Origin of the sequence: Rheinheimera soli, from assembly GCF_021290985.1 — a bacterium.
GTDB classification, from domain to species: Bacteria; Pseudomonadota; Gammaproteobacteria; order Enterobacterales; family Alteromonadaceae; genus Pararheinheimera; species Pararheinheimera soli.
Genome location: NZ_JAJOYU010000007.1, coordinates 115,344 through 157,702, shown reverse-complemented (window position 1 = coordinate 157,702; position 42,359 = coordinate 115,344). Strand labels below are relative to the sequence as shown.

Annotated in this window: 45 protein-coding genes (1 of these 45 only partly in view); 17 read left to right on the top strand and 28 right to left on the bottom strand. The window is 44.9% G+C overall.

The window, feature by feature from the left end:
* Positions 1-227: 227 nt before the first annotated feature.
* From lpxA to rpsB, 13 genes are all read right to left on the bottom strand, one after another.
* Positions 228-998, bottom strand: a complete 771-nt coding sequence (lpxA, locus tag LSG37_RS07355) for an acyl-ACP--UDP-N-acetylglucosamine O-acyltransferase (RefSeq protein WP_233079271.1) — start codon at positions 996-998, stop codon at positions 228-230.
* Between the two features lies 1 nt (position 999).
* Positions 1,000-1,452, bottom strand: coding sequence for a 3-hydroxyacyl-ACP dehydratase FabZ (gene fabZ, locus LSG37_RS07350; RefSeq protein ID WP_233079270.1), 453 nt, complete (start codon positions 1,450-1,452; stop codon positions 1,000-1,002).
* A 17-nt stretch (positions 1,453-1,469) separates the two neighbouring features.
* On the bottom strand, positions 1,470-2,516 hold the full coding sequence (gene lpxD / locus LSG37_RS07345) for a UDP-3-O-(3-hydroxymyristoyl)glucosamine N-acyltransferase (protein WP_233079269.1): 1,047 nt from the start codon (positions 2,514-2,516) through the stop codon (positions 1,470-1,472).
* Positions 2,516-3,034, bottom strand: a complete 519-nt coding sequence (locus LSG37_RS07340; protein ID WP_233079268.1) for an OmpH/Skp family outer membrane protein — start codon at positions 3,032-3,034, stop codon at positions 2,516-2,518. The genes lpxD and LSG37_RS07340 overlap by 1 nt, the downstream gene beginning before the upstream one ends.
* A 21-nt stretch (positions 3,035-3,055) precedes the next feature.
* Positions 3,056-5,548: an outer membrane protein assembly factor BamA gene (gene bamA / locus LSG37_RS07335; protein ID WP_233079267.1), complete on the bottom strand. Its 2,493-nt coding sequence runs from the start codon at positions 5,546-5,548 to the stop codon at positions 3,056-3,058.
* A gap of 27 nt (positions 5,549-5,575) precedes the next feature.
* The gene (rseP, locus tag LSG37_RS07330) at positions 5,576-6,928 is read right to left on the bottom strand and encodes a sigma E protease regulator RseP (protein ID WP_233079266.1); all 1,353 of its coding nucleotides are present in this window, start codon (positions 6,926-6,928) and stop codon (positions 5,576-5,578) included.
* Positions 6,928-8,121, bottom strand: coding sequence for a 1-deoxy-D-xylulose-5-phosphate reductoisomerase (gene ispC / locus LSG37_RS07325; RefSeq protein ID WP_233079265.1), 1,194 nt, complete (start codon positions 8,119-8,121; stop codon positions 6,928-6,930). Before ispC ends, rseP begins: the two co-directional genes overlap by 1 nt.
* Positions 8,121-8,984, bottom strand: a complete 864-nt coding sequence (locus LSG37_RS07320; RefSeq protein ID WP_233079264.1) for a phosphatidate cytidylyltransferase — start codon at positions 8,982-8,984, stop codon at positions 8,121-8,123. Before LSG37_RS07320 ends, ispC begins: the two co-directional genes overlap by 1 nt.
* Before the next feature lie 5 nt (positions 8,985-8,989).
* Positions 8,990-9,757: a polyprenyl diphosphate synthase gene (gene uppS, locus LSG37_RS07315; protein ID WP_233079263.1), complete on the bottom strand. Its 768-nt coding sequence runs from the start codon at positions 9,755-9,757 to the stop codon at positions 8,990-8,992.
* Positions 9,758-9,841: 84 nt separating this feature from the next.
* Positions 9,842-10,399: a ribosome recycling factor gene (frr, locus tag LSG37_RS07310; protein WP_233079262.1), complete on the bottom strand. Its 558-nt coding sequence runs from the start codon at positions 10,397-10,399 to the stop codon at positions 9,842-9,844.
* Between the two features lie 44 nt (positions 10,400-10,443).
* The gene (pyrH, locus tag LSG37_RS07305) at positions 10,444-11,181 is read right to left on the bottom strand and encodes a UMP kinase (RefSeq protein ID WP_008900629.1); all 738 of its coding nucleotides are present in this window, start codon (positions 11,179-11,181) and stop codon (positions 10,444-10,446) included.
* A gap of 185 nt (positions 11,182-11,366) precedes the next feature.
* A complete protein-coding gene (tsf, locus tag LSG37_RS07300) occupies positions 11,367-12,239 on the bottom strand; it encodes a translation elongation factor Ts (RefSeq protein WP_233079261.1) in 873 nt (290 codons plus the stop codon).
* A gap of 233 nt (positions 12,240-12,472) precedes the next feature.
* On the bottom strand, positions 12,473-13,201 hold the full coding sequence (gene rpsB / locus LSG37_RS07295; protein WP_008900631.1) for a 30S ribosomal protein S2: 729 nt from the start codon (positions 13,199-13,201) through the stop codon (positions 12,473-12,475).
* A gap of 241 nt (positions 13,202-13,442) precedes the next feature.
* On the opposite strand from rpsB, the gene map reads away from it, so the two are divergent.
* From map to dapD, 3 genes are read left to right on the top strand one after another with little or no spacing between them, the layout of a single operon-like run.
* On the top strand, positions 13,443-14,234 hold the full coding sequence (gene map / locus LSG37_RS07290; protein WP_008900632.1) for a type I methionyl aminopeptidase: 792 nt from the start codon (positions 13,443-13,445) through the stop codon (positions 14,232-14,234).
* Between the two features lie 47 nt (positions 14,235-14,281).
* Positions 14,282-16,906, top strand: coding sequence for a [protein-PII] uridylyltransferase (glnD, locus tag LSG37_RS07285; RefSeq protein WP_233079260.1), 2,625 nt, complete (start codon positions 14,282-14,284; stop codon positions 16,904-16,906).
* Between the two features lie 4 nt (positions 16,907-16,910).
* Entirely contained in the window at positions 16,911-17,735 is an 825-nt protein-coding gene (dapD, locus tag LSG37_RS07280; RefSeq protein WP_233079259.1) for a 2,3,4,5-tetrahydropyridine-2,6-dicarboxylate N-succinyltransferase, read from the top strand.
* Positions 17,736-17,808: 73 nt separating this feature from the next.
* Here dapD and LSG37_RS07275 read toward each other — a convergent pair whose 3' ends face one another.
* The 3 genes from LSG37_RS07275 to LSG37_RS07265 are packed head-to-tail and all read right to left on the bottom strand — an operon-like array spanning position 17,809 to position 19,421.
* A complete protein-coding gene (locus LSG37_RS07275) occupies positions 17,809-18,249 on the bottom strand; it encodes a flavodoxin (RefSeq protein ID WP_233079258.1) in 441 nt (146 codons plus the stop codon).
* Between the two features lie 40 nt (positions 18,250-18,289).
* On the bottom strand, positions 18,290-19,105 hold the full coding sequence (truC, locus tag LSG37_RS07270) for a tRNA pseudouridine(65) synthase TruC (protein ID WP_366515549.1): 816 nt from the start codon (positions 19,103-19,105) through the stop codon (positions 18,290-18,292).
* Positions 19,080-19,421: a YqcC family protein gene (locus LSG37_RS07265; RefSeq protein ID WP_233079256.1), complete on the bottom strand. Its 342-nt coding sequence runs from the start codon at positions 19,419-19,421 to the stop codon at positions 19,080-19,082. The genes truC and LSG37_RS07265 overlap by 26 nt, the downstream gene beginning before the upstream one ends.
* Positions 19,422-19,535: 114 nt before the next feature.
* Between LSG37_RS07265 and LSG37_RS07260 the strand changes: the two genes are divergently transcribed.
* Positions 19,536-19,832, top strand: coding sequence for a DUF3301 domain-containing protein (locus LSG37_RS07260; RefSeq protein WP_233079255.1), 297 nt, complete (start codon positions 19,536-19,538; stop codon positions 19,830-19,832).
* Here the strand turns inward: LSG37_RS07260 and LSG37_RS07255 are convergent.
* Both LSG37_RS07255 and LSG37_RS07250 read right to left on the bottom strand, forming a co-directional pair.
* Entirely contained in the window at positions 19,829-20,149 is a 321-nt protein-coding gene (locus LSG37_RS07255) for an Mpo1-like protein (protein WP_233079254.1), read from the bottom strand. The genes LSG37_RS07260 and LSG37_RS07255 overlap by 4 nt on opposite strands.
* A gap of 3 nt (positions 20,150-20,152) precedes the next feature.
* Positions 20,153-20,815, bottom strand: a complete 663-nt coding sequence (locus tag LSG37_RS07250; protein WP_233079253.1) for a GNAT family N-acetyltransferase — start codon at positions 20,813-20,815, stop codon at positions 20,153-20,155.
* A 117-nt stretch (positions 20,816-20,932) separates the two neighbouring features.
* On the opposite strand from LSG37_RS07250, the gene LSG37_RS07245 reads away from it, so the two are divergent.
* Positions 20,933-21,166, top strand: coding sequence for a DUF2789 domain-containing protein (locus LSG37_RS07245; protein ID WP_233079252.1), 234 nt, complete (start codon positions 20,933-20,935; stop codon positions 21,164-21,166).
* 63 nt (positions 21,167-21,229) lie between these two features.
* Here LSG37_RS07245 and LSG37_RS07240 read toward each other — a convergent pair whose 3' ends face one another.
* A complete protein-coding gene (locus LSG37_RS07240; RefSeq protein ID WP_233079251.1) occupies positions 21,230-21,595 on the bottom strand; it encodes a DUF3192 domain-containing protein in 366 nt (121 codons plus the stop codon).
* Positions 21,596-21,751: 156 nt separating this feature from the next.
* Here LSG37_RS07240 and LSG37_RS07235 point away from each other — a divergent pair, with 156 nt between their 5' ends.
* Both LSG37_RS07235 and LSG37_RS07230 read left to right on the top strand, forming a co-directional pair.
* Complete coding sequence (locus LSG37_RS07235; RefSeq protein ID WP_233079250.1) at positions 21,752-22,030, top strand: hypothetical protein; 279 nt, start codon at positions 21,752-21,754, stop codon at positions 22,028-22,030.
* The gene (locus tag LSG37_RS07230; protein ID WP_233079249.1) at positions 22,030-22,806 is read left to right on the top strand and encodes a Zn-ribbon-containing protein; all 777 of its coding nucleotides are present in this window, start codon (positions 22,030-22,032) and stop codon (positions 22,804-22,806) included. Before LSG37_RS07235 ends, LSG37_RS07230 begins: the two co-directional genes overlap by 1 nt.
* Positions 22,807-22,812: 6 nt before the next feature.
* Here LSG37_RS07230 and syd read toward each other — a convergent pair whose 3' ends face one another.
* A complete protein-coding gene (syd, locus tag LSG37_RS07225; RefSeq protein ID WP_233079248.1) occupies positions 22,813-23,340 on the bottom strand; it encodes a SecY-interacting protein in 528 nt (175 codons plus the stop codon).
* Positions 23,341-23,394: 54 nt separating this feature from the next.
* On the opposite strand from syd, the gene queF reads away from it, so the two are divergent.
* Positions 23,395-24,234 carry an NADPH-dependent 7-cyano-7-deazaguanine reductase QueF gene (gene queF / locus LSG37_RS07220; RefSeq protein ID WP_233079247.1) on the top strand — a complete coding sequence of 280 codons (840 nt, stop codon included), beginning with the start codon at positions 23,395-23,397 and terminating at the stop codon, positions 24,232-24,234.
* A gap of 152 nt (positions 24,235-24,386) precedes the next feature.
* Here queF and LSG37_RS07215 read toward each other — a convergent pair whose 3' ends face one another.
* Positions 24,387-25,130, bottom strand: coding sequence for a helix-turn-helix transcriptional regulator (locus tag LSG37_RS07215; RefSeq protein WP_233079246.1), 744 nt, complete (start codon positions 25,128-25,130; stop codon positions 24,387-24,389).
* 444 nt (positions 25,131-25,574) lie between these two features.
* Between LSG37_RS07215 and LSG37_RS07210 the strand changes: the two genes are divergently transcribed.
* Positions 25,575-26,624, top strand: coding sequence for a hypothetical protein (locus tag LSG37_RS07210; protein WP_233079245.1), 1,050 nt, complete (start codon positions 25,575-25,577; stop codon positions 26,622-26,624).
* 460 nt (positions 26,625-27,084) lie between these two features.
* On the opposite strand, the gene LSG37_RS07205 is transcribed toward LSG37_RS07210, so the two are convergent.
* Entirely contained in the window at positions 27,085-28,851 is a 1,767-nt protein-coding gene (locus LSG37_RS07205) for a M61 family metallopeptidase (RefSeq protein WP_233079244.1), read from the bottom strand.
* Between the two features lie 425 nt (positions 28,852-29,276).
* On the opposite strand from LSG37_RS07205, the gene LSG37_RS07200 reads away from it, so the two are divergent.
* The 7 genes from LSG37_RS07200 to LSG37_RS07170 all read left to right on the top strand — a co-directional run bounded on the left by LSG37_RS07200 (position 29,277) and on the right by LSG37_RS07170 (position 37,115).
* Positions 29,277-30,830 carry a diguanylate cyclase gene (locus LSG37_RS07200; protein ID WP_233079243.1) on the top strand — a complete coding sequence of 518 codons (1,554 nt, stop codon included), beginning with the start codon at positions 29,277-29,279 and terminating at the stop codon, positions 30,828-30,830.
* Between the two features lie 35 nt (positions 30,831-30,865).
* Positions 30,866-32,221 carry a nucleotide 5'-monophosphate nucleosidase PpnN gene (gene ppnN, locus LSG37_RS07195; RefSeq protein ID WP_233079242.1) on the top strand — a complete coding sequence of 452 codons (1,356 nt, stop codon included), beginning with the start codon at positions 30,866-30,868 and terminating at the stop codon, positions 32,219-32,221.
* Between the two features lies 1 nt (position 32,222).
* Positions 32,223-33,026, top strand: coding sequence for a flap endonuclease Xni (gene xni, locus LSG37_RS07190; RefSeq protein WP_233079241.1), 804 nt, complete (start codon positions 32,223-32,225; stop codon positions 33,024-33,026).
* An 8-nt stretch (positions 33,027-33,034) separates the two neighbouring features.
* Entirely contained in the window at positions 33,035-33,418 is a 384-nt protein-coding gene (locus LSG37_RS07185; RefSeq protein WP_233079240.1) for a DUF3192 domain-containing protein, read from the top strand.
* Position 33,419: 1 nt separating this feature from the next.
* The gene (locus LSG37_RS07180) at positions 33,420-35,177 is read left to right on the top strand and encodes a hypothetical protein (protein WP_233079239.1); all 1,758 of its coding nucleotides are present in this window, start codon (positions 33,420-33,422) and stop codon (positions 35,175-35,177) included.
* Between the two features lie 147 nt (positions 35,178-35,324).
* Positions 35,325-36,332, top strand: a complete 1,008-nt coding sequence (locus tag LSG37_RS07175) for an isocitrate dehydrogenase (RefSeq protein ID WP_127021037.1) — start codon at positions 35,325-35,327, stop codon at positions 36,330-36,332.
* Positions 36,333-36,470: 138 nt separating this feature from the next.
* The gene (locus tag LSG37_RS07170; RefSeq protein WP_233079238.1) at positions 36,471-37,115 is read left to right on the top strand and encodes a glutathione S-transferase family protein; all 645 of its coding nucleotides are present in this window, start codon (positions 36,471-36,473) and stop codon (positions 37,113-37,115) included.
* A gap of 56 nt (positions 37,116-37,171) precedes the next feature.
* Here LSG37_RS07170 and rlmM read toward each other — a convergent pair whose 3' ends face one another.
* From rlmM to mutY, 6 genes are all read right to left on the bottom strand, one after another.
* Positions 37,172-38,242, bottom strand: a complete 1,071-nt coding sequence (gene rlmM, locus LSG37_RS07165) for a 23S rRNA (cytidine(2498)-2'-O)-methyltransferase RlmM (RefSeq protein WP_008900657.1) — start codon at positions 38,240-38,242, stop codon at positions 37,172-37,174.
* A gap of 149 nt (positions 38,243-38,391) precedes the next feature.
* Positions 38,392-38,778 (bottom strand): DUF423 domain-containing protein, encoded by a 387-nt coding sequence (locus LSG37_RS07160; protein WP_233079237.1) that lies wholly within the window; start codon positions 38,776-38,778, stop codon positions 38,392-38,394.
* Entirely contained in the window at positions 38,756-39,400 is a 645-nt protein-coding gene (locus LSG37_RS07155; RefSeq protein WP_233079236.1) for an alpha/beta family hydrolase, read from the bottom strand. The genes LSG37_RS07160 and LSG37_RS07155 overlap by 23 nt, the downstream gene beginning before the upstream one ends.
* Before the next feature lie 3 nt (positions 39,401-39,403).
* On the bottom strand, positions 39,404-40,336 hold the full coding sequence (locus tag LSG37_RS07150; protein WP_233079235.1) for a transcriptional regulator GcvA: 933 nt from the start codon (positions 40,334-40,336) through the stop codon (positions 39,404-39,406).
* Between the two features lie 98 nt (positions 40,337-40,434).
* A complete protein-coding gene (locus LSG37_RS07145; RefSeq protein WP_008900661.1) occupies positions 40,435-40,707 on the bottom strand; it encodes an oxidative damage protection protein in 273 nt (90 codons plus the stop codon).
* 62 nt (positions 40,708-40,769) lie between these two features.
* Entirely contained in the window at positions 40,770-41,795 is a 1,026-nt protein-coding gene (gene mutY / locus LSG37_RS07140; RefSeq protein WP_233079234.1) for an A/G-specific adenine glycosylase, read from the bottom strand.
* Between the two features lie 169 nt (positions 41,796-41,964).
* Between mutY and trmB the strand changes: the two genes are divergently transcribed.
* On the top strand, positions 41,965-42,359 hold the 5' portion of the coding sequence (gene trmB / locus LSG37_RS07135) for a tRNA (guanosine(46)-N7)-methyltransferase TrmB (protein WP_233079233.1). It continues 340 nt past the right edge of the window; the window shows 395 of its 735 coding nt (coding positions 1-395); its start codon is at positions 41,965-41,967; its stop codon lies beyond the right edge, outside the window.

Below are 42,359 nucleotides of genomic sequence, written 5' to 3'. Positions count from 1 at the left end.
ACGAATGTAATCTTACCTTCAAAAGATTAATGCACGCAGATAAACCGCCGTCGCTGTCCTGCTTTCTTTTCGGTTATTTCTGCACCGATTAGTTCTAGGCAATAGCAATAAACTAAGGTGGTAATGAAGGAGAGTGTTCCGGATTGATCTTAAACTTGCAGTGTCACTCCTTAGTGCCGAAACCATCTCCGGCAACTAAGGAACAACCTTGAATTGCAACTCAGCCATCAGCGGATAATGCCACGGCTGGAGTTGGCGATAAAATCAGTGAAGGCTTTGACTTCCGGGAATTCTGCAGATTTTTCTGCCAGAGCATCCAAAGCTTCCTGCACTGTTAAGCCTTTACGGTAGACTTCTTTATAAGCACGGCGTACTTCTAAAATAGCGTCGGCACTAAAGCCACGGCGTTTTAAACCTTCGACATTTAAACCTGCTGGTACAGCATGTGAGCCGTGAGCCATCAGGTATGGAGGTACGTCTTTGACCACTATAGAACCACCGCCAATAAAGGCATGAGCGCCTATATGGCAGAACTGATGGATACCTGTCATGCCACCTAAAATAGCCCAATCTCCAACATGTACATGACCAGCAGACTGAGCGCCGCTGGCAAATATCACGTTATCGCCAATCACGCAGTCGTGAGCGACATGGGTATTGTTCATAAAGAGGTTATTCGAGCCAATGCGGGTGATACCTTTATCCTGAACAGTACCACGATGCACAGTACAGTTTTCACGGAATACATTGTTGTCACCAATGACTAGTTCTGTCGGCTCGCCGTTGTATTTTTTGTCCTGACAATCTTCACCTATGCTGGTGAACTGGTAAAAGTGATTGCCTTTGCCCATGACGGTTGGGCCTTTCAGCACCACATGAGATTCAAGCACTGTGTCATCGCCAATCACCACGTTAGCGGCAATATAACAAAATGGTCCAACTTTGACGTTTTGACCAAGTACGGCACCGGGTTCTATCACAGCGGTAGGATGGATCATATTAAAGCTCTCTTCTGGCACACATCAGTTCAGCACAACAAACGACCTGGCCATCCACTTTGGCTTCACCATAAAACTTCCACAAATTACGGCGTTCTTTTAAAAATTTCACTTCCAGCACCATTTGATCACCTGGAACTACTGGCTTTTTAAAACGAGCTTCGTCTATAGCAGCAAATAAATACAGCTCGTTTTCAGAGCGTTCTGTCACCGTCTTAAAACCTAAAATGCCTGTTGCCTGAGCCAGCGCTTCCAGAATTAACACGCCAGGAAAAATAGGCATATTAGGGAAGTGACCGGTAAAAATCGGCTCGTTGATAGTGACATTTTTAATAGCAGTTAAAGATTCGCCAGGTGTGTAATCCAATACTCTGTCGATCATTAAAAATGGATAGCGGTGTGGCAGCAAGGCCATGATTTCCTGTATTTCAAGGATATTCAATTGGTTAGCCAAAGTGAACCTCTTATATTTTATTCGTCTTTTGAAGGCGGCAGGGAAAAAGCGGCCATTTGCTGCTCAAGTTCCCGTAATTTTTGATACATCTGGTCCAGTTGACGAAACCGGACACTATTTTTCCGCCATTCCAGATTAGTGCTGGCCGGAGTACCGGATGAATAGATACCTTTTTCGGTAATAGATTTAATGATCATCGACATGCCAGTGATTTGCACACCGTCACAAATCTCCATATGACCATTAATAGCGCAGGCGCCACCGATAATACAATACTTGCCAATTTTAGTGCTGCCGGCCACTACTGTGCAACCTGCAATAGCTGTATGGTCACCTATTTGTACGTTGTGAGCAATTTGTACCTGATTGTCTAGAATCACGTTTTTGCCAATGACAGTATCGCCTAAAGCACCACGATCTATGGTGGTATTGGCGCCTACTTCTGTATCGTCACCTATGATGACAGTACCGACCTGAGGAATTTTCAACCAGCGGCCACGTTCATTGGCAAAACCAAAACCGTCAGCTCCTATCACAGCACCGCTGTGTACCAGACAGTTTTTACCAAGCCGTACACCGTGGTAAAAGGTGACGTTAGGCCAGATTTTACAGCCATCCGCTATCTGGACCTGTTGACCAATAAAGCAACCGGCGCCAATTTGTACGTTTTCACCAATGACGGCACCAGCGGAAATCACCACGTTGGGGCCTATCACAACTGAATCAGGCACAGTAGCTGAAGGGTCTATCACTATATTCTGCCCCCGCCCATAAGCGGCAGCAGGTGTGGAATCTAATAACTGAGCTATTTTGGCAAAAGCCACATAAGGGTCATTCACTATCAGTGCATTGACCGGACAATAGCTTTGATCCTCAGCTTTAATCAGCACAGCACCGGCTTGAGTCGATTGCAAAAATTTACGGTATTTGCTGTTGGATAAAAAGCTGATCTGATGGCTTGTCGCATCTTCCAAAGTACCAACGGCACTAATCAGTGCCGTGGCGTCTCCAACTAGCTGAGCATTTAACTGCTCAGCTATAAAAGCTAAAGTAAGCTTCGCCATTATTTGGCTTTGCTCACCTGAGCTACAACAGCATTAGAGATGTCATATTCAGGTTTAACAAACACACCAGCCTGAGCACTTAAGATCAGGTCGTAGTTGTCTTTTTTCGCTAGAGCATCAATGGCAGTTTTTACTAAAGCCATTAGCTTGTTACGCTCTTCAGCCTGACGATTACGGTAATCTTCATCCAAAGGACGAGCTAACTGCTCGTAGCTACGCATTTGCTTTTCCATTTCAGCTTGCAGAGTTTTTTTCTGCTGATCGTTCATGGTCGCGCCATCACGCTTTAATTTTTCCTGATTAAAAGCGATGTCTTTTTCCAGCTTTTGCACTTCAGCAATACGGCCTTCAAACTCAGCTTTTAATGTATTTTGAATAGTAGTGGTCTGAGGTAACTGAGCAACAATAGCTTGCACGTCCACTAAACCAATTTTCATTTCTTTTGCTGCAGCAGTACCGGCCATTAACAGGCCAGCCATTAATACCAATGCAGTTTTTGCTAAGCTTTGCTTAAACATGTGTTTCCCTTTCCCATAAAATTAGAATGTAGTACCAATATTGAAACTAAAGTTCTCTTGCTCATCACCCTCTTCTTTGCGGATGATTTTCGCCAAACTAAATGTCAATGGACCCATAGGTGAGATCCATTGTAAAGACACACCAGCCGAAACACGAATTAAGCCAGCGTCAGAGTAATCAAGCAGCGGAGGGCTGTTGAACCCCTGACTAGAACCTGGACTTAAGTTGTCGTAACGACTGAGGTCAAACTCTGTGTCCCAGACGTTACCCGCATCCACAAATAAGCTGGTGCGTATCTGGTTCACATAATCCTCACCAACAAAAGGTGTTGGTGTGATTAATTCAAGGGTAGCAATAGCCATCGCATTACCACCCGTTGATCGTGGTGACACTAAATAAGTGTCAAAACTCGGATCAGTAGGAAGTGAACCTGAGCCACCTATTGGACTAGGCAAGCCAGGCACTTGGGTCGCAGTACGATAAATCGCATGCGGACCTATAATACGCGCTTCAAAGCCACGTAAGTTCTGGCCACCAGCATAGAAGTTATCGGTGAACGGCAAGGTGTAGTCGTAGCCGTCTTTATCACCATAACCATTACCGTAACCTACTTCCAGTTTACTTAAGAATGACCAGCGGTGATCATTGCTCAGCGGAATATACTTACGGGCATTAAAGGTGGTTTTGTAATACTGCAAATCTGAATTTGGTGTGGTAATACGGCCACTCAGTACCATTTCATGACCAGCAGTTGGGAATAAGCCGCGGTTTAACGTGCTTTGGATCCAACTGGCAACCAACTCATAGTTAGTAAACTTATAACCACCATCCGGGTCATTTTTATCCATCAACACTGCTCTGAAATGACGCAACTGGTCGTATTCAGACAAGGAGTTGATTTCGTTCACCGCATAGTTGGTACCGAAGTTCAATCTGTTGTATTCATTGATTGGATAACCAACGGAAGCACCAAAACCATAACGTTTCTGCTTATAGGCTTCTAAGTTAGACGACAAACTTGAATAGTCAGTATCTGAGTAGAACACCTGCCCACCCAGGCTGATCGCATCCAAGGTGAAATACGGGTCGGTAACAGAAAACTGAATTTGTTTGTTGTATTTGTTGGTACTTAAATTGACACCTGCAGAGTTGCCAGTACCGAAGAAGTTTTGCTGCTCGACGCCAATCTGGAAGGACAAGCCCTGGAAGTCGCCGTAAGAAATACCGGCATTAAAGTTACCTGAAGGCTGTTCTTTAATTTTGTAGGTGACATCAACTTTGTCATCAACACCTGGTATTTCTTTGGTTTCAAAGTCAACTTTTTCAATGTAAGACAGACGCTGAATACGGTCTTTTGACAATTCCAGCGCATCATTGGATAACCAGGCGCCTTCCATTTGTCGGATTTCACGACGTATAACTTCATCTTTGGTTGAAGCATTACCTGTCACGTCAAGACGACGAACATAAACACGTTTACCCGGGTCGACACTGATGGTCAATGCTACTTCTTTGGTATCGTCTTTGATATTCGGAATGGTACGGACTTTAGAGTTGGCATAACCAAAACGAGCCAGTAACTTGGCAATACTCTCTTCGGTGTAAGTCACCAGAGCACCGTTATACAGTTGACCTGCTTTTAACGGTAATAACGCCTTGATAAAAGCGTCCTGACCAATTAAATCACCGACAAAATCAACATCAGTAATAGTGTATTGCTCACCTTCGGTCACGTTCAGAGTCACGTAAACTGAAGTTTTATCTGTGCTGACAGACACCTGATTGGCATCAATGTTAAAACGCAGGTAACCACGGTCTAAGTAGTAGCTACGAATTTTTTCAAAGTCGCCTTGTAAGGTTTGTTTCTGGTAACGATCAGAAGCCAGGAAACGCCACCAGGGCAAGTCATACAGTGATTCAATATTTTTCAGCAACTCTTCGTCACCGAATATTTCGTTACCGACAATATTGATCTGACGAACAGAAGCGGCATCACCTTCTTCAAATTCGATTTTCAGGTTCACCCTGTTGCGAGGCAGGTAGGTGACCTTCATTTCAACTTGAGCGTTGTATTTACCTACACCGTGGTAGAACTCTGTTAAACCAGTTTCAACTTCCTTGATCACTGTTTTATCTAAAGGCTCACCAATAATAATTTTTTGATCAGCTAAACTTTCGTTCAGCTGTTCTTCTTTGATGTCTTTATTACCATCAAACTCGATACTGTTGATGGTTGGACGCTCTTTTAAGCGATAGATGATGGTGTTGCCATCACGAAATACCTGAATGTCGTCGAAGTGCCCTGCCGCATACAGACTTTTGATACTGCGCGATAAGGAGGCTTCTGTGATGGTATCGCCGATATTAAACGGCAAATTATTTAATGCTGCACCAAGCGCAACACGCTGCAAGCCTTCAACCTGAATGTCTTGCACTGTAAATGATTGTTCAGCGAGCACCGAGTTACTTAAACCAGCAAGTAACATCGCAGCTACTAATCGTTTAATTGTCATTGTTTTGGACTACTTTTGATTAGTTTATTACAAACGAGAAATATCGTTGAGCAGCGCAATTCCCATTAATGTCAGCAGCAACAGAGCTCCGATCCGGAAACCCAGCTCCTGCGCCTTCTCAGAGACAGGTTTGCCGCGTATTAGTTCCAGCACAAGATACATTAAATGACCACCATCCAAAATAGGCAGAGGCAGTAAATTTATCACCCCAAGGTTGACACTAATCAGTGCTAAAAAGGAGATAAAGGCGATCAGGCCAATATCTGCGCTGCTTCCAGCGCCTTGCGCTATCGAAATTGGCCCGCTTAAATGTTTGACAGAAATATCACCAAAAATGAATTTTCCAATCATTGAGAAGCTTAATCGCACCAATTGCCAAGTCTTTTCTACCCCAACCCAAGCCGCCTGTACAGGGCCATACTGCTGAGTGAACAATAAATGCTCAGGCCAGGGCAATACTTTTGGACTGACACCAAGGTAGCCCTGATGAAAACCATCCGCAGTTTCGCGGCTTTGCGGCGTCACCAGAATATCCATCGCTTGTCCAGCACGCTCAATACCAAACAGCAGTGGCCGTTCTGCGCTGTTTTGTACTAATGCAACCACAGCATTCCAATCAGCTACAGTTTTGCCATCGACGGAAAGCAACTTATCCCCCAACTGCAAGCCCGCTGCTTCTGCCGCTGAACCAGCCTGAATTTGACTGATTTCATTTAAAACTTCTGGACGTAGCGGCTCTAAGCCTAAACTGCCAAATACGCTTTGTTTATCCGGATCAAATACCCATTCGGTTAAATCCAGCTGATAACTTTGGTCGCTGCCTTCCAGTTGCTGCACTGTAATATCTACAGCAGGACTGCCGACTTGCTCAACCAGCAATAAGCTGATGGCACGCCAGTCTTCGGCCGGTTCTCCGTTGATAGCAGTGATCTGCGCATTTGAAGGCACACCAGCTTTAGCCGCGATAGATTCTGCCGTCACCTGCCCTATCACAGGTTTAATATTGGGCACGCCTATCAGGTACATCCCCCACAGCAGCAGAATAGCGAACAGGAAGTTGGCGATTGGACCAGCCGCAATAATAGCCATACGTTGCCAGACAGTTTTGCTGTTAAAGCTCAGATCTTTATGCTGTGGCAATACAGGATCGACCCGCTCATCCAGCATGCGAACATAACCGCCTAAAGGGATCATCGCAATCACAAACTCTGTGCCTTGTTTATCACGCCAGCTGTAAAGCGCTTTACCAAAACCTATAGAAAAACGTTTGACCAGTACATTGTTTTTACGTGCCACCCAAAAATGGCCAAACTCATGCACAGTGACCAGCAGGCCAATAGCGACCACAAAACTAATTAAATTCCAGACAAAACCCGACATTAACTCACCTTTCTCAATTGGTCTTGCATGAACATTCTGGCCTCTTGGTCCAGAGCCAGAATGCTTTCTAAATCAGGCGCTTTTATTGTGGCAAAACGCTCCAATGCTTTTTCGTTTAGCAGAGCTATATTGGTAAAGCTGATTTGCCCGGCCAAAAAGGCGGCCACAGTCATTTCATTCGCTGCGTTTAACGCTGTCGTGGCACCCTGCCCATAACCACAAGCAGCTATTGCCAGATACAAATTCGGGTAACGCGCTGGTTCTGGTTGTGAGAAACTAAAGTCAGCCAGCTCGAAGAAATTCAGTGGCTTTACCTGAGTTTGAATACGTTTGGGGAAAGCCAAAGCATGAGCTATAGGGGTACGCATATCAGGCTGACCTAATTGCGCCAGCACAGAACCGTCTGTGTATTGCACCATTGAATGGATAATACTTTGGGGATGGATCACCACCTGAATATCGTCAGCAGCACAATTAAACAACCAGCGCGCTTCAATAAACTCCAGGCCTTTATTCATCATGGTGGCGCTGTCGACTGATATTTTCTGCCCCATCACCCAATTTGGATGCGCCACAGCCTGAGCTGGCGTAATAGCGGAAAACTCTGTCAGATCTTTGCGTAAAAACGGACCACCGCTGCCAGTGAGTAACAGCTTGCTGATACCAAAGTCAGACAGTTTCTGAGTCGCGGTATTTTGTTGTAATTGCGCAGGTAAACATTGAAAGATTGCGTTATGTTCACTGTCTATTGGTAATAAAGTAGCGCCATACTGCTGCACTTTATTAATAAAAAGCTCACCACTCATCACCAGCGCTTCTTTATTTGCCAGTAATACAGTTTTGCCTTGTTCTACCGCAGCCAAAGTGGGTAACAAACCTGCTGCCCCGACAATAGCCGCCATCACCATATCTGCATCTGGGTGAGCCGCTAAATCACAAAGTGCCCCAGCGCCAGCCCAAACTTCAGTGGAAAGATTAGCGTCTTTTACCAGTTGACGTAATTGGTCTGCGGCTATTGTATCTGTCATCACCGCATAACGAGGTTTAAACTGCTGAATTTGCGCAAACAGCTTATCCACCTGAGTGGCACCTGTTAAGCCCAGCACCTGATAGTCATCCGGGTGCTTAGCCACAACATCTAAAGTGCTGCAGCCAATAGACCCCGTAGCACCAAGGATCACCAGAGTCCGCATTACGCGAAACCTCCAATCAGAGCAACCAAGACTGCGTAAAGCGGTGCTGTAGCCGTCAGACTGTCGATACGGTCTAATATGCCGCCATGACCAGGAATTATAGAACCACTGTCTTTTAAGCCCGCCACACGTTTAAACATGCTTTCGCTTAAATCGCCAAACACAGATAACACTGTCAGTACTAAAGCCGCCAAATACCAGGTGACAACCTCTTCTGGAAAACCATGGTAATAAGCTACGGCAGTGACCAGCAGCATGACAAAACCAACACCACCTAACATGCCCTCCAGGGTTTTTCCAGGACTGACAGCGGGCAACAGTTTACGTTTGCCAAAAGGTTTGCCAATAAAATAACCACCGATATCAGCAGCCCAGACTATTCCAAGTAATAAGCAAATCAACCAGGCGCCGGTATAACTGGATTGATGAAAATCAACAGAACGTATTAATAATAAAGCTGTCCAGGCGGGAACCAAAGTTAACCAGCCCATCAAAGCACGGCGTAAATGCCCCTTAGCCCAGCTTTGACTGCTTCTTGGGTAACTTAATACCAAAAGTACAGCAATCAGCCACCAGACCACGCCCATCGCCAACAGGCTATTGCTCAGCACATCCATTTGCACTGGCCAGTAGGTCGTATCAGGCAATTGCCAATAAATCAGCGCCATACTCGCAGCAACTACAGTAACAAAGCCGTATTGGCTGGCTTTGGTGTTGTAGCCACAAAATAAACTCCACTCCCAGGCACCGATCAAAAAAGCTGCAGCAATAAAAATAGCGAAATAATGTAAAGGAAGAAAAAAAACTGCGGCTAACGCCAGTGGCGCCATGATCAGGGCTGTAATAACTCGTTGCTTAAACAAATTGGTTATCCTTGTATCGGACGCATTGCCAGCTCACGGATTTGTGCTCCGGTACAACCAAAACGCCGCTCTCTGCTGGCGTAGGTGGCCAAAGCTTCCGAAAACACCTGATCATCAAAGTCAGGCCATAAAGTTTCGGTAAACCATAACTCAGCATAAGCAGCTTGCCACAACAAAAAGTTACTGATGCGTACATCACCACCGGTACGGATCATTAGATCCAGTTCCGGCTGTTCGTGCATTTGCATGCAGCCTGATAACAATTGTTCGTCAATTTGTGCGGCGGTCATCTCACCATCAGCTACTTTTTGCGCTAATTGCTGTGCTGCCTGCACTATGTCCCAACGTCCGCCGTAATTAGCGGCAACATTCAGGGTCAAAGCTGTATTCTGAGCTGTAAGCTGTTGCGCCTCTTTAATATGTTGTTTGAGTTTGTCGCTAAAGGGAGACAAGTCTCCGATAATATTCAGCCGTACATTATTCTTGTGCAGGGTTTTCACTTCCTGCTGTAACACCAGTAAAAACAGTTGCATCAAACCGCTGACTTCGTCTTCAGGCCGACGCCAGTTTTCACTGCTAAAAGCAAATAAGGTAAGAGACTGGATGCCTAATTTACGGCAAAAGCTCACAGCACGACGCACTGCGTCAACGCCTTTTTTATGACCCCATACCCGAGGTCTGCCTTGCCGTTCAGCCCAGCGTCCGTTGCCGTCCATGATAATGGCGACATGTTGTGGCAACGCGTTTTGTAACGCGGTTTGCACTTCTGTCATCTGAATCTGACCTTGTCACAATAATAAAAAACGCCGCGAAGTATACCCTACACGGCGCTATTTCCCTAATCAGGGCGGGGTTGATTAAACTTCCATCAACTCTTTTTCTTTGTCAGCTAAAACCTCGTCAACCTTTTTCACAAAGGCGTCGGTTAGCTTCTGAACTTCGTCTGCGGCTTTACGCTCGTCATCTTCACCAATTTCTTTATCTTTTAATAAAGTCTTCAGATCAGCATTAGCGTCACGGCGAATGTTACGCACTGCAACACGGGCACCTTCAGCTTCGTTACGTACTACTTTAACTAAATCACGACGACGTTCTTCAGTCAAAGCAGGCAATGGCACACGAATAGTGGTACCAGCGCTCATTGGGTTTAAACCCAAATCTGACTGCATAATGGCTTTTTCAACTGGCTGAACCAGAGTTTTATCAAATACGCTGATGCTCAGAGTGCGGGCATCTTCCACCGACACGTTAGCCACCTGGCGTAATGGTGTGTTTGCACCGTAGTAAGACACCTGAATGCCGTCTAATAAACTTGGGTGAGCACGGCCGGTACGGATTTTTGACAATTGGCTTTTCAGCGCATCAACGCTTTTTTCCATCCGGGTTTTGCTGTCTTTGAGAATATCGTTAATCACTTTGGCTATCCTTTTTTTGCTACACCAAAAAAGTGGCAGTTAGTTTACTGTAATTTTTCAGCGTGGTCGATCACTGTGCCTTCTTCTTCACCCAGCACCACACGTTTCAGTGCGCCAGGCGTATTCATATTGAATACACGAATTTGCATATTATGGTCACGGGCCAGCGTAAAAGCGGCTAAATCCATGACTTTTAATTCTTTTTCCAACACTTCTGTGTAGCTTAATTTGCTGTACAGAGTAGCTGTAGGGTCTTTCACTGGATCAGCTGAATAGACACCATCTACTTTAGTGGCTTTTAAAACCGCATCGGCTTCAATCTCAATACCACGTAAACAGGCGGCTGAATCTGTGGTGAAAAACGGGTTACCAGTACCGGCAGAGAAAATCACCACACGGCCAGACTTTAACAGACTAATGGCTTCTGCCCAGCTGTAATTGTCACAGACACCGTTTAACGGGATGGCAGACATCAGGCGGGCGTTTACAAAGGCGCGGTGCAGCGCATCACGCATTGCCAGGCCATTCATCACTGTGGCTAACATCCCCATATGGTCGCCGACCACACGGTTCATGCCAGCTTTGGCTAAACCTTCACCACGGAATATATTACCGCCACCTATCACTATGGCGACCTGAATACCTAATTCAACCAGCTCTTTGATTTCCTGAGCCATACGATCCAGCACTTTAGGATCAATACCAAAGCCTTCTTCACCCATCAGGGCTTCACCACTGAGTTTTAATAAAATTCTTCTGTAGGCTAGTTTTGGATTGCTCATGAGGTCCTCATTTATCTGGAAGGTATAACCTTTACTGTCGATTACTTGCATATTGTCAGGTCATACAGCGTGTTGGATAAACACAATCAGCCGTACTTCCTAAACTGTACACAAAAAAAACCGCGACAGACGAAGGTCAGGTCGCGGTTATTCTAGCTGGTTTCAAAGCATTGCTAAAGCGTAAATTACTTCTTAGCAGCAGCGATTTGAGCAGCAACTTCAGCAGCGAAATCAGTTTCAGCTTTTTCGATGCCTTCACCAACTTCTAAACGGACGTAGCTAACAGCTTTAGCACCGTTTTGCTTCAGGAATTCACCAGTAGTGATTGAAGGATCTTTTACGAACATCTGGCCAGTTAAAGAAACTTCGCCAGTGAACTTGGTCATACGACCAGCAACCATCTTCTCTGCGATTTCTTTTGGCTTGCCGCTGTTGATAGCGATTTCGATCTGGATTTCCTGCTCTTTAGCAACAACTTCAGCTGGCACTGACTCAGGAGTCAGGAATGAAGGGTTGTTAGCAGCAACGTGCATAGCAACGTCTTTAGCGATATCTTCGTTACCGCCTTCCAGTACTACTAACACGCCGATACGGCCTGAGTGAGTGTACTGACCAATCACGTCGCCCTGAACTACAGAGATACGACGGATGTTGATGTTTTCACCGATTTTAGTAACCAGTGTAGCGCGAGCTTCTTCAACTGTAGTGTCACCCAGTTGAGCAGCAGACAGCTCTTCAACAGTGAACAGCTTGTTAGCGTGAGCCAGATCAGCAGCAGCGTTAGAGAAAGCCAGGAAGCTTGCGTCACGGCCTACGAAATCTGTTTCACAGTTAAATTCGATTGCAACAGCGTAACCGTTGCCAACGCGAGTGATTACAGTACCTTCAGCGGCGATACGGCCAGCTTTCTTGGCAGCTTTAGCCTGACCGTTTTTACGCATTAATTCGATTGCGCCTTCGATGTCACCTGCAGTTTCTTCTAAAGCTTTTTTGCAGTCCATCATGCCAGCGCCAGTGCGCTCGCGTAATTCTTTTACCATACCGGCAGTTACAGCCATGGGGAGTTCCTCGCAAAATTTTTTCGTGGACAAACAGGGGCCTATGCCCCTGTATGTTTAAACTTGCTTTATACCCGTCGTCCTTGAAGCTGCCGCATTGTTACCTGCGATCTCTCGCCCCAATCAGATAAGACAGCTATCTTCATGGGGTCTCGCGCTCTTGTCGCCGCGCCGCAACTTCAATTACTTAGGGTATATGTAGCCTTGGTTACAAGGCTACAGAGACAATGCAATTACTCAGCAGCTACGAAGTTTTCAGATTCAGCCTGAACTTCGATGTTTTTGCTGCGGCCTTCAGTGATGGCCTGATTTACTGCGCCCAGGTATAACTGGATAGCGCGGATAGCGTCATCGTTACCTGGAATCACATAGTCAACACCTTTAGGATCAGAGTTAGTATCAACGATAGATACAACAGGGATACCCAGGTTGTTGGCTTCTTTAATTGCAATGTGTTCGTGGTCGGCGTCGATCACAAACAGAACATCAGGCAAGCCGCCCATGTCTTTGATACCGCCTAAGCTTTTTTCCAGCTTGTCCATTTCACGGGTACGGTCTAAAGCTTCTTTTTTAGTCAGCTTGTCGAAAGTACCGTCCTGGCTTTGAGATTCCAGGTCTTTTAAACGCTTGATAGACTGGCGAACAGTTTTCCAGTTAGTCAGCATGCCACCTAACCAACGGTGGTTTACATAGTACTGGTCAACTTGAGAAGCAGCTTCTTTGATTGCTTCAGAGGCAGCGCGCTTAGTACCAACAAACAGGATTTTGCCTTTTTTAGCAGCAACAGACTGAATGAAAGCCAGAGCATCGTTCATCATTGGAACAGTTTGTTCCAGGTTGATGATATGAACACGGTTACGAGCGCCGAAAATGAATGGCTTCATTTTTGGGTTCCAGTAACGTGTTTGGTGACCGAAATGTACGCCCGCCTGGAGCATATCGCGCATAGAAACTTTTGCCATTATAAATATTCCTTAGTAATGGGGTTGGGCCTCCATACATCCCATAAAACCGACCGTAACTCAATGAGTTGCAGCACCCCGGATTATGTGTCGATGTATGTGTGTTGTTTAGTTAATTGCAGTTTTAATCTGCGTTTTGCGTTTTTAGCAGAATCTGATTTGCCAAATCGCGGCGCGCTTTATACCATAGACACCCTTGAAACACAATGAAATGTGTATTTTTACAGCAGAGAGAGATGGCATGGCCGCGATTATTAAGACAGCAGATCAGATCGAAAAAATGCGTGTGGCAGGTAAGTTAGCTGCCGAAGTATTAGAGATGATTGAGCCATACGTCAAAGCCGGTGTCACCACCGAAGAGCTGAACACCATTTGCCACAACTATATTGTTGATGTGCAGCAGGCTATCCCTGCCCCACTAAATTACCACGGTTTTCCAAAGTCCATCTGTACTTCGGTCAATCAGGTGATTTGTCACGGTATTCCGTCCGCTGAGAAAAAACTCAAAGAAGGCGACATCATCAATATAGATATCACTGTGATTAAAGATGGTTTTCACGGCGACACCTCAAAAATGTTTGTTATTGGTAAACCCAGCATTCTGGCAGACCGTTTAATACGTGTGACGCAGGAATGCTTGTATATGGGTATTCGCAAAGTAAAAAATGGCGCCCGTTTAGGTGATATTGGTTTTGTTATTCAGCAACATGCCGAAAAACACAGCTACTCTGTGGTGCGTGAATACTGTGGTCATGGCATAGGCCAGGTATTCCACGAAGACCCACAAGTTCTGCATTATGGCCGCCCAGGCACAGGTGATACCTTAAAAACCGGTATGTGTTTGACGATAGAGCCTATGATCAACGCTGGAGAGCGTCATAGTAAATTGTTAAAAGACGGCTGGACGGTTGTCACCAAAGATCGTAGTTTATCAGCGCAGTTTGAACACACTATTGTCGTGACAGAGACTGGCTGCGAAATTTTAACTCTGAGATCCGACGACACCATAGAACGAATAGTCACGGCCGAGTAAGTCCATACCGCAGTAGCGGCGGCCGCTTAAGACCTGAGGTAAAGCAAATGAATATGGCGCTGGCGTTTAACAAGTCTTTACCTGGTTTATGTACTCTCGATAGTTATAAAAAACATTTTGTTGAGTTTAATGACTGGCTGAAAAATGCCTTTGAACATCAAACAGTCGGCAGCCTGGTTAAAGCACGTGCCCGTTTTATCGACGAGGTGCTGGTGTCTTTATGGCAGCATTTTGACCTGCATAAACATAAAAAAATCAGTCTGATAGCCGTAGGTGGTTATGGCCGGGGTGAACTACACCCCTGCTCTGATATCGACTTATTATTGCTGACTGACAGCAAACTCGACGCTCAGCAAAAAGAACAAATCAGCCAGTTTATTACCTTGCTGTGGGACCTACGTTTAGAAGTAGGCCACAGTGTGCGTAGCGTGAAAGAGTCTGTCACTTTAGGCAAAGAAGACATCACCATTGCCACCAACCTGATGGAAATGCGCCTGCTGACCGGCAGCAAAGAGCTGTTTGATGAGCTGCAGGTACTGGTGTGCAAAGACAACTTCTGGACTTCTCAGGCATTTTTTCAGGCGAAACGGGACGAGCAACAACAGCGTCATGCCCAGTACCACGGCACAGCCTACAACTTAGAACCGAATTTAAAAGCCAACCCTGGTGGTCTGCGTGATATCCAAACCATAGGCTGGGTGGCGAAAAAACACTTTAATACCAGAACCATGCGTGAGCTGGTGGCTTATCAATACCTAACTGAAGATGAATATCAGGAATTGATGGAGTGTGAAGCTTATTTATGGCAAATGCGTTTTGCTTTGCATGTTGAATCTGGCCGTAACGAAAACCGTATTTTGTTTGACTACCAGCCAGCCGTTGCCAAACGCCTGGGTTTTGGTGATGACGGTAAAGCGTCCGTTGAACGTATGATGAAACGTTTTTTCCAGACAGTGCAACGTGTAGCTGAGCTGAACGATATGCTGCTACAGCATTTTGACGGCAGTATTCTCAATAGCCAAAGCAAACTGAAGCAGCAAAAGCTGGATGACTTTTTTGAATTGACAGGTCATTTAATCCGCGCCACCGACAATGCAGTCTTTGCCCGTCGTGAAAATATTCTGCGTCTGTTCTGGCATATAGCCAATAACTCCAATATCACTGGCATTCACTCCGACACTATTCGTTTATTGCGTTTAGTACGGCGTCGTCTGATGGGCGATTTACAGGATTATGAAGCCTGCCGTCAGCTTTTTATGAGCATCATCCGCCACCCTCGAGGCATGGACAGAGCCATTACACTGATGCATCGCCACGGCATTCTGGCATCTTACCTGCCGGCATGGCGCAATATTGTCGGTCAGATGCAATTCGATTTATTCCACGCCTACACTGTGGATGAACACACGCACCGCGTGCTGAAAAATTTATACCGCTATTCACAAGCGGGTTTTGAAAACGAATTTCCGCTGTGTACCGACATTGTCAAACGTATGGAAAAACCGGAGATTTTATATCTGGCCGGTATTTTCCATGACATCGCCAAAGGCAGAGGTGGTGATCACTCCGAATTAGGCTCACTGGATGCACGCGAGTTTGGCAAGCTGCATAAGTTAAGTGACTTTGACAGCAAACTGCTGGCTTGGTTAGTCGAAAGCCATTTATTGATGTCAGTGACAGCACAGCGCCGTGATATTCACGACCCGGCAGTTATCGCTGAATTTGCTGATAAAGTGCGTGATGAAACCCGGCTGAATTATTTGTATTGCCTGACGCTGGCCGATATTCGTGCCACCAATGACAATTTATGGAATGACTGGAAAGGCTCGTTATTACGAGAACTTTATTTAGGCACACAAAAAGCCTTCCGCCGTGGCTTAGAGAAGCCAATGGATTTACGCGATTTAATTCGCGAAAATCAGGCAGAGGCCATGAAGCTGTTGCAAAAACAAGGCTTTACCGAACAAGAAGTGCTGCAGTTATGGGGCCGGATCAAAGCGGATTATTTCGCCCGTTATAACCCGAAACAAATTGTCTGGCACTGTGAACATATTCTGCGTCACAAAGATCCGGATGAGCCTTTGGTGCTGGTCGATAAAACACCGTTTCGTGGCAGCACTCAGGTCTTTGTTTATACGCCGGATCAAGACAACTTATTTGCCCATTTAGTGGCAGCGCTCGACAGCAAAAAGGTCAATATTTTTGATGCCCAGATCATGACCAACAAAGATGGTTATGCGATGGATACCTTTGTGGTGCTGGAGCAAAATGGTGAACCGGTGACTTCGCCATCCCGCTTACAAAGCCTCAAACGTGCACTGGAAAGCTATATTAGCGGCAAACCGGAGCTGTCACGCGGTAAACCCCGTTTGTCGCGCCAGATGCGGCCCTTTAATATAGCGCCCAAAGTGGTTTTTATTCCGGGTTCAAATAAACACCGCACTATGGTGGAGATTACTGCTTTGGATATGCCGGGATTACTGGCTGATATAGGCTCGGTATTCCAGCAATGTGAAATCAGTATTCACGCCGCCAAAATCACCACTATAGGCGAAAAAGCCGAAGACTTTTTTATGATTTCCACGAGACAGGATCAGGCGCTGGATGCCGATCAACAATCACAGCTGCGCCGTGTTCTTGTCGAACAATTAACTCATGTGACAGAGGGATAAAGTTTTGTCAGATTTAAAATCTATTATCGAAGCCGCGTTTGAAGAGCGCGCATCCATTACTCCAGCCACTGTAACGGCTGAAGTGAAAGCTGCAGTGACTGCTGCTATTGAACTTTTGGACAGCGGCAAAGCCCGTGTTGCCGAAAAAGTAGCAGGCGAATGGGTCACTCACCAATGGCTGAAAAAGGCTGTGTTATTGTCTTTTCGTATCAATGACAATAAGGTGATGGACGGCGCAGAAAACCGTTTCTTCGATAAAGTGCCGATGAAATTTGCCGACTACACGCACGAGCGTTTTGTCGCAGAAGGCGTGCGTGTTGTGCCTCCTGCCGCGGTACGTAAAGGCAGCTTTATTGATAAAAACGTGGTGCTGATGCCTTCATACGTCAATATCGGCGCTTATGTAGGTGAAGGCACTATGGTCGATACATGGGCCACTGTAGGTTCATGTGCCCAGATTGGTAAAAACGTGCATTTATCAGGTGGCGTAGGCATTGGTGGTGTATTAGAGCCTCTGCAAGCTAACCCAACCATTATTGAAGACAACTGCTTTATCGGTGCCCGCTCTGAAGTAGTGGAAGGTGTGATAGTAGAAGAAGGCGCAGTGCTTTCTATGGGTGTGTACATCAGCCAGTCAACCCGAATTTACGACCGTGAAACTGGTGAAATCACTTATGGCCGTGTACCTGCCGGTGCAGTAGTAGTACCAGGTTCTATTCCATCTAAAGATGGCACACACAGCCTGTACGCCGCTATTATCGTTAAAAAGGTTGATGCCCAGACCCGCGCTAAAGTAGGTATAAACGCTCTGCTGCGTAGCATAGACTAAGACGAAAATGGGTTCAGAACACATTAGTTATGCGTAACTAATGTGTCCTGACCACATTTCTTCAAACAGTGATTTAAAACTGCTGTTCTATCCAGGGTAAAGCCAGATCTTCTGCCTGCAGGGTTTCGCCTGCATCAATCTCTAAGGCCGGCGCTAACGCTGTGCCTTGTAATTCTGCCAATAATTCAGAGAATTGTTTGCCAGCCCCACAAAAGGTATCGCCATAACCACTGTCACCCAAACAAATCACAGCGTAGTGTTTGCCTGTTAATAATGGGAATCTGTCTTTTACGTCGATAAAAAATGGCAGCAGATTATCAGGAATATCGCCCTGACCTGTGGTGGAGGTGATCACCAGCCAGATATCAGGCGCAAAAGCTAATACATCATTGAGTTTAGGCTCGACATTTAACTGAGTACTATAGCCTTTAGCCTGTAAAATTTTTTCTGCTTCTTCGGCAACAAACTGAGCACCGCCGTAAACCGTGCCCACCATAATAGCTACTTTTTTCATAAATCCTCTGTTTTATAACTGTCGCTTTATATTTGGTACGTTAAAGCGGTGGCAAGCCACTTAACTCTGCCTGATCAAAAAACTTGCTGTACCAGCTATCTTCTGCAGGCCAACCGAATTCTGTAAATAACTGTTTTACTTCACCAAGCGGTGCTTCGATCACTAAATCGATACCTGTCACCGGATGTTTTAATTCCAGTCGTTTGGCAATCAGCAACAATCTGTGGCTATTGAAATGCTCGGCAAATAAGCGGTTATGTTTGCCTTCACCATGAGTGGTATCCCCCACTATTGGATGGCGTAAATGCGATAAATGCCGGCGCAGTTGATGCTTACGACCCGTTAAAGGCTGTAGCGCCACCAGTGAATAACGTGCAACCGGATATTTACCTATAGCTATGGGCAACTCCGCCTGGGCTAAAGGCCATAAAGCCGTTACAGCGTCCTGCTTGTCTTTATCCTGATCTGCTAATTTATCAGCTATTTTATCCAGTTGCTCTTTGAGCGGATAATCCAGAACGCCCGCTTGTTTAACAAAACCACGGCAAACCGCCAGATAAAACTTGCACCAGTGCTGTTCCGTTAACTGTTCTGTCAGTAAACGTGCGACATCAGCAGATAACGCAAATAACAACACACCAGAGGTGGGTCTGTCGAGCCGGTGTACCGGAAACACATGCTGACCTATCTGGTTACGCAGAGTTTGCATCACAAATACAGTTTCGTGTCTGTCTAAAAACGAGCGATGTACCAGCATGCCCGCAGGTTTATCGATCGCCACAAGGTACTGATCCTGATATAAAATATTCAGTACAGGAGGTGCTATTAACTCAGGCTCTGGCAATGCTTTGCTCACGTTTACCACTTAATAATTCATCCAAATCCGCAATACGATTAATCAGCAACAAAGTACGATGATCTAAGTGTTTAAAAGCTTCTTCGGCCATAGGACAGACCGCAATTTGTTGCGGCAATGGCAAACTCCCTTCCACTAAAGCACGCATACGGGGTAAAAATACAAATTGCAGCCAGTTTTCCAATGGCATCGTATCGCAAAAAAATGGTGCCGTGCTTTGCATGGCCTCTGCGCTTGGAGCGATAAGCGCCCAAAGCCCTGCAGCTTTTAATTCGCGTTCAATCTGATTTAATAAATCTGTGACCTGTAAGTACATGCTTCTGCTAATCCTACTTAACCTGGCGCGGATTTTATCACAGCCAGAACTTGTACTGTCTTGCAAAAACAACAGAGCGTCGCCATTATGCTGTTTCATAACAAAGGAGTCATGATGGATTTTGTCTGGTTATTATTGTTAGGTATGGCTTTTGTTTATGCGTTTTTACTGCAACGTAAGCAGGATGAAACAGCCGTAAAGCTGGCCAAACACCTGTGTAAGCAACAGGAACTGCAGTTTCTGGAATGCGCCAGAGGCAAACATCAGTTTTCAAAACTGGACAACAGATGGCGCTGGTTTACCAGCTATCAGGTAGATTTTAGCGGCGACGGCGAAAGTCGTTATCAGGCCGAACTGCGTTTATCCGGCTTGCGGTATTTAAGTTTTCAGTTACCGCCTTATCGGATCTAAGGCAATTTCTGTAGTTTCTGCTCCAATTGCCCTGTCAGAAAATCTTTATACATCACCCAATCCGCCGCCAGACTGTAAAAAGGATATTTAAAGGTGGCGGGTCTATTGTGTTCAAACTTAAAGTGGCCAACCCAGGCAAAACCATAACCTGCCACTAACATCAGCCACCAGTAACTCCATGAACCTGTAACTAACAAAGTGGCCAAAATCGCCAGCACTAAAGTAGAGCCTATGTAATGCAAGCGGCGACAGACAGGGTCTTGATGTTCAGATAAATAATAGGGATAAAACTCAGAAAAACTACGAAAGCCGGACATCTGTTATGACTCCACCAGCGTTAAAGGGCTGCTTTGCCTTGGTCGGAACATTAAAGTACCTTTGACTTTGCTGAAACTCAAGTCTGTGACTTGTTGATAATGATCAGAACTAAAAAAAGCTTTGTTTTTATCCAGAGTAACAAAAACACCAATACCCAAAGAAGCAGGATTTTGTTCTACGATAGAATCCACTGCATGCATTAAATAATGACCTAATCCCAGATGCTGATACTTAGGCGAAATAGCGATAAAAGCCAACATATGGTAATGCTTCACCGGCATAGCCGCATGAATTCGTTGTTCTTTTTCCAATAGCTGTTTGGTCGAAACAAAACCTGCTGTCAGTAACATTTTTAGCCGCCAATGCCAGAATCTGTCACCACTCAATTTAGAACCTGGTTCTGTAACACAAGCCACACCTAACAACTGCTGCTCAATAAAAATACCTATCACTGGCTGTTCTTCCTGCCAGAATACATTCAGCTCCTCACGGATGGCCGCTCTTAAGCGTTGTTCATAGTCGCTTTTTTCCGACTGGAAAATATCCATAAACACTGGATCGTCGTGATAAGACTGATATAACAAAGAAGCGGCTAGTTTCAGTTCATCGGGGGTTAACAACTGTGCTTTAAGCTGGTTAAGATCAAGAGCAGGTTGATTTGGCATGATATGTCCCTGTTATTTCTTGTAGTTTGAGTATCAACATAGCAGCGAAGATACAGATTGCCAATGCAGCATAGTGATCGAGCCACTACACTTAATACAAACCACTAAGGAATTACAATGATGGATATGACCACACACGACATGGCGACACTTTTTGCTCAGCTGGGTTTAGACAATAGTCCATCGGACATTCAAGCTTTTATCGCTAATCATAAACTTACCCCTGAGTTATCTTTATCTGAAGCATCGTTCTGGACAGAGGCTCAGGCCAATTTTCTTAAAGAAAACTGGCGGCAGGATGCTGACTGGAGCGCTGTGATTGATGAGTTAAATGTGCAGTTAAGGCACTAATACTGCTTTTAAGATAAAGGGAAGTGCTGTCGTACTGGCAACACTTCCCTGGTCCAGGGATTGTTACAGCTGGCGATAGGCTTTTTCGCCCCAGCCAGTTAACACACCGTTTTTAAATACCAACGGAGTGCATTCATTTTTAGTGGTTTCACCGTCGCTATGCTCATGATGAGTGCGGTAAAACAGCACTACGGTTTCATTGTCGCCTTCACGGAATGACTCACTGAAATCTGGTGTACCTAACTGACCACGGACTGAAGCTAATTCAGTGCCCAGATTTAACTGGCTGATCACCTGATTATTTAATTTTTGCGTTTTTTTCCAGGACGAATTATTGCTGCCATTCTCATCCTTACCGCCTATAGCCACCACACAACCAGATAAAGCCATCATGGCTGTTGCTACTGTTAATACCTTTAAATAGTTCATTGCTTGTCCTTAGAGTTTTAACTTGTTGTTTTTTAAAAGCAAAACTGGGGCCAACTTTTAAAGTTGTTTAATAACAATAACTTAAAAAATCATGCTAGTGATATGAATAACTTAGGTGGTAAATTTCACTAAATTTTAGTGAAACTAAAGAAACTCATGGAACAACTAAGCCAACAAGTCGCAAAAATTGCGGCTCAACTACAGCAAGAAGGCAAAGAACCCAGCCTGGCGTTAGTCAAAGCCCGTTTAGGTATAGCCACTATGAGTCCGGCTTTATTACAGGCCTATCAGGCCTGGCGTAATGGGGGTGTTAGTGTACAAAACACTGCTGAGCAAGCATCTCAGCCGGTGAGTGAACAGCCTTCAGATTTGCAGGCAGATCTGGCACGCATTGAAGCCAAACTTGATTTGATTATCAAAAAGCTGGGGCTCTGATGTTAGTTGCAGAGCTGGAATTTAAAATTATTGCCGACACCAGCTTTGACCAAGCGGAACAGGGTATTCGCCATTATCTGGAAAAGCTGATTTTTCAGGGCCAGATCTTAGGCCGCGAATTCCCGACTTATCAGGCTAAAGACAGTTTTTTCAGCCGTGTTGTTTTGCCACAAGCTGATGCTTTGGATAAAAAATCACACAGCAAAGTTGGCCTCAACGCTTTAGAGCAATTGCAGCAAGTGGGTTTAAGTTATCCCAAGCTGACGGTTCTTGGCGATGATTTAATGTCAAATCATACTGACCCCTGCCCTTCTCACTCTGCTTTGATTTTATTTTGTAGTTTTTCAGCTACCAACTCAGTGCTGTACTGCGCTGAACATTTTGCCCCTGTGCCTTTGTACAAAGTGGGCCGAATATCAGGTGAAGATTTTGAGCCTTTAGTACGCTGGCAATTGCAGTATCAGGCACTGGATGAGATTCAGATGCAGCAATCCAGAGTGCTGTTTAAAAGCGCAGAACAAAGTGTGCAGGGTTTTTACAGTGGCTTAAACCAACAAGGTTATAAACAGGCCAAAGCGCTGAGCAAAGAACTGAACAAGCCAGTTTATTATTATCTGTACAGTGGCAGCAGTACCGACTGTGCCACTGAAACAGAGAAAAAATGCCCATCTTGTGGCTCTGACTGGAAACTAGGTCAGAGCTGGCATGGCCTGTTTGATTTTTGTTGTGAACCTTGCCAACTGGTATCAAATATCGCCTTTGACTGCCAGAGTTGAATCAGCTCAGAAACTTAGCTGCTGCAAAAAAGTAGCTACATCAGGCGCTAGCAAGTCTTTGACTTCCATCCCTACTTTTTCCAAATACACTTCACCTGTCGCCACTAACACTGATATTAGATAATCGTCGTGATCAGTGGCGGCAATAAATACAGTTTCACGCTGCTTTAAGCGTCTTTTCATCAGAATATGCGCGATGATGTTTTGCTGCAGCCGCTCAAAATCAGCCTGATGCCAACTCATCAATAGCTCCAGCTCTCCCCTTTCGTGCTGAACCTTTAAACCCCCACCAAAATAGCTGGTGTAAAAGCTTACCAGTTGTTGTGGAAACTCCAGCTCTAAAGCGTGCTGAGTGTTGGATAAATCCAAAGCAGGTTCAGCTTTTACCGGACACCAATGCACTTCACCGTCCACCACCTCACCATACTGACAAGGTGAATCCTGTTCAGGGTCAAGCCAACTGAGAAGTGTCGGGTGTTGTTTTTGATAAGACTCTACAAATTGTGCAAATTGCTGATGGAATTGGCCCGGCATGGTGATTCGCTTCTGTGCTAAAATTGCCGCCATTCTAACTTGGTTGTTGGTGTTATGACAAAAATACAAACAGAACAATTAGCAGGACTGACATTAGGCCAGGCCACTGCTTATATTGATCACTACAGTCCTGAATTATTGCAGGCTGTGCCGCGTACTTTAGGCCGTCAGGCTATAGGTTTAGGCGAAGAATTACCTTTTGTTGGTCAGGACACCTGGCATGGCTACGAGTTATCATGGCTGACGCCTAAAGGCAAACCTATGGTGGCTCTGGCTACTTTTGTGGTGCCTTTTGATACACCCAATCTGATTGAATCCAAATCCTTTAAATTGTATTTAAACAGCCTAAATCAAAGCAAATTTGCCGATATCAGCCAGTTATACCGCACCATGAAAACCGATTTATCGGCATGCGCCGGTGGTCCTGTGCAAGTGACTTTGCATAACGTCAATGAACTGACCGCCTTTCAACCGACCTGGTTGCCAGGCCGTTGCATAGACGATTTAGATATTGAAGTTGAGCATTACGACTACAAACCAGAGCTGCTGCAACTAAACCCAACAGGTGCTTTGGTGGACGAAAAGCTGCATTCGCATTTGCTGAAATCCAACTGCTTAATCACCTCCCAACCTGACTGGGCCAGCGTTTATATTCATTACAAAGGTAAGGCGATAGATCATGCGTCCTTGCTGAAATATCTGATTAGTTTCAGAAGTCATAATGAATTTCACGAGCAATGTGTAGAGCGGATTTATTTGGATTTATGGAATTTATGCCAGCCGGAATTTCTAATGGTATACGCCCGCTACACCAGAAGAGGCGGCCTGGACATCAACCCACTACGCAGCAGCGAACCTTGCGACCAGCCTAACTTGCGGTTGACACGACAGTGATGAATGGGGGTAAGTTTTATTGCCCCCCAAAGTGTCACAATACAGCCAAACTTGGCGGCACTATTATGACGTTTAGGTATGACGTTTAGGCGCTATCAACCTCTGGGCATTGATTGTTTCTATGCGCGGCCAAGTTTTAGCACTAAGACTTATTAGTCGCTGGCATATAAAATTTGGGCAATGAAATGTTTAAAATTAGCTTTCTGATAAGGCTCCATAGTGAAACCTATAACACTAACCGTCAGGACTAATAGCAGAACAGAGAACAGAGCGGGTTTACTAAACAAAAAGGCCGCTCGACGCAAATTTGTATGAAGTTTACTTAACAGTGCTCTTAGAGGGAAAGGTCTCTTGATCATTTGCCTTATAAAGTCCGAAACCCCTTGCCGTTTATATAAATCCCAACAAACTCCGGCTATTGTAGAGAGAACAAGAAGCGGCAACAAAGCTATGGTTAGATTAATGATCAAGCTTATCCATTGCGGCAAAACCTCACTAAATAACGTCAGCCTTGTGGTATGGATCCAGTCTACATTCGGGATTTTAGTAAACAACATAAACAGCATTACCATTGAAGCGGGTAAAAACAGCGCTAAAGAGAGCTGAATTGCCTGGTCGCTTAAGGTAAACGTGGCGCGGGTTTGGCTAACGATAACGCAGGTTTCGTTTGAATCCGCGGCCTCTTCATCTGCAACTGTAGCTAACTGCAATGATTCTGGCGCTAATTCAAATACTGCTGCAAATGCCTTTACTGACTCCAGCGAAGCCGTGCCACTTTTTTCGATTCGTTGCACAGTTCGCAAGCTTAACCCCGTCACTTCAGCCAACTCACTCTGACTCCAAGCGCGCTTTTTTCTCAGCTCTATTAAAATTTTACTGTTTATTTGCATGTACATGAACCGCTACCTTCCCAAGTTGCTAAAGATATCATTTTGAAGCTTTTTAAGCCTTTGAAAACGTCGCGGTAGCGTCATTAATGCGACATCAATATGACATTGGGAAGAAAATCAAAAGAATTTAATCATTTACTCCATTTAAACTCGTGCTTGAGCAGCCAGCAGGTTAAGGTCTTGCCTCTTGCCCCAAAATAATTTATTGATTTAATTTCAGTGAGTTTAAAGAAAAAACCATAGAAAACTGCTAACAAATCATCTCTCAAAGAGCGGGGCAAAGGGCAAGACCTTACCCCATTTTGCTCACGCTTACCTATAATTCGTTATGATTTCTAAAGATGCAGTGTAATATTCAGTGCATTAAATTTACAAGCACAGGCCAACAGGAACCTAAATAAGGAACAACCCACTAAATAAGCGTTCTTTCTTTACTGGAATCACAAATCTATGAATCTGTTTGAACCGCTCGTTGAAAATGCAAAACTCCACAAAAATTTTCGCTCGATCATGAAAGAATCAAAGGCTTTGGAACGAGCCGAACTTCAACGTTGGGCTGAAGGTTTTCCTGATAGAGACGGTAAGTTTATCCGAGAGTTTCAAACTTCTTTTAATTCTTGTTTCTGGGAAATTTACCTTTACGCTTTATTTAGGGAGTTTGGGTTTGAATTTAACTGGGATTCGGCCTCACCAGACTTCCAAATTCTTAGTGATAAAATGGACCTTATTGTCGAGGCCACAACAGCAAATAACAGTAGAGGGAAAACCGCAGAGTGGGAGTATTCTCGCTCCGCAGATGATCTTCAAAATATGCGTTTTGGAGAAATGAATCGAGAATCAATCATAAGACTGTCTAATTCATTTATTTCAAAGGCTGATTTATATAAGCGAAAGTACAGTCAACTCGAACATGTAAAGCGAAAACCGTTCATACTTGCAATAGCACCATTTGAACAACCCAATTTCAATTTGCAATACAACAGACCGATAGTGGCATTACTTTATGACTACTATGTCGACGAGGATGCATATCTCGATAACCCCCATAAGTATCCAGATGGTCCACCAAGCCGAAGCTTGGGATTTGTAGAAAAGGACAATGGTGCAGAAATTGAACTTGGATTTTTTACAAACGGGGGTTTCCCTGAGATTAGTGCTGTTATTTTTAGTTGTACTGCTACTTGGGGAAAAGTTGATGCCATGACTGAAAACCCCAATGTTAAGAGAATTATATCTACGGTTTGGGGGAATGGCCCAAATGGAGTTCCTGAAAAACGGGTATCGGATGCAAAAGATTATTCTGAAACGCTTCAAGACGGTTTACAGATTTACCACAACCCTTATGCACGGCATCCACTGGACCCTCATACGTTTAGAAAACGTGGCGTGGTTCAAGTTTTCGCAAACCCCGTTACAAAAGAGCTAATGTGGGAAGGTGAAGAAAATTGCTTGATGTATCGAATGACGAACAACCTTAGCTTTGGCCAAAATGAGAGATAACAAGGTGTTCAAGATCATTCGCATTATTCACTGAATACTTCGCTGCTTAGCCTCTTTAACACAGCGTTAACGTCCGCAATAAGCGCTTTTCAGTATATAGTGGCAATTCAATTCCAACTACTGCCACCAAATCCCCATTAGGACGCAAGCCGGACAAAATTGAGTGGCCAAGGTTTTAAGACGCGGACTGTTTGAGTAAGGAGCGGTAGCGACGAGCGAGTTACCGCGTCGCCTTGGACGCACGATTTTGGGCCGGGCTTTCGCTGCGGCCTGGGGTCGCCTTTTCTTTGGATACTTTCTTTTGGCGAAGCAAAAGAAAGTATCTCGCCAGCGGCGAAAGCTTTAAAGCAAAAAATGTAGCAATTAAAAACAGTTACTGCAGAGTGAAGCAAGAAGTTGTAAACGAACTTCGTTTGTCGCTCTAACAGCACGGGCAGAGTTAAACCCTGCCCAACAGTTTCTAAAGATCAACCCCCAACCATGCCTTATGCATCGCCTTTTGCTGACGGCTTGGTTTAGCCACAGGTTCGATTTTACCTATACCTTTTGGCTTATCAGCCAACACCAGTTGTTGATGCTGTAATCTGCCCTGACGGAAATAACTGACTTGCACCTTGTCACCGGCTTTAAAATCCTGCAAACGATGGGCTAAATCGCCTTTTAACTGCAAAGCATTAATAGCAACAATTAAATCTTCAGAGGTAAAACCCGCTTTCCAGGCCGGGCTATCACGTTCAACCCTTTGCACCAACGCAAAACCGCTTTTGTCCTCAGCCACAATACCAGCAAAGGTTTCACGTTCTTTGCCCCTTTGCCATTGCAAACCAAAGCTGGCTAATAGCTGCTCAGGCTCAAATTTCATCGGCTGCTCTATTTGTTGCTGCCACCATAAGTTTTGATCTTCTCCTGTCAGCTCGGAAGCAATCTGGATCACATCTTCGGCGGTAAAAGCTGTGGTTTTAGCAAAACGCTGATACAGCTGATTATGCAATTCGCGGTAGCTGGCTTTGCGGCCTGATTGCCGTAAAATTAATTCATCCAGCAGCCAGCTGGCGATATAACCTTCAGAGTAAATACTGACATTAAAATTAGCGCCGTGATCTCCGCCAGAGCTTATCCAGCTGTCAAAGCTGCCTTCGGCTACCGACTGCACTAAACGACCAGGGCTATGCGTAAATCTGTTCAGTCGTTTGGTCAGGTCCTGATAAAACTCTGCTTTTGTCATTAAACCAGCACGCAGTAACAACTGGTTCTGGAAATAACTGGTAGAGCCTTCAGCTAACCACAACAGCTTGCTGTAGTTAGGGTTGATATAGTCATAAGGCACTAACTCAGCTGGCCTGTATGCTTTGACATTCCAGGTATGCACTATTTCGTGTGACGCCGTACCTAAAAACTCTAGATAATTAGCTCGGGGTGCAAAAGTAAATCTGTCGCGTTGGATCACAGTTGAATTTAAATGCTCAGTGGCTCCACGCACACCGTCTGTGGCATGCACAATAAACACATAACGGCTATAAGGATAACCTTGCCAGATAGAGTCCGTTTGCTGCACCAGCTTTGCTAAATCTTTTTGCATCTGGGTCGCGTTGTAATTGCCTTCGCCCCAAATCACCAGATCGTAATCACGGCCATCCACCTGAAAATTGTGGTGTTGGTTGATGCCTGTTTCTATAGGTGAATCGGCCAGCACATCATAGTTAGCGGCAACAAATTTGTGTTCGTTATCCTTTTTATCCATACCAGAGAAAGAGCGCCAACCTTTTGGTACTTCCAACTGCACCGATACAGCTTCAGCTTTGTGTGGCTGGCTGAACATTAAATAAGCGCTGGCGTTGATATAAGCATGAGTTTCATCAATATGGCGAGTGCGTTCCACCAGTTGATTGGCATAGACTGTATATTCCACTACCACTTTACCTGTTGTTGCAGGCTCTAACGTCCAGCTGCTTTTTTCAGTTTTTTGCCATCTGATGGCTTGGCCTTGCGCATCCACAGCACTGAAGCCACTGATGCCATTGGCTAAATCTAAAATTTTATATTTACCACTGCGCCAGGATGGCAACATTAAAGTCAGAGCTTTGGCCTCCGCCACATTCAACTCCATTCTGACTTTTGCTAAATGATGCTCTGGTTCAGTGATACTGATTTGATAATCCACTTGTGCCCAACTGTAAGCTGAGCTGCTAATTATGATCAGTGCAAAAAATACTTTCAGAAACTTCACGCTGTAACCTCCAAAACCAAAAATGAAAAACAACCATAAATTCAAACAAATAGCCAATAAAACACCACCAAAAGCCAGATAAAAGCGATCAGAATTATGTAACCCATTTCGTACTATTACATTTTAACTTTTACTTTCAGATCAAATTCTGCTTTAATGCACAGCGTCCTGACAGGGACAACCCTATTAACTTCAGACTAAAAGTGAACAAGATGAACTATCTGACCTCTGCTGAAGAACAAAGCTGGTTACCTTACTATTTAACCAAAAAGTAATCACAAAAAAATACCCTACATAATTGCTGATTTGAAGCGGACTTTTAGTCCGCTTTTTTCATTTCCTGCCAGAATATCCTGTCGCTTTTATCATTATTGCAGATATACTTAGCTCAAACCGAGCGGGTTTGTACCTGGGGAATTATTCTGGTGGCCGAGCAGCAAAGTGATGTAAGACAACAGCTGGCAAATGCAGTAAAAGCGCGCAAGCAGCTGGAAGATACCTACGAAAGTCAGTTTAAAATTTTATCTCAGTTTGTCTCCAGGTTGTCTTTGACCTGTAAAGGCATAGATATTGAGCTGGATAATAAGCTGGCACGTTTACGTCAGGAATTTGCCAAAGGCACAGATCTGGAAAAAATTCTGCCTTTAGTAGAAAGCGCCGTTGAAACTCTGAAAACTCTGGAATCACGCCAGCAATCTGAATTAAAGAAAGCACAAAGCACCATCACTGATGCCGGTAAATTGCTGCAAAAGCAACGTGGTTTACCAGACCAGTTAAGGCGCGATCTGCGTGATTTACTGACTAAAGTAGAAGAGCCCTCTGCTACAGTGCAGGCGTTTTTGCCTCATATTACCCATTTAACAGAGTTATATCAGTCAGCTTTAGCCACCAAACAGCAGAACGAGCAAGGCGACACGGCTGATGACAATAAGTATCAGGCTATTTGCAAGCAAATCTCTATTGAACTGACCAACCTGCTAAGCGAATTGGCTTTTGAAGGTAAATATGGCCAGGACATAGAAAGAATTCGCTTAACTTTATTGTCTGATGTCAGCATTGAAGCGCTGCTGGAATCCTGCTTACGCACTATTGAAATTATTATTGCTTCAGTGACTGACGAGCGTCAGTCGGCTCAACATTTCCTGCTAAAGCTAAACGAAGCCCTGACCGGGGTGCAGCAAGCTGTTGTTTCGTCACTGAATACATCAAACAATATCAAAGAAAAAATGCTGCTGCTGAACCAGCAAATAGAGCAGCAAATTACCAACTTAACTGCAGACACTAAATCAGCCACTTCACTGGAGCAGTTGCAGTCTTTGGTCAGTACTAAACTTGGCGCCATTACTAACTCTTTGCGTGAAAAAGAGCAGTTGGAAAGAGATGAGCGTGAGCTGATGCTCACCACCTTACGTCATATGGAATCCCGTCTGTCAGAGCTGGAACAGGAAGCGACCCAATTTAAAAAACGTCTGGCTGAACAGAAATTCAGAAGCTTGCAGGATGCATTAACTGAATTGCCCAACAGAGCAGCTTTTGACGAACGTTTTGAGCTGGAAATTCGCCGCTCTCAGCGTTATGGCAAACCTTTGGCTATAGCTTTGGCTGATGTAGATCACTTTAAACAAATTAACGATAACTATGGCCATAGTGCTGGTGATAAAACCTTAAAAGTCATAGCTCAGGCGTTAAAACAGAGCTTACGCGAAACCGACTTTATTGCCCGTTATGGTGGCGAAGAGTTTATTATTTTGTTCCCGGAAACACATTTATCTGAACTTAAACAGCCTCTGAATAATCTGAGGGAGAGGATCAAGAAAATCCCCTTTAAATTCAAAGACCAGAACGTTCCCATTTCAATTTCTTTTGGTGCGACTGAACTCAAAACATCTGACAACAACAGAGCTGCTTTTGACCGTGCAGACGAAGCTTTATACGAAGCCAAACGTGCAGGCAGGGATCGAGTCGTGCTGAAAAGCTGAACAACGGCGCAAGCCGGGTCATAAGGAAGTAATCTATGCATGTACAACTGAATCCTTTAGGCGCTATGGCGCTTTTGTCTCAACTTGAAGTTGACCGCCTGAAAAATAACACCAGCACTGACGCCTTTAGCTTATTCCGTAATTGTTGCCTTGCCGTACTGAACGTTGGCAGTCATACCGACAGCTCCAGCGAAATTTATGATCAATTTAAAAACTTTGACGTGAATTTATTAGCCCGCGAACGTGGTATCAAAATTGAACTCTTTAATCCACCAGAAAGCGCTTTTGTCGACGGTCAGATCATCCGTGGTATTCATGAGCATTTATTTGCAGTCTTGCGCGACATTCTGTTTTTTCATACTCAGCTGACCCACGCCAACAGGCTGGATTTACAAAACAGCGATCATATTACTCATACGGTATACGACATTTTGCGTAATGCCCGCGTGATAGATTCAGCAGTAGAACCCAATATGATTGTCTGCTGGGGTGGTCATTCTATTAACGAAGCTGAATATAAATACACCAAAGAAGTGGGTTATCAATTAGGTTTACGCGGTATGGATATCTGCACTGGCTGCGGCCCTGGCGCTATGAAGGGCCCAATGAAAGGTGCAACTATTGGTCATGCTAAACAGCGTAATACCAAAGGCCGTTATTTAGGTTTAACAGAGCCAAGCATTATTGCCGCTGAACCACCAAACCCTATAGTCAACGAGCTGGTAATTTTGCCTGATATAGAAAAGCGTCTGGAAGCTTTTATCCGCGTTGCTCACGGCATTATTATTTTCCCAGGTGGTGCAGGCACAGCTGAAGAGTTGCTGTATTTATTAGGCATTATGCTGCACGAAAAAAACAAAAAGCAGAAGCTGCCGGTGATCCTGACAGGACCAAAACAAAGCGCCGCTTATTTTGCTGAACTGGCCAGTTTTATTGAACAAACTTTAGGTAAAGAAGCGCTGGATCTGATTGAAATAGTGATAGACGACCCGGCTGAAGTAGCTCGAAAACTGAAACAAGGTTGTACAGAAGTACGGCAATATCGTAAGAGTTCGGGTGATGCTTATCACTTTAACTGGACCTTACATATAGCACCTGACTTCCAGCATCCATTTGCTCCTACTCACCAAAATATGGCGTCTTTAGATCTTCACCTTGAGCAGGATAAAGCAAAATTAGCAGCTCATCTGCGCCGTGCTTTCTCTGGCATAGTAGCTGGTAATGTGAAAGATGAAGGTATTCGTGCCATCAAACAACATGGTCCATTTAAGCTGTCAGGTGAACCTGCTTTAATGAACCTGATGGATAAGTTGCTGCAGGCTTTTGTTGCTCAGGGCCGGATGAAATTGCCTGGTTCAAAATATGAGCCTTGTTATCAAATTCTGAACTGATATGGCACATTTGTTATTACTCGACGGACTAAACTTAGTCCGTCGTTTATACGCAGCACAGGAACGCCCTTTTCATAACTCCCCTGCTCCTTACAGCGAAGCTACAGGCCAGCAACTGCTGCACAATACCGCTGAGCAACTGCAACAAATCGTAGTCAAGCTAACGCGGCAATTTAAGCCCAGCCACGCTCTGGCAGTCTTTGAAGTGACGCATCTGAACTGGCGCACCCAACTGTACCCTGCTTACAAAGCAGATCGTTTGCCTATGCCGGAGCATTTACAAACGGCTTTGCCTGCACTTAAACAAAAACTGGCAGATATAGGCATCGAAAGCTTTCAAATGCCAGATCAGGAAGCTGATGATGTGATAGCCAGCCTTGCTATGACAATGCGCAAACATCAGCAGCAAGTTACTATAGTGTCGACAGACAAAGGCTATTTACCTTTATTAGCTGAAGCTGTGGCTGTGTACGACCATTTTAATCGCCAGCAGCATAGCGCTGAGACAGTGCAGCAGAAGTTTGGCGTGTTACCAGAGCAGTTAGTCCGATATTGGAGCCTGGTGGGTGATAAAACGAATAACATTAGTGGTCTGACAGGTATAGGGCCAAAAACGGCAACAGAACTGTTAAAACTGGGGCCAGATATTAAAACGGCTCTGGCTCATCCGGATTGTCCGGCCAAACTAAAAGACAAGATTGTGGCGTCACGTGCAGAACTGCAGCTATTTATGCAGATCTTAAGCCTGAAAACTGATTTACAGTTGGGGCTTAACTTACAGCAAGTACGTTTTACAGCATGCTGAGGCAGAAGATGAAAGTAAAAACCATAGCCTTCTTACTTGCAGGATTAGTGCTGTATGCCGGTTTAACCAGTATTACCCTGATGTTTTACAAAGACGACCCTGATCAGATGAACTGGCAGGACAGAGAAGCCTTTAACACCAAATACATTTATAAACTGGATTTAACCAAAGCCATCAGCCGAAATCAGGTGATTGATTCTCTGGGTGGACCTGACATTACTGAAGCCAAAAAGCACCAGCAACAAGTTTATCAGGTACTGTATTACCGCACTCACAGAACAAAAACTGACGGCATTACCACCAAAGATGAATGCACTGCTATTTTATTTAAAAATCAGCAACTCATTGCTATAGGTGAAACCGCAGTCGAGCAATTTAACCAACTGGATTAAGATGGCAACTTTGGGATCTTTAACAGGGCTTTATCAACACTGCACTAAATTTTATGCAGAAAAGCACGAGCTCACTGCACTGCAGCAACTGGAATTGCTGCAACAGATTTGCAAGCTTGCAGCCCAACTGGCCTATCAATCTCCTTTGTTGATGTTATCTCAGTTATCCCTGACTCCAGCCACTGGTTGCATTTCAAGCAAAATCTTTATCAAAGAAGCGGCTTTATTAACAGCTATTGCTATGGCCGGGCGCTGGCCTGAAGAATTATTTGTGCAGCTTTTAAAAAGCTGCCTGCTGCAGCATTTGTCTGTCACTGCTTTATTGGAAAAGTCGGCCAAAGCTGAAGAGCTAAGCGCTTTAGAACAACAACAGCTGAAGTTCCCCGCTGTAGTGACTATTAAACAACACAAAGAATTAGCGGAAAAAGCCGGCGTATTAAACTTGCTGCGCCAGTGTTATGGTAAAAACAAAGGCTTGGCAACCTGGCAAAGCCCCTATTTCAGCCAGTTGATTAGTTTTTGCTGGCAGGTTACACGTTTGATGTTACCTGGTGCAGGCAAATTAATAGCACTGGAAAAAATAGCCGTTATGCTGCTGCCACAAGCCACTGTAACAGAGCAGCAGTTCTGGCATGCTCTGTCTTGTTTAAACAGCAGCAGCTACAGCACAGGGCGATTTGTAAGGGACTCTGATGCTAACCTTGCGCTCTTGCTGTGTGAGGTTACCAGCACAGAGCAGATGCAGCTGTTAGTCCAGCCTTATGACAAAAGTACAAAACAACTGTTGCCAGCACAAACAGCAACTGCAGCAGACTGGCAGTTATTAAACCCAAGACAATACAACCAGGACGACTGGCTTAACGGCTGGCAACAAGATAATAAACTGCTGCCGCAATGGCCCGAACCTGCAGACTTACCTGCATTAAGCTGGCTACAACAACTGAGTCATGCCGCAAAAGTAAGTCAGCAAGCAGAACTGATAGAGCAACATCCGTGGTTGATGCAACAGCTGCGGGAAAAGGCATCAGCACAAAGCAGGCAACAACAAAAAATTCAGTCCACTCCACATGCTATTGCCATGCTGGGTCAGGAACAACTGCTGCCGTTATTAAAACAAGCCTGGCTGGAGCAACATTGCCAGCAACAACATCAGCCCCACCATAACTGGCTGCTGGAGTTCAGACGGGTATTAGCCAAAGCTTTGTATTTATTAACTCAGCCCGTGAAGTTTTATGCTTTAACGTCGCAACAAGCTGAGCTTTTGGCCTGGTGTTTATGCTGGCCTTTGTGGCAACAGTCCGATCTGCGATTTTTGGCTTTGTCTCATCCAACACAGCCCGTCAGTCTTATCAGCCCATGGTTAAAACAGCAGTTGTGGCAAAGTGAGCACTATCAGCAACTGGCGCTAAAAACGCTGAAACATTTGCAGTTTAATCAAAGCTGGCAAGATGCCTGCCTGCATTATCGAGCCTTACCGACCTCAACGCATTCTTACCCTATGGCTTTTGTATTGGCTTTTACTTTTGATCTGGCAGCTTCTGTATTTTCCGATAGCGACGATAAAAACAGGCTGGATCATAGTTATAAATTTGTAGAGCCACATTTGGAAGCACAGCTATGCTCTGCATCGGATTGGCAGGCCCTGTTAATTGAACAAACTCAACCATTCAGCCAACTTATTGCCAGTTGTAGTTTTATTTCTCCATTTTCTAAAGTTATGCCGCAGGAAGTGACAGATTTGTCGCAGATGTCGGCATAAACTGGAAAATAAACACCAAAACTGGTATATTTTCGGCGTTTTTTCACAAGCTCAGCTACAACAGCTGTCACAAGAAGAATGTATAAACGTCAGCTTTGTGTTTAGTACAACCAATCCATGTCGCATTAAAAGTTATAAAGGAACGTTATGAGTTCACAAACTATTACGGTCATCAAAGGTGATGGCATAGGTCCAAGCATAGTAGAAGCCGCTATCCAGGTTCTGGATAAAGTAGGCTGTAACTTTAACTATGAATATGTTGAAGCTGGCTTAACTGCGTTAGAAACTACTGGCGAGTTGCTGCCTCAAACCACCCTTGATGCGATCGCCCGTAACAAAATCACCTTAAAAGGCCCGCTTACTACGCCTGTAGGTGAAGGTTTCACGTCTATCAACGTAACTTTACGTAAAAAATTCAACCTGTACTCGAACGTACGTCCGGTAATTTCTTTCAAAGGCACTAAAGCTCGTTACGAAAATATCGACATCATTACAGTACGTGAAAACACTGAAGGTATGTACTCAGGTGCTGGCCAAATCGTGAAAAACGAAGGCGAGCTGGCAGAAGCCATGAGCGTAGTGACCCGTGAAGGTTCTGAACGTATTGTTGAGTTCGCCTTTGAACTGGCTCGTCGCGAAAACCGCAAAAAAGTAACTATCGTTCACAAAGCCAACATTCTGAAATCTACCTCCGGCCTGTTCTTAAAAACCGCCCGTGAAGTAGCTTTGCGTTACCCTGATATTCAGGCCAGCGAGATGATCGTTGATAACGCTTGTATGCAGTTGGTGATGAACCCACAACAGTTTGATGTGATAGTCACAACCAACCTGTTTGGCGATATTTTGTCTGACTTATGTGCTGGTTTGGTCGGTGGTTTAGGTATGGCGCCAGGCGCCAATATCGGCAAAGACTGCGCCATTTTTGAAGCAGTACACGGCAGCGCGCCGGACATTGCAGGCAAAAACCTGGCAAACCCAAGCTCAGTAATTTTAGCTTCTATCCAGATGCTGGAATATTTGGGCATGAAAGACAAAGCAGAAAAAATTCTGGCCGCTTTAACTGATGTGATTGCATCAGGTGACCGCACCACCCGCGACTTAGGTGGCAGCCACGGCACTACAGACTTTACAGCGGCCATGCTGGAACGTCTCTGATACTTTGGGTCAGAGCCCCTTGGCTCTGACCCATTTATTCTCTAGCTCCGACCCCAATACGCCCCCAAGATAGTTTTGCCATCATCTGCGCTTCACAATACTATGCTCTGATAAGTTTTCTTTTCAGGAGTTATGTTGATGTACCAACTGTATTATTCACCAAGCACCGCCAGCATGGCGCCGCATATTCTGCTGGAAGAACTCTCTGTTCCTTACGAGCTGGTTTTAACAGATACGGCCACTGGCTCACATAAAAAAGCTGACTATCTGGCGTTAAACCCTAATGGCACTATTCCAACTTTAGTAGACCAGGGTCAGGCTATTTTTGAAACCGCGGCCATTTGCCTGCATTTAGTGGATAGCCACCCGGAAAAGAACTTATTCCCAGCCCCAGGAACTCTTGAACGCGCTGAAGCTTACAAGTGGCTGATTTGGTTATCCGCCACCTTACAAAGCACCTTAGTAGTGTATTTTTATCCTGAACGATGGGTAAGTGGTGAGCAAAATCAGGTAGAGGTAAAACGTCATGCACAGCAAAAAGCCCAAGGCCTGCTAGAGCAAATGGACAAACATTTAGCCAGCCACTGCAGCCCATGGTTTTTAGGCGAAGAATTTTCCCTGGTGGATATTTACGCCATGATGTTATGCCGTTGGACCCGTCACTTCGATGACAAAAAAGCCCGCGATTACCCTTTTATAGCCCTCTGGGTACAAAAGGTATTAGCCCGCCCTGCAGTACAAAAAGTGATGGATTATGATGGCCTGGTTAAGCCTTATGTTTGATGGGATTTGGTATTTAAGGGGCAGGTTTTATCCCTGCCCTCTTCGTTTAACTAGCTTTAAACCTTACGCACATGCACTGTCACTTCCTCGCGGTCGTGGTACAAGTGCTTGGCCTGAATTTCGACGTCCAGCCCAGCTTCGTTGAAGTTATGCTGCATCATATCCAGCACTTCAACCACAGTTTCGTAACGTTTTTTCATAGGTAGTTTCAGGTTAAAAATACTTTCCTGACACCAGTCGTTGATCAGCCAGTCACAGACCAGTTTGCCAACACGTTGTGGCTTTTCAATCATGTCGCAGACCAGCCAATACACATTGCGTTTGTCCGGGCTGAATTTAAAGCCGTCGACCTGAAAGTGCTTTACCTGGCCTGTATCCATTAAGGATTGCGCCATCATGCCGTTGTCTATTGCTGTGACCATCATGCTGCGTTTAACCAGCTGATAAGTCCAGCCGCCAGGGCAAGCGCCTAAGTCGACAGCTCTCATACCTGAAGTTAAACGGGTTTCCCATTCGTCTTTTGGAATAAACTGAATAAAAGCTTCTTCCAGCTTTAAAGTACTGCGACTTGGTGCATCAGATGGAAACTTCAGCCGCATAATGCCGTTTTCCAGCGGGCTGTTGTTTTCAGGGTAAGAAATACCTAAATAAGCGCTGCTGCCACTTTGCATAAACAAATGCAGCACTGGGGCACGGGAGTTTTCTTTTTGCAGCAATACGCCAGCTTTACGTAATGACTGGCGCAAAGGCACTGTCAGTTTACGGGCCAAAGTAGATAAAGTTTTACCGTCATTGGTTTCAGGGTATTCCACCCGCAGCTCACCAAAAGCAGATAATTCAGCAGCTATTGCCGATTCGACCACTGTAGTAATGCGGTCGGCCGGATCCAGTTGCAGCATATCTTCCACCAGCAAAAACCACTGGCGGGCAAAGATAAAGTTAGTAAAATCATAGTCACGATAAAAGGCAGCTAACGCCTCACTGTCATAGGCTTCAAAAATGACAAAAGCTGCGTCTTTGGTTAGTTTGCAAAAACCAAACACCTCTTCCTGCGCCGCTTTATCCTGAATTTCGCCAGCACATTCTTTCTCAAAACCTGAACGGCAGTACAGCAAAAGTTGCTTCATGCTGCACCTCCGTGTGCAGCACCCTGACGGGCAGCCTGCGGCTGTGAAAATTGTCTATCCTGCCAATTTTTCATACGGCACCTCCCTGTGCCGTACCCTGACTGGCAGCCTGCGGCTGTGAAAATTGTCTATCCTGCCAATTTTTCATGTTATTTCCTGATCCAAGGGCTGATGGCCAAAGCCAGCCAGCTTAAAATAAGCAACTGACCACCTAAAGGCGCCAGAGCTGAAAAATGTAAAGGTAGCTTAAATACGCCAGCCACCAGAGTATAAACAAATAACCAAAGCCCAATTTGCATCGCAGTTACTGCAATGCGGCTTAGCCATGGGCTTTGTTGTTGCAGCTTGTCAAAGGCTGATAAAGCCAATAAAGCCACAACATGAAAAGCTAAAATAAAACCAGCGCTTAAAAGTACAGCCAGTTGATCTGTCGCTATGGTGCCACGCCATAAATGCATCAAAGCAGCGGCTGAACCTACAGTCACGGCGCCGTAAAAAGCGGCCAGACTAGTGTTAATTTTCCAGAATAAATTCATTAATAAAGCTCCTGCTTAGCAAAGAGGCTTGTTCAATAAGCTGCTGTTGACTAAAACCTGATTTCTTCAGCGGCGAAAAATCATGATCGCCAGTTTCCAGCCACTTAATCTCTATTAAAGGCCAGCTTTTACCAGCCAGTTCCTGAACGCTGCCAAAAGGGTCTCTTTCCCCTTGCAACACCAATACAGGCCTATTTAAATCAGCAAAATGTGCTGTTCGCCAATTGTCTTTTTTCGGCGGGTGAAAAGGATAACCATAAGCTATCACCCCTTTCACTTGCGCAGGTAACAAGTCAGATGCTGCAAGCAGAGTGGCAACCCGGCCCCCCATCGACTTACCAGCAATAAATAAAGGTAAATCTGTCGGCATTTGGCTTATTTGTTCGAGCAGCTCAGCCATTAATACCGGCATTTTAGCCGGTAGCTGCCTGTGGCCAGTAAGGGTCTTTTGCATATAAACAAAGTTAAAACCCCAGACTTCTATGCCCTGAGTTGCAAGCTGCTGCGCTAAAAGCTGGCAGAACTCTGATTGCACCGGCGCTCCGGCACCATGAGATAACAGCAATCTGGCGACAGGATTTGGGGCTTTAACAAGAACACTCTGGGCTAACAACTCTGGCATCTATTAATCCGGTGTCGAATTATTAAAATGTTGCTCAGCAAAATCCTGCTGATCCAGCTCAACTTGTTTCGCCATCCACTGTCTGAACGCAACAATTTTACCAAGCTCGGTCTGGTTTTCACGGCACACCAGATAATGCGAGTCTTTGCTCAGCAATACATGGTGAAAAGGCACTATTAAGCGGCCTGAGTTAATGTCAGGTCTAGCCATCACGTTATGCGCCAAAGCCACACCCTGACCATGAATAGCAGCCTGCAATACCATAGCTGTATGCGAAAAAATTGGCCCCTGATTCACATTAAAATTCTTAAAACCCTGACTGACAAACCAATCTTTCCAGGCTTGGCGCGAACCATCGTGTAATAAAGTATGGTGACGTAAATCGGCCACATCTTTTAATGGCTTGCTGCCATTTAATAACAAAGGCGAACAGACAGGCAGCAAATATTCAGTATGCAACTTGTCGGCATGCAGATTACGCCAACTGCCACGACCATAATAAATCGCCACGTCTACATCGTCTGTTAACGAGCCTTCGTCTGAGTCGACCGCTTTAATCCGCACGTCTATATCAGAATGTTCTTCACTAAATAAACTTAAACGTGGCACCAGCCACTGAATCGCAAAACTTGGCTGTAAACTGACGGTTAATGAGCCTTTAGCGCCACGGGCTAATAACTTCTCTGTGGCTTCATGCAGCTGCAGGAAAATTTCTTTAATATCTAAAAAGAAGCTCTGCCCTTCTTCGGTTAACAGCAAAGAGCGGTTTTTCCGCATAAACAGCTTTAAACCTAAATGATCTTCCAAGGCTTTGATCTGATGACTAATAGCAGCCTGAGTAACAAACATCTCTTCTGCCGCTTTAGTAAAACTAAGATGACGGGCCGCAGTTTCAAAAGCCTTTAACGCATTAAGAGGGGGTAAGCGCCGAGCCATAGCTTGCAGCCTTAGGTAAAATAGAATTAATTTTTCTAATGCGAATTATAAAGAAAGGCGCAACTTTAAACCAGTCACGCCTTCGGGATTAACAGGAATTATTTAGCTTTAGGAACGTAACCTTCGATCTGAACTTCTTTGCCTTCAAATAAAAATTGCTGCATCTGTTCTTCCAGCAATTTGCGGTGTTCCAGATTCATCATGTTCAGCTTTTTTTCATTGATCAGCATAATTTGTTTTGACTGCCATAAAGCCCAGGCTTCTTTGCTGATGCTGTCGAAGATTTTTTTGCCAAGCTCACCCGGGTACAGCTGAAAATCTAAACCTGCTGCTTCTTTTTGCAAATAAACACAAAATACCTGACGGGACATTATTCACCTCAAAACTTAGCTTTTAAAAAGGCCGATATTGTAAACGACTTCATCGCAAGCAGTTAGCTTTTATTCAGCCAGTTTTTTTCAATCCAGCTACGAATTGGAGCAGGTAAACCAATCTCCATTACTTGCGCTTTGTTATACCAACTGCTACCTGCAGGCTCAGATATACCAGACACCGGATGCCAGACCGAAGCATCTAACTTGTAATGTGAAAACACATGCTGAAACTGGCCCTGTAGTTTGGCTTGTAACAAAGCTTCAGCAGTTTCATCCACCTGAGGTAAAGACCATAAATCAGCCCAGATACCGGAGTCTGGTCTTTTTTGCAGCAACAGTTTATCGCCTTGCTCTATCCACAAAAAATGACCTGCTTTGGTTGGAGTGGTCTTTTTAGGTTTAGCTGTTGGTAATTCTGTTACCCGGCCTGTATTAAAAGCCACACACTGAGTTTGAAGCGGGCAACTTAAACAATCCGCTTGTTTGGGTTTGCAAACCGTAGCGCCTAAGTCCAGCAAGGCCTGAGCAAAACGTCTGTTGTTTTGTTTTGGCGTTAATAAATCGGCCAAAGCCCACAACTTTTTATCCACAGCAGAAGTGGTTGGCACACCTTCGATGCCAAATAAACGGCAGAACAAACGCCTTACATTGCCATCCACAATCGGGCCATAAGCATCGTAGGCAAAAGAGCGGATAGCCCCAGCTGTATAACGGCCAATACCAGGAATGGTTAATAAGGCATTTAATTCAAAAGGAAACTCGCCTAAATCATGCACTATGTATTTAGCGGCTTTATGCAAATTACGGGCTCTGGCGTAATAACCTAAGCCCTGCCATAACGCCATTACAGTGTCGGTATCAGCAGCTGCTAAGGCATGAATATCAGGCAGCTTTTGCATCCAGCGCTGAAAATAAGGGATCACTGTAGTGACCTGAGTTTGCTGCAACATCAGTTCGCTGACCATCACTCTGTAAGGGCTGGGATCTTGTTGCCATGGCAAGGCATTACGGCCATCGATTTTTTGCCAGTCGACAACAGTATCGGCAAAAAGATCAGGGCAAGTTAAATACTCAGAATTCAGCACAGCTATCACTACTCAGGTTCAATAATTCAAAACGATACATAGCCTAGCATTTTTGCTGTTTTTGTTGAATCAAGATTAGCGGTTGAGCATTGGCGGCAGAACAAGGATAATGTGCGCCGCATTCGCAGCGCTATAAACACAGGCTGCATCACATTTTTTGGAGACCAAGATGACCCACCCGGAACAACCAAACACAGAGCCACAGGACGAAGAGCTTCAGGAAAACAAATACCTGCGCCGTATTCGTAGCTTTGTTTTAAGGGAAGGTCGTCTGACCAAAGGCCAGCAGCGCAGTTTAGATTTATTCTGGCCAACTATGGGTCTTGAGCATCAGGCCACGCCTTACGATATGACAGCAGTGTTTGGCCGTGAAGCCGACTTAGTACTGGAAATTGGTTTTGGTATGGGCAAATCTTTGGTGCAAATGGCTAAAGCTGCGCCAGATAAAGACTTTATTGGTATCGAAGTACATAAACCCGGTGTAGGTGCTTGTTTAGGTGAAGCCGAAACTGAAGGCGTGAAAAACCTGCGGGTATTTGAACACGATGCTATCGAAATTTTAAA

Bases quoted from the DNA above. Each gene is read 5' to 3' on its own strand.
- LSG37_RS07240 (WP_233079251.1), bottom strand. From the start codon at position 21,595: ATGAACTATTTAAAGGTATTAACAGTAGCAACAGCCATGATGGCTTTA.
- LSG37_RS07265 (WP_233079256.1), bottom strand. From the start codon at position 19,421: ATGTACTTACAGGTCACAGATTTATTAAATCAGATTGAACGCGAATTA.
- ispC (WP_233079265.1), bottom strand. From the start codon at position 8,121: ATGCGGACTCTGGTGATCCTTGGTGCTACGGGGTCTATTGGCTGCAGC.
- LSG37_RS07250 (WP_233079253.1), bottom strand. From the start codon at position 20,815: ATGCCAAATCAACCTGCTCTTGATCTTAACCAGCTTAAAGCACAGTTG.
- LSG37_RS07235 (WP_233079250.1), top strand. From the start codon at position 21,752: ATGGAACAACTAAGCCAACAAGTCGCAAAAATTGCGGCTCAACTACAG.
- rlmM (WP_008900657.1), bottom strand. From the start codon at position 38,242: ATGAAGCAACTTTTGCTGTACTGCCGTTCAGGTTTTGAGAAAGAATGT.
- uppS (WP_233079263.1), bottom strand. From the start codon at position 9,757: ATGACAGAAGTGCAAACCGCGTTACAAAACGCGTTGCCACAACATGTC.
- LSG37_RS07175 (WP_127021037.1), top strand. From the start codon at position 35,325: ATGAGTTCACAAACTATTACGGTCATCAAAGGTGATGGCATAGGTCCA.
- queF (WP_233079247.1), top strand. From the start codon at position 23,395: ATGACAAAAATACAAACAGAACAATTAGCAGGACTGACATTAGGCCAG.
- LSG37_RS07245 (WP_233079252.1), top strand. From the start codon at position 20,933: ATGATGGATATGACCACACACGACATGGCGACACTTTTTGCTCAGCTG.
- LSG37_RS07255 (WP_233079254.1), bottom strand. From the start codon at position 20,149: ATGTCCGGCTTTCGTAGTTTTTCTGAGTTTTATCCCTATTATTTATCT.
- LSG37_RS07145 (WP_008900661.1), bottom strand. From the start codon at position 40,707: ATGTCCCGTCAGGTATTTTGTGTTTATTTGCAAAAAGAAGCAGCAGGT.
- LSG37_RS07150 (WP_233079235.1), bottom strand. From the start codon at position 40,336: ATGGCTCGGCGCTTACCCCCTCTTAATGCGTTAAAGGCTTTTGAAACT.
- syd (WP_233079248.1), bottom strand. From the start codon at position 23,340: ATGCCGGGCCAATTCCATCAGCAATTTGCACAATTTGTAGAGTCTTAT.
- LSG37_RS07215 (WP_233079246.1), bottom strand. From the start codon at position 25,130: ATGTACATGCAAATAAACAGTAAAATTTTAATAGAGCTGAGAAAAAAG.
- rpsB (WP_008900631.1), bottom strand. From the start codon at position 13,201: ATGGCAAAAGTTTCTATGCGCGATATGCTCCAGGCGGGCGTACATTTC.
- LSG37_RS07155 (WP_233079236.1), bottom strand. From the start codon at position 39,400: ATGCCAGAGTTGTTAGCCCAGAGTGTTCTTGTTAAAGCCCCAAATCCT.
- LSG37_RS07170 (WP_233079238.1), top strand. From the start codon at position 36,471: ATGTACCAACTGTATTATTCACCAAGCACCGCCAGCATGGCGCCGCAT.
- LSG37_RS07185 (WP_233079240.1), top strand. From the start codon at position 33,035: ATGAAAGTAAAAACCATAGCCTTCTTACTTGCAGGATTAGTGCTGTAT.
- xni (WP_233079241.1), top strand. From the start codon at position 32,223: ATGGCACATTTGTTATTACTCGACGGACTAAACTTAGTCCGTCGTTTA.
- LSG37_RS07180 (WP_233079239.1), top strand. From the start codon at position 33,420: ATGGCAACTTTGGGATCTTTAACAGGGCTTTATCAACACTGCACTAAA.
- LSG37_RS07340 (WP_233079268.1), bottom strand. From the start codon at position 3,034: ATGTTTAAGCAAAGCTTAGCAAAAACTGCATTGGTATTAATGGCTGGC.
- map (WP_008900632.1), top strand. From the start codon at position 13,443: ATGGCCGCGATTATTAAGACAGCAGATCAGATCGAAAAAATGCGTGTG.
- pyrH (WP_008900629.1), bottom strand. From the start codon at position 11,181: ATGAGCAATCCAAAACTAGCCTACAGAAGAATTTTATTAAAACTCAGT.
- LSG37_RS07230 (WP_233079249.1), top strand. From the start codon at position 22,030: ATGTTAGTTGCAGAGCTGGAATTTAAAATTATTGCCGACACCAGCTTT.
- ppnN (WP_233079242.1), top strand. From the start codon at position 30,866: ATGCATGTACAACTGAATCCTTTAGGCGCTATGGCGCTTTTGTCTCAA.
- LSG37_RS07275 (WP_233079258.1), bottom strand. From the start codon at position 18,249: ATGAAAAAAGTAGCTATTATGGTGGGCACGGTTTACGGCGGTGCTCAG.
- glnD (WP_233079260.1), top strand. From the start codon at position 14,282: ATGAATATGGCGCTGGCGTTTAACAAGTCTTTACCTGGTTTATGTACT.
- tsf (WP_233079261.1), bottom strand. From the start codon at position 12,239: ATGGCTGTAACTGCCGGTATGGTAAAAGAATTACGCGAGCGCACTGGC.
- lpxA (WP_233079271.1), bottom strand. From the start codon at position 998: ATGATCCATCCTACCGCTGTGATAGAACCCGGTGCCGTACTTGGTCAA.
- LSG37_RS07160 (WP_233079237.1), bottom strand. From the start codon at position 38,778: ATGAATTTATTCTGGAAAATTAACACTAGTCTGGCCGCTTTTTACGGC.
- LSG37_RS07210 (WP_233079245.1), top strand. From the start codon at position 25,575: ATGAATCTGTTTGAACCGCTCGTTGAAAATGCAAAACTCCACAAAAAT.
- lpxD (WP_233079269.1), bottom strand. From the start codon at position 2,516: ATGGCGAAGCTTACTTTAGCTTTTATAGCTGAGCAGTTAAATGCTCAG.
- rseP (WP_233079266.1), bottom strand. From the start codon at position 6,928: ATGTCGGGTTTTGTCTGGAATTTAATTAGTTTTGTGGTCGCTATTGGC.
- bamA (WP_233079267.1), bottom strand. From the start codon at position 5,548: ATGACAATTAAACGATTAGTAGCTGCGATGTTACTTGCTGGTTTAAGT.
- LSG37_RS07260 (WP_233079255.1), top strand. From the start codon at position 19,536: ATGGATTTTGTCTGGTTATTATTGTTAGGTATGGCTTTTGTTTATGCG.